This window comes from Candidatus Zixiibacteriota bacterium, from assembly GCA_034439475.1.
In the GTDB taxonomy this organism is placed as follows: Bacteria; Zixibacteria; MSB-5A5; order GN15; family FEB-12; genus JAWXAN01.
This window is the reverse complement of record JAWXAN010000018.1, coordinates 1-57671: the sequence shown is the minus strand read 5'-3', so window position 1 is coordinate 57671 and position 57671 is coordinate 1. Positions and strand designations below refer to the sequence as shown.

Sequence of the window (57671 nt, the reverse complement as noted above, 5' to 3'; positions counted from 1 at the left end):
TTGTGCAATCCCCAAGGAGAACTCCTGTCGGCGAGCGCACCGGTGCCGCGCGCAATATAAAGCAGAATAAAGTTGAGCTTGATTTTCTTTCGCTTTTGCTTAACAATCCCGGGTCTATGGATACAATTTTTGAGACGATTTCGCCCGAGGACTTTGATTCGCGTCAACTGGGACGGCTCTATTCTGCTCTGACCACCCAGTACGCCAAAGCCGGACAGCTTGAGTTTGGCACGTTGCTTACATTATTTCAGGACGAAGAATCAATCTCACTTTTGACGGCTATCGGTTCAACGGACTGGAAACCGGAGCAGGTTGATGTAGAAATGCGCGAGAGGACAAAGGACTTTATCTCTCGAAAACAAAAACGGATTCGCGGAAAATTGCAGAAAGAGCTTGCCCAGGCAGAAGCTGTGGGGGATCAGTCTAAAGCCTCTGCGATTTTGGTCGAACTTAAAAGTTATGGTTTGTGATGCTTGAACGTTTACGAATAGAAAATATCGCCCTTGTCGAACGCCTGGAGTTGCATTTCAATCCCGGGCTGTCTGTGCTTACCGGAGAGACCGGAGCCGGAAAGTCTGTTGTGGTGACAGCCTTGTCATTAGCATTGGGTGATCGCGCCGAAAAAGAGGCGATCCGGCATGGGGCGACTGATGCCCATGTCGAGGCTATCTTCTCAGTGGAAGCGATGTCGGCCCAATTCAAGAAAGATTTCGCGGACTTTATCAAAGATGAGAAAATTGTCATACAAAGAGATATTTCTCGCGACGGCAATTCTCGGGCGCGGGTGAACGGTGTCCTGACCTCGCTTGCGCGGCTCAAAGAAGTGACGTCGCCTATCGCTGAAATCCTCGGCCAGCATGCCAACCAGATGCTGATGAACGAAAGCAATCATCTGGCCTTTCTGGACCGGTTCGCGCAGGTCGAAACATTTCGCGAGGAAACAGCGGCGGCATTTCATGACTGGGACAGGTCAGAGACAGAATTGCGCGATGTATTAAAACGCCGCCAGCAGCTGAGTGACGAGCGCGAGCTGCTGCTCTTTCAGAGAAATGAAATTGAGAAGGCTGGTGTTACAGCCGGTGAGGAAGAGCAGTTGACAACAGAGCGCAAAATTTTGGAATCAGCCAGAGCACTTATGATATCAGCTGAGACGATACAGAATGCTCTCGATGGCGAAGAAAGTTCAGCCATTCGACAATTGCGCCATGCGCGTAAAGAGGCCGAAAAGATGGCGGCTATCGATCCCTATCTTGAGAAATCCGCCTCACAGCTTGCCGAAGCAGATTTTCTGCTGGAAGACCTTCGCCGGACTTTTGAACAGTACGGTTCGAGCATTCACGATGACCCGATACGGCTGGATCAGATACATGAGCGCCTCGATGAATTGTATCATCTCAAGAAAAAATACGGAGGCTCCGAAGAATCCATTCTCGCCTACCTTAGGGATTTAACTGAACGGCTGGAGAATCGTCCCGATACTGACAAATTGATAGATTATCTCGAGAAAGAAAGCAATCGCCTTAAAAAGGTATATGCCGAAAAAGCGGTCGCGCTCTCCGAAGTTCGCCAGAAGGGGGCGGCCTATCTCGAGAAGTTGGTCGTGAAGGAATTGGCCGGACTTGCAATAGAACAGGGGAAATTTGCCTGTGAATTTGTGTATGAAGCTGATGTAGACGGTGTTGCCTTGGATACCCGAATAGTAAAACCCTACCCGCATGGACTGGAGAATTGCCGTTTCCTTTTTTCGGCGAATGCCGGCGAACCGCTCAAAGCGCTGGTGAAGACGGCTTCGGGAGGAGAAATATCGCGGGTGTTGCTTGCAATTAAAGCCGCCGAGAAGCGAAACAATAAATTGTCCCATTCGTTACTGGTCTTTGACGAAGTCGACACCGGAATCGGCGGGCAAACGGCGCTCGAGGTCGGCAAAAAACTGGCGAAAATTTCTGAAGAGACCCAAGTGATAGTTGTCACCCACTTGCATCAGATAGCCCGTTTGGCAAACCATCACTATTTGGCTGAGAAAGAGACCGGTCGTTTGGGACGGTCGCTCATTGTCGTCAACAAGCTGGATCCCAAAGGAATCAAGATAGAGCTTGATCGCATGATCGCACTTCCACAGGAAACTCTACTCTAAGACGACGTTCTTCTCAATGAATCCCTAAGCTCGTTACGTTACTTCACAAGAACCATCTTTTTTGTCTGAATGAATGATTCAGACGAGTTGTCAATCGGGATAGCCTCGAACCGGTAAAGGTATATGCCTGATGCCCCCGATGCCCTCCAAATGACTTCATATACTCCGGCATCCTGAAGCCTGTCGACCAGAACATCCTCGACTCTTCCGAGAATATTATAAATAGTTATCTCTACCCGACTTGTTCGTGGTAATGCGTAGGATATTTGTGTTTCCGGATTAAACGGATTCGGGTTGTTTTGCATAAGTGAGTAGGATGTCGGCAAGGTTGTCGACTCGGTAATCAGACCCCCGCCAGTGATATCTCGTGACACATCGCCAATCCCCTCCACCGATATCTTCAGAGGCGCGGAAGCGTCGCCTGTGATGACTAGCGTGTCACTGAGAAATCCCGCCGAATCGGGCGCGAAACGGACTATAAGTGTTAATGTACGCTCGTTTGTCACGTACAGCGGATATAAGAGCGAATCGATCATGAAAACTCCTGAGGCCAGTTTAATAGACTGAACGGTCAGTTTGTTCAGTGAATTGTTATCGAGTCCTACTGTAGCAAATGCCGTGTCACCCAACATCACACGACCGTAACTGACAGCGTAGTTATCAGCGCTGATGGTTGGCAGGGGAGAAAGGCCAGACAAGGCAACCACTGAACTTCCTCCAGTTGAGAACACCGAGAGCGAATCCTGACAAGCCCCAAAACTATTCGGAATGAACTGAATTGTTATCAGAAGACTATCATGCGGCTCTATTTTCATCGATTGAGGGTTTGTCACATGGAAGGCAGCACCAGACATTCGTAGCTGAGTTATATGAATAGCCTGCGCTGAAACGTTGTGAACCCATATGTCGGCTTTGCCGGAATCTCCGATTGCCGTTTGGCCGAAGCTCATCTCATTTACAGCAGGACGAAGGGCATATTCAACCTGCGAAGACGTAAATATTGCAAATGTGTCAGTCTGCGGATTGCACACCGACTCTGCCAGCGAGTTAACAGTCCAATGATACGACTGGCCGGGAAGAAGATGCGACATTATGTCCAGTTGTATCGTGGTGTCTCCAGTTGAGGCCATAACCGTGTCAAGCTTCGGTCCAAAGAGATGAATGAAATAATTCAGGCTGTCGTTCGCGGATGGCAATGTTCTTTTCCATGCAAACGACAAGGGTGTCGTAGGCAGGGTGAGCGTAGCGATAGCGTCGTCTGCAGGGGAAAGCGGAACGGGAGGATAGGCACCCGCGATACGCAGAGTGAACTGGTTGTCAGTCGAAGCCCCTCTATTATCGAAGACACGTATAGTAACGATGCTGTCGCAGTTATCAAGTAAAGTCGGCGTTCCGCTTATGGTACGTGCCAAACTGTCAAAGTGTATCCAGGAAGGAGCTGATATAAGCTGCCATGAAATGGAATCCTGATAGAGATCGACATCGGGATCGATGACCTGAAATGTAAATTGGTAGATACTGTCTGCCTCAAGAAGTATATCGGGCTTAAATTCGACAAATGGCGCATTATTGACGGGTGTGGTAAGGCTCTGAAAATTGCCACGCATGGTGCCTTCAGGGTTGACTGTGACCATCCGGTAAACGTATGTCGACTGTGGGTTAAGAAACGCAAGAGTATCGGTTCGTATACTTGCGATCTGATTTGGGTCGTTGGTATGCAATTTGACCGGAGTGGATTGCAATGAAAATGTATCAAGCCCGTACTCAAAGTAGCTTGTTCCCTGCTGGCCGAAAAACTGGGCGGTGCCGCTCACTATTACCTTGGTTTGATTGACGACAGTCGGATTCGCCGTTAAAGCAACAGGAGGAAGATTGTAAGGGACCATAAAGGTTCTATTCTTTCCAAATACGATACCTTGCGAATTCCATGCTACCAGTCGATAGTGGTAGGACTCTCCTGAAGTAAGGTCAATAGCGTCAGTATTTACATTGTTTGTGGCTATGCCTGAGTTGACCACGCCTCCATCTCCAAATAGATCAATTTCGCCGAGTCCTCTCGGCCCTTCCCTTTGGCCGGAAAGAATTATGAGCTTAAAATATCGAGCCTGAACCGGAACAGGTAAGCGCGAGGTGACATAGGCCAGATTGTCGCTTTGATACTCATCAAAGGGAATATTCAGCGTGTCGACTATTGTGAAATTTACATTGTCCTCTGAGACAGAACACTCGACCTCATTCGAGGGCCAAAGCGGGTTTTGATGAATCTGAATCCGTTTAATGGTAACAGTTGAATCAAATGAATACAGAAATGTCTGGTGGTGATCTGTCGTATCTTCTCCGTGCCACATTTTCCCCTCACCGAATCGATATCCGTCGGTCAGCGAGAACGGGTCTTCGAGCGATCGTAATGGCCATCCGATTAGGCGGCCTCCGTTACCGGAAAAGAGGAGCGAATGATTGCGATAGCGAATGGTTATATCATCGAGATCGATCACCCCGTTCGGGGGACTATTTTTGTCAACCGATGTTAGAGCAAAGATAAAATCGACATTAAGCTTCGCAAGCGAGCTATCCAGGGATACGTACTGATAGCGCCATGGATTTCCATCTGTAAGATTATTCCCGGCGTATGTCCATTTTGAGGCATCGTTTTCCAAGACGAAGCTAATGTTTTGCCAAGAGCGGCTTTTAGATGACGTGTCAAATAAATCGATTTCAGTAAATGCCCAGTTTGTCCTCACCCAAGGAACATCGGCAAATGCTGTTCCGCGCTCGCTCTGCGTCCAGAAGTTCAGCGTTGAACCATTTTCATGAAAGTTTTGGCTTCGAAGCGCAAATTCAATTTCTGCATCTCTGAAATCTGGTTCACCGCCTCCCAATCCCAAATAGTCGAGTCCGCGATAGTCTGCTGAGGTATATGCCATAGTTACCAGATTGATGTAGCCTATGCCTGAAATATGATTTGGATCATGAAATTCGCTGTAGGTTGTCGCGGTTATGTATCCGTCGGTAATCCCTCCAGTGGCAATGTGATCAACTTTTGAAGAGGGAATCATCTTGAAGCCGCCTCCGCTTTTGCTGAAATCTTCACTATAATATGCTTCAAGTTGCGGGCCGGTCGAGAATGTATCTGTTGTCTGTCCGTATGACATATCTGTGCCATATTCAAAGTAGTAGGTGGTAGGTAAATCATTTGCGACAATAGATCCATTAAATGTAATTCCCGGTGTCCGCGGAAAGTTCACAGGCCCGAGCTGGCTGACTGTTCCGGTAGTAACCACCGGAGGTTTAGGCTCGATCAATCGAGTTGATTGAATTGCGCCTTCGATTAGTCCGCCGTTAGATTCGAGCATTAGTCGATAAAAGACATCTGTACCCGGACTAAAATTAACTATATGGTATGATAAAGTGAAAAGTGAATCTTGTGAGAAACAAGGAAAGGTATCTGAACGATAGGTGAGGCTGCTGTCGTTTCCATATCTGAAATGGCAGTAGCTATCCGCGTTCGCGGTAGTCACAGAGCCATGAATCCAGAGGCTGTCGTGTGAAGTGGCTGGTGATTTCCACGTTCGAACCTCTTGACCGAGCAAATCTACAGCTAATACAATAATGCATAATGAACTGGAGAGAACCAAGCGGCACAATGCGCTTAAAGAATATACATAGAGACATCGCGTATGAATGTAAGAACGTGCCGAAATCATAGTCGTTGTGCCTGAACCCTTTGTTACTTAACTACTGTCAGATGACCGATACTTTTTCCCTCAAAACGTAAAGTTGACTCGCGCCCTGTAATGGAAAGAGTTTCGACAGGAGATAAGTAGTCTTAACGGATAATCAGGTCATTAATGTCGATTGAGCAATTTCACTACACGCGACGAATTGACAGTCTATGACTGCGAATTATTTGATCACAAGTCATTCAGGTCGGAAAAATAGTCTGCTCAAAATACGAGCGACAAGATTAATTATTGAACGACTTTATGACCCGCCTTATTACTGGGCAAGTATTTTGGCTATGACAGATTGATCATTTGGCAACAGTTCTGATTCAACCAGACGGGGGATGAGTATTCTCCAGGAATCATCGGCTTTGAAGATCCGCTCGAAAATCGGCAGCGACCGTTCGAGTTCGTTTGAGGTGACCAAAGTAACGGCATGCCAGAACTGTATCTCCAGATTATCCGGCGCAAGGGTCATGGCCGCACCGTATTCGACCGCGGCCGAATCCATTTTGCCGATTGCAATTAGTTCGTCGCCGCGATTCATATGATCATAGGCGTGGGTAACATCGAGAAGTCGTCGGAGCTCCACCAGCGGCTGGTCGGCATCGTCAACTCTGATGTCCACAATTTTATCCCGCCAGCTTTGCCCGGTTGGCTTTCCGGTGACGACCACCATCGCCGCCGACTGCATACCCCGAATATCTCCCCCTTCTTTTTGGGCGGCTTCAAGCGCGGCCATCATCCGTTCGGACAAATCACCGGTAGTATTCTCGAAGGCTATCGCCATGGCATCCCAGACGGTATGATTGCGCATAAGGTTAGCCTGACATGAATAGAACTTGCCTGATCGGTGACCGGCCTCGGCAATGCATTTGTTCCCGGTATGGGTGGATACTAATCCATTTTTGTCTATCATGGCGACTTGTCTTATGGCATTGAGGGAATCGCTGGCAAGAAGCCCGGCAAGAGCCTGCCTTGATGTTTTACCAAGCCGCATCATTTCGATGCCGAGCGGACCATAGGCGAAATCTACAAGGGATTGCGTCGCGACCGCTCCGACCCCCGGTTGGACCCAGATAACATCGGCGACTCTGAACCAGTGAGATTGGACCGCGGCGCCGAATTGTCCAGTTGCGCTGTCATAGGCTATAATCGAATAGGTGTTGACCGGAGTATATGTGTGATTCGTAGCTTCTGACGACTGGGATTTAGCTGAAAGTAGAGCTACCGCACAGAAAAGAAAAATTGATCGTGAGATTCTCATCTATTTGCCTCCTATGTGTACTAAACTGAACGCCGTCTGTGTTGCGGTAAACTACCGGATTGACAGGCCAGAGACAAGCGCATTTCACTCAGCCTAAGCTTTGTAATTTACCCCACTTGCCAACGGATTGCCTGTGTGTTACATTCTTCCACTTAGGCAAGCGCCAGTATAGTCAAAAAATGTTCGATGAAGATATGAAGGAGGAATGACCGATGTCAGGTCACTCAAAATGGGCGACGATTAAACGCAAGAAGGGTAAACTTGATGCCGAGCGCGGAAAAGTTTTCACCAGACTTATTAAAGAAGTGACTGTGGCCGCTCGCGAAGGGGGAGGGGACCCTGACGGCAATCCGAGACTCCGCACGGCGATCCTTGGCGCGAAAGGGGCCAATATGCCCGCCGACAACATTAAACGGGCAATCCTAAAGGGAACTGGCCAGCTCCCGGGGGTGAGTTATGAATTCATCAACTATGAAGGATATGGTCCGGCGGGCGTTGCCATCTACCTTGAAGCCATGACCGACAACAAGAATCGGACAGTGGCCGAAGTTCGTCACACGTTGACAAAATTCGGCGGCGCGCTTGGAACCAGCGGATGTGTGGCATGGATGTTTGAAAAGCGAGGTGTGATTACCATAGACCGGGATGCCGCCGAGGAAAATATGGTCATGGAAGTTGCGATGGAAAACGGAGCATCAGATTTCAGAGCGGATTCCACTATGTATGAAATTGTCAGCGAACCATCCGACCTTGAAGCTATCCGTTCGGCATTCGAAAGCAGGAAAATTCCAATGTCTTCAGCCGAAGTTACTATGCTTGCCCAGAACACCGTCAAGTTAACCAGCGAATCCGATGCAAATTCGATGCTCAAGCTTATGGACATGCTTGAAGACAGCGACGACGTTCAAAAAGTATATAGCAACTTCGATATCGACGAAGCAATCATGCAGAAACTGGCCTAATACTCCTCAAGATCAGTTTCGTTTGGGGCTCATGAAGTGAGTTTTAGCGCGATTATTTGACGATTGTAAAGAATTCTCGTTTTCCGGAGTCCACGAGCACTTTGAATTTTTCGTATCGCTCCTGCGATTCTGGTTCGGCTGTGGTGTTTAGCATACTCTCCTCATAGTCAGTCAGGCTTTTATAACTGCTTTCCATGACCAAGGTATAATATTTGCCGCTCAAATCGGTCAAAATCCGATCAGGTTATAACCAGTCTTTTGAAGAGCCGACATGGCTTCTTTCATAATCGCCACAGCCTCTTTAGCTTTGCCGTATTTCTGATGAAAAATGTCTCTTACAAGAATCATGATTCCCTCCAATGGTAATATGTTTGCCAACGCCAGACAGCAGATTATACAAACCCGATTTGTTTGGGTCAAGAGCGAGAGATAACCGATTGTTTGGGGGTGGGCAGCCATATCACATTACTTGGGTCAACATGACTTTTTTATTGATATTTGAGACTATTCGGGCTATTTATCGAATATGCGAATTCTCGGAATCGACCCAGGCCTACATGTAACAGGATACGGAGTTTTAGACAATACCGATGACTCAATAGTTCTTGTCGAAGCCGGGGTTATTCGTTCAAATTCAGGAGCGAGCCTAGCCGAAAAATTGAGAGAGATTTCTACTGAACTAACCGCGATTATAACTCAGTTTCGGCCCGAGTCAGTTGCAATTGAAGAATTATATTCGCATTACGACCATCCCAAGACGGCAATCATTATGGGACATGCTCGGGGAATCATATTTTTGAAAGCAGCCGAAGCCGAGATACCGGTTTTCCCATATGCGGCAACACGGATAAAAAAGTCGCTCACCGGAAACGGGCGTGCCAGCAAAGCCCAAGTGCAGAAAATGGTGCAATCGACTTTGCGGCTTAAGATTCTGCCTGAACCAGCGGATGCCGCCGACGCGCTGGCGATTGCCCTCTGCCATGCCCGGTCATTGCGTCAATCAGCGGTGGAATACCAATGATAAGCCGAATGCGAGGAACATTGGCCGCTATAACGGAACAGCAGGCATTGGTCGAAGTACATGGGCTGTTCTATGACGTTTCGCTGCCGACCGCGCTGGCGGAAAGACTCAAGCAGTCCGGTCTGATCGGCGAGGAAGTCATTTTCGAGACGATTTATTTTATCGAGGCTGGCGACAAGAAATCAAACCATTACCCGAAACTTGTCGGATTCACCGACCCGGTCGACAGAGAATTTTTTTCATTGCTGACTTCCGTGTCCGGTATGGGCATAAAGAAAGCCCTGCGTTCGCTTGTTCTGCCAATAAAAGAGATCGCACACGCAATAGAGACAAAGAACACGGCCACTCTAAACCGTCTGCCTGGTGTGGGTGGGCGACTGGCAGAGAAAATTGTCGCCGAGCTTCACGGCAAAACGGCCAAATTTGCGCTCTCCAAGAAAGAAGATTCGCTCGGGTCGTATGAAGCGGTGGAAACACCACTTATTGATGAGGCGATTGCGGTGTTGATCCAGTTGCAATACTCACGGATGGAGGCCGACCGGATGATAAAGAGTGTGCTGGCCGCAAATCCGGATATGAAGACGGTCGCGGAATTGATAACAGTCATCTTTAAAAATGAGCAGAAGAGTAAGGTTGAAGTTTCATGAGTGGGCGCGAGCGTTTAGTTACGAATACGCAGATCACACCCGAGGAAGATCTCGTACAGTTCTCTCTCCGGCCAAAAGTCCTGAAAGAATATATAGGCCAGTCGGAACTGAAAGGAAAACTCCAAGTGCTTCTCCAAGCCGCAAAGGGGCGCAAAGAGCCGATTGAACATGTATTGCTATATGGGCCCCCGGGACTAGGCAAGACAACTCTTGCGCATATCATCGCCAATGAGATGGAATCAAAAATTATCACAACTTCGGGGCCGTCGTTGCAGCGTGCCGGTGACCTGATGGGTATCCTGACCAATTTAAGCGAAGGGGACATTCTTTTCATAGATGAGATTCACCGTCTCTCGCCTGTCATCGAAGAATTCATCTATCCCGCAATGGAAGACTTCAAGGTGGATTTTGTCGTTGATAAGGGCGCATTCGCTAAAGTCATCAATGTTCCGCTCAAACGATTCACACTGGTCGGCGCGACAACCCGCGCCGGAATGCTTTCGGCGCCGCTCAGAGACAGGTTTGGACTGTATTATCATTTGGATTTCTATCCGTCGGAAGACCTTGAGGAGATTATCATTCGCTCCGCTAAACTCCTGGAAATCACTTTGGATCGTGCGGCCGCAAAGACAATAGCCATGCGGTCGCGGGGTACGCCAAGAATCGCCAACCGACTTTTGCGCCGTGTTCGTGATTACTCGGCGGTCAAGGGAACTGGGGATATCAGCGCAACAGTTGCTGGAACCGCGCTTGATGCCGAGGGAGTGGATTCTGCCGGGCTTGACAATCTCGACCGGAAGATGCTCAAAGTAATTATCGAATTCTATAAAGGCGGCCCAGTTGGAGTTGAGGCGCTTGGGGCGACTCTCAACGAAGAAGCCGACACATTGGTCGATATGGTCGAGCCGTATCTTCTGAAAATTGGCTTTATCCAGCGCACCAGACGTGGCAGAATGGCTTCTGCCGAGGCGGCACGGCATCTTGGGCTACACTTGGCGACTACTGCCGGGCAGGAAAATTTGTTTTAGGAAACGCCACGGGAGCATTTGTATGAGAAAAATTATAGCCTCAGAATTTTATAGCTTAGACGGAATGATGTCTGATCCTGAAGATAAAATGGAATGGGTTCTTGGCAACTTTAACGAGGCGATGGGGAAGTATGAAGATTATTTGTATGACGACGCCGACACACTTTTGCTCGGACCGGTAACTTATAAGATATTCGAAAGTTACTGGCCACACGCCGCAGACAACCCCGCGACTCCCAAGGGGGATGTCGAGATGGAGCACAAGATAAAGAACATCACCAAAATTGTATTCTCCACATCGCTGAAGACACTCTCATGGGGAAAATCCAGGCTTTTTACTTACTTTGACGCTAAAGAAATAGTAAAGCTCAAAGAGGCTCCGGGGAAAAATATATTGGTCATTGGCAGCGCAAGCATAGTTCAACAGCTAACGAACTTGGGATTAATTGACGAATATCATTTTGTATTATTTCCGGTCATTTTAGGACAGGGTAAAGCGCTATTTGCAAATACAGGAACCTCTCATAATCTGGAATTGATGACAATGAGAGAATTTGGTAATGGAGGCCTTCTTCTGACATACCATAGGAAGTGAGCCTTACACCGATGTGGTTATTTGCGGTGATGAATATCGTATTCAATCTGCCCAATTGCGGGAAGTAGCGCCCGATGGATCTTTCACTTTTTGGTTTTGATCTTCCTCCTGAACTTATCGCGCAGTCCCCGTCGCGACGCCGGGATTTGTCCCGCTTATTGGTGCTCGACCGACAATCCGGCGCGATTGCACACACTCAATTCAAAGAAATAACCCGTTATATCAAATCCGGTGACGCGCTTGTGCTTAACAATACCAAAGTTTTCAAAGCCCGATTGTGGGGACAACGCTCCAGCGGTGGTAAAATTGAAGTGTTTCTCGTCCGTCCGGCCCATCAGTCAGGCTTCGTGCCTGAGCGCCCAGAGCCCATGAGCGTATTCTGGGAAGCAATGGTGAGTCCTTCACGGCGTATTAAATCGGGGGAGAGGATTCATTTTGATAAGAGTCACTTTGTTACGATTGAACAACAAATTGCCGATGGCCGATGGATTGTGTTTTTTGATTCGCTGTCAGAACAAAATCGAATTATCGCCGATTTCGGTCATATCCCGCTCCCACATTATATTGATCGTCAGGATGAAGAGCAGGATATAAAACGGTATCAGACGGTCTATGCCGACAAATCGAAAATTGGTGCAGTGGCTGCTCCAACTGCTGGTTTTCATTTTACAAAGGCTTTACTCCGGCAGATTCAACAGATGGGTGTATCGGTTGTCGAAGTTACTCTCCATGTCGGGCCGGGCACTTTCAAACCTATCAAGTGCGATGATATAAGAGAGCACAAAGTCGATCCTGAGTACGCCGAAATATCTTCTGAAGTCGCCTCAGTCATAAATCGTACGAGAAATCAGGGCGGCAAGATTATTGCGGTCGGGACAACTTCAGTTCGCACGCTCGAATCATCGCCAACCATCAATGGTGAAATTGAGCCATTTTCCAAAATGGTTAACCTTTTTATCCAGCCCGGTCATACGTTCACTTACGTTGATTCTATGGTCACAAACTTTCACCTGCCAAAATCATCTCTGCTTGTGCTTGTGGCATCATTCGCCGGACGAGAGAAAATCCTTGAGGCGTATGAGCAAGCAATCGCTCAAGACTATCGTTTTTACAGCTACGGCGATGCCATGCTCATTTTATAATTCTTGTTGCTGGTCATATTTCAGTTCTCTATGTTCCTAAGATGAATGCCGCCGCCGTTATAGTTGCCGCTGGCCGCTCGACGCGGTTTGGCGAAACATTGCCAAAACAATTTCAGTCTGTGTTGGGGCGTCCCTTGCTTGCCTGGACAGTCAGCCGTTTCGAAGCGGCAAAGACTATCAACTCGATTATTTTGGTTGTCAGCGAAGATCAGCTGATGCATGTCGGCGAAGGGATTGTTGAGAAATTCGGACTAAGTAAAGTCATCAAAATTATTGTAGGCGGCGAGACCCGCCGAGAATCAGTCCTCAATGGACTCGAGGGTCTTTCTCATTCAACGGATCTTGTCGCGATACATGATGGCGCGCGTCCGTTGGTACTCCCAACGGATATTGACCGTGTTGTCGAAGTAGCCTCGCGGGAACATGCCGCGATGCTTGCGACTCCTTTAGTCGACACCCTTAAACGAGTTTCAAAAGGAAGCATTGTTTCGACCGTCGAGCGCGACGATCTTTATCTTGCCCAGACTCCGCAGGTTTTCGATTATGAGCTCATTCTGGAAGCTCACCGGTCGATTACATCAGATACGATTGCAACCGACGATGCCTCCCTTATCGAGGGGAGGGGATTCAAAGTACGCATAGTCGAGCCGACCGGGCTCAATCTAAAAGTGACGCGACCTGATGATTTGCTTGTTGTTGAGGATTATTTGAAAAGAGAACAAAATGACTAATCTTCGCGTAGGACATGGATTTGATGTTCATGCTTTCGAAACAGGACGGCCACTCTTTCTTGGAGGGGTGTCAATTCCCCACGATAGAGGGCTGGTGGGGCACAGCGATGCCGATGTTCTGCTCCATGCTATTTGCGATGCGTTGCTTGGCGCGGCAGGACTGTCTGATATAGGTCATCTGTTTTCTCCGACCGACGCGCAATTTAAGAATATCCGTTCGACGATTTTGCTTGAGCGGACTTTTGAATCGATAAGAGCCGTTGGTGCGAGGGAGATTGTAAATATCGACTCGATTGTTTTGGCTGAACAGCCTAAAATATCGTCATATATTCAAGCGATGAAAAATATAATTGCGCCAATTCTGCATATTGACGTTTCGCGGATTGGCATCAAAGCCACAACTTGCGAAGGGCTTGGGACGATAGGCCGTCAAGAGGGGATAGCGGCTTCGGCAACATGTCTGCTTGTCAAGAATGCATGAGATTTTATCCACAGTCAGCGGCTGGCTCGATCAGCTTTTTGCTTACGGAACCTTCTGGGTCTATATCATTATCTTTTTGGCCTGTTTCATCGAAAATATTGTTCCGCCCTTTCCCGGGGACACATTCATTGTTGCCGCAGGGGGATTATCGGCATTGGGGCGACTTGAATATGCCGGTTCGTTCATTTCTGTCGTCTGCGGAGGTATGGCCTCGGTGATGCTTGTTCACTACTGGGGAAGGCGTTATGGGCGTGATTATTTTCTAAAAAAGAATTTCAAATACTTTTCAGTGGCAGATATCGAGCGGGTGGAATCACTTTTGCAAAAATGGGGCGGGATGTTGCTGCTCGGGTCTCGTTTTGTTGTGGGATTTCGATCGGCGCTGGCGCTTGGAACTGGTATTGGCCGTTATTCTTCCGTCCGAACTTTTGTCTACTCTTCAATTTCGTATCTTATTTTCACAAGCCTGCTCATGTATATGGCGGCGGTGTTTGTAGATAATGCCGATAAAATAGGTGAACTGTTCGGGACATACGATAAAATAATCTACCCACTGATTATTATCGGAGTTCTTTGGTTTGTGGCTTGGCGATTTGTATCTAGGCGGGCAAAGAAATCGCAACGCAAAGGAATGTGATGAAAATATTGCTCCTTGCAGGGGGAAACTCAAGTGAACGCGCAGTGTCGCTCAACTCAAGCGCGGCTATTTTCGATGCCCTCAAGCGGCTTGGTCACAAGGTCATCGCACTCGACACCGCTAATGGCCGCTCGCTGACAGATTCCGGGGGGAAGTATATAGGAAATGCTCAGCAGAAAGGGTCGACCGAACTGATACCTTCGCAGTCCTCGGCGCTGGAATTTACGAGCGTGTTATCGGCGCCAGATACGCGGGATGTCGATCTTGTGTTTCTCGGCTTGCATGGAGGAGACGGAGAAAATGGTTCCATTCAAGCCCTGCTCGATTTGAGCGGGAAAAAGTATATCGGTTCGGGAATGACCGCTTCGGCTGTCGCCATGAACAAGGGCATAACAAAACGTATTTTGATATCAGAGGGAATAAAAACGCCGGACTGGTTGTGTATAAAGCGAACAAAGACTGGTTTTACCGCAAAAGTTTGTGAGGAGATTCTTAACATTTTCACGGTGCCAATAATTGTAAAACCAAACGATGGCGGCTCGACGGTGGGACTGACAAAAGTTACAGATCCGTCACAATTAGGCGCGTCTTTGAATTTGGCAGCAGCAGAATCAGAGTATGTGCTCATTGAAGCCTATATCTCCGGTCGCGAATTGACTGTCGCAGTGCTCGATGGCACAGCGTTTCCCATTGTGGAAATAAAGCCGAAAAAGGGACTCTATGATTATGAGTCCAAATACACAAAAGGGAAGACAGAATATATTGTGCCCGCAGAAATAAACAAAGAGGTCACTCAGTCTATACAGGATTCAGCCGTCAAAGCTTATACGGCAGTTGGCTGTTCTGGTCTTGCCAGAATAGATTTTATCTTAGCTGAATCCGGGGACTTTTATTGTCTTGAGATAAACACTCTGCCGGGTATGACTGCGCTATCGCTTGCGCCGATGGCGGCAAAAGCTGTGGGAATCGGTTTCGATGAACTTATCTTTCGCATAATCGAGTCGGCGCTCAAAAAATAACCATCGCGTGAATAACTTATGAATAATTCAAAATTGACTCCCAAAGCAGTAATCTTTGATCTCGGCTCAACTCTGATTGAGTACGAGGCGACACCCTGGGACAAACTAAATCTGCTTGGAGCCGAAAGCGCGCATCTCTTTCTCACCCAGAATGGGCATTCCGTCCCGGAAAAAACCTTGTTCTGCGAAGCATATGAAAAATCGAAGGAAACATTCCGTAAAGTGTCAGCAGAGACACACACTGAGTGGACGATAGTCCAGGCCGCCGAGCATCTTTTTAACGAACTCAAACTGTCGTATGATAAGAAATTACTTGATTCTTTTTTCGATGCCTTTTATGCGCCGGTTGAGGATCTGTTATACGTCTACGATGACACCCTTTCTACTTTGGAAATACTTAAAACTCACTCTATGCCGATTGGTCTTATTTCCAACACAATATTTCCAGAGCGTGCCCACCGGCATGAATTGAAGCGGTTTGGAATCGCGCCTTATCTTTCTTTTGAGGTATTTAGTTCGACTTTCGGGAAGAAAAAGCCGCACCCTGATATTTTCCACTATGCGGCCTCGCTCGCGGGAGCACGACCGGAAAACTGCGTTTATGTTGGCGACCGTTATCTCGAAGATATCGTTGGACCGAATCAGATCGGCATGCCGGCTATTCTCAAACTGACCGACAATCGGGATTATCCTGCCGACAAACTTCCTTTGACAAGACAGGTGAAAAAGCTATCTGAGATCTTCGACCACATCTCGATTTAGATAGACTATTTGACGTCGAAAAGATATATTCTCCGGCTATGAAACAAAAACTCACCCCTCGACTGACCAAAAGAGACAATTCGGCCGGACTTGATGCAACCGAGCGCATGCTCAAAGAGATAACTGAAGCTAATGGAGTGCCCGGGCACGAAGACGAAGTTCGCGCTATAATGCGGCGGGAGTTCAAAGGGCTTGCCGATAAGATAGAGCGGGATAAAATGGGCTCTATTATGGCTGTCAAACGCGGGACTTCGGCTTCTCCAAGAGTGATGGTTGTTGGGCACATGGACGAAGTCGGCTTTATGGTCAAGCAAATAACCAAAGACGGATACATAAAGTTTCTACCCCTCGGCGGCTGGTGGGGTCATGTCGCGCTCGGGCAAAGAATGCGAATTATTACTGACAATGGCCCCGTTTTGGGCGTGGTAGGCTCGCGTCCACCCCACATCCTCGAGCAAAAAGACCGCGAAAGAGTGCTTGAAATTAAAGATATGTTTATCGATGTCGGCGCTCAGGCCAATTTTGATGTTCGAAAAAAGCTTGGCATAAAGGTTGGCGATCCCATTGTTGTCGACAGCCAGTTTACGATCATGGGCAATCGCTCGATGTATATGTCAAAAGCTTTCGACAATCGGGTGGCATGCGCTATTGTTCTCGATATCCTCAAAACCTTCAACAAAAAAAGACATCCCAATACCCTCCTTGCCTGTGCATCTGTGCAGGAGGAGATAGGACTTCGCGGGGCGCAGACGCTCTCGTACATCGCCGAGCCCGATATTTGCCTTGTTGTCGATACCGGCCTGGGACTGGATGTTCCGCCTGACGGTTTTGGCGTCGAAGAGCGGCTCGGCAACGGTCCGGCGATTCTTATATATGATGCCGGAATGCTCCCAAACACAAAACTGCGCAATCTGGTAATTGCAACGGCTGAGAAGAAGAAAATCCCTTTTCATCTGGCCTATATGGAGCGCGGCGCAACCGATGGCGGGCGCATCCACCTCAGCCGCGGAGGCGTTCCATCGGTGGTCATTGGCCCACCGGTGCGGTATATTCACAGCCACAATTCAATTCTAAACCGCGCTGATTATGACAGCACGGTAGCATTACTGATTGAGTTGATTCAAAAGCTCGACGCTAAAACGGTTCAATCTTTGACTGAAGGGTAATTGCGATATGCCGTTGGTTTTCAAGAATTCCCTCAGTCGTCAAAAGGAAGAGTTCGTCCCGCTTCAGAGCGGGAAAGTGAGCCTCTATACCTGCGGCCCGACTGTCTATAATTTCGCCCATATCGGTAATTATAGAACGTTCATGTTCGAAGACCTTCTCCGCCGTTATCTTAAATACAAAGGCTACGAGGTCACACAGGTGATGAATATCACTGATATTGATGATAAAATTATCCGTGACAGCCAAGCCCAAAAAATCCCGCTTGCAGAGTTTACAGCTCCCTTCACCAAGGCATTTTTTGAAGACCTTGAGACGCTCGGTATCGAAAGGGCAGAGGCATATCCAGCCGCAACCGACCATATTCCAGAAATGGTCGAGATCATTAAGAAATTGGTTGCCGTTGGACTGGCCTATGAAATAGGCGGAAATTACTATTTTAAGATTACAGCATTCCCCAGATACGGGAAACTAGCCAATCTCGATATGCAGGGGCTGAAACCGGGCGCGAGAATAGCATCCGATGAATACGAAAAGGAATCCGTTTCTGATTTTGCGCTATGGAAAGCATGGGATCCAAAAGATGGCGATATCTTCTGGGAAACGGAAATAGGCAAAGGGAGACCGGGCTGGCATTTGGAATGCTCGGCCATGTCTATGAAATACCTTGGTGAGCAGTTTGATATTCACACTGGCGGCATTGACAATTTATTTCCCCACCATGAAAATGAAATTGCCCAGTCAGAGGGTGCGACGGGGAAAAAGTTTGTCAACTATTGGCTTCATGCCGAGCACTTGATAGTCGAAGGTCGCAAGATGTCAAAATCGGCCGGCAATTTCTATACCTTGCGTGAGATTCTCGAAAAAGGGTATCCCGGCACGGCTGTCCGTTATCTTCTTCTGTCCACTCACTACCGCCAGCAGTTGAATTTTACTTTTGACGGGCTCGAAGGTGCGCGAAACGCTCTGGCGCGTGTCAATGATTTTATAACGAACCTTGACTCGTATGCAGGTGGAACATCAAACGGCGAGGCCGTGGCCTTTATTCAGAAGGCAATTGAAGGTTTTGAAGACAGTCTCAACGATGACCTCAATATCTCGGGCGCGCTCGGATCGGTCTTTGACTTTATCCGAGATATTAACCGTCTGAAAGCTGAGGATAAATTGTCTGCCGAAGAGCGTTCTTCAGCGCTCCAGACTATCCGCCGCTTTGATACGGTTTTGAATTTCGAAATGAAGAAGTCCTCGCTTGACGGTGAAATTGAGGCACTTATTCAGGAACGGACGCAAGCGAGGAAAAGCCGGGATTTCGCGAGGTCTGATAAAATCCGCGATCAATTACTGGAAATGGGAATTATTCTTGAGGATACCCCTCAAGGCGTCAAATGGAAGCGGAAAGTATGAGCATAAAAGCTTGAAAGAGAGTCATGCTTGCGTTTTTGTGTATCAAGGTATATAATTATTCAAAAGCCGGCGTAACTCAGTTGGTAGAGTACCTGATTTGTAATCAGGCTGTCGGGGGTTCGATTCCTCTCGCCGGCTTAATTTAACAGCTTCACAGACGCAATGCGTATGCAGGATTATTGCATTTCGATGGATGATTTAATCATGTTAGCGGATACAGTTACAAAATGAGCGCATCGCCAGCCGAAAATAAGAGGACAATAGCAATTACAGGCGGAGCGGGGTTTATCGGGTCAAATCTGCTTCGTCTACTTGTCCCGAAATATCCGGATCAGCTTTTTGTCAATGTAGACTGTCTCACGTATGCCGGAAATCTGGACAGTCTGACAGACGTCGAACACTATCCAAATTATCGTTTTGAGAAAGTCGACCTTTGTGACAGCACGTTGCTGGCCAGTGTTTTATCGAAATATACTGTCGGTGGAATAATTCATCTGGCGGCTGAGACCCATGTTGACCGCTCTATTCTTGCGCCCGCATCGGCCATATCCACTAACATTATTGGGACATTCAATCTGCTGGAATACTGTCGCACACAACAGGAGCAGGGACACCAGGTGAGGTTTCACCATGTCTCGACCGATGAAGTCTTTGGTTCGCTCGAGGCGCCCGGAACATTCACCGAAGAGTCACCCTATCGACCCAGTTCGCCCTATGCGGCCTCCAAAGCTTCAGCCGACCACCTTGTACGCTCGTATGCGAAAACTTTTGACCTTGATACGGTCATAAGTAATTGCTCGAATAACTACGGGCCGTATCAATTTCCAGAGAAACTAATACCGCTCATCATTCGCAACGCCCAGCAGGGACTTCCCTTGCCGATTTACGGCGATGGCGGCCACAAACGCGACTGGCTCCATGTCAATGACCATTGTCTGGCTCTTGAAATGATCTTCCTGCATGGCCGTTCAGGAGAAAGCTATCTTGTCGGCGGAAACAGCGACATTACCAATCTTGAATTGGTCAAATCTTTGTGCAGGATACTTTCGCAACGAAGCGAGCGGGAATATGAAAGTCTCATTCAGTTTGTCGCCGAGCGTCCGGGTCATGACCGCCGTTATGCCATAGACCACACCAAAATCAGTTCCGAGCTCGGCTGGCATCCATCGGTAACGCTAACCGAAGGTCTTCAGCGTACAGTCGACTGGTATTGCGACCACACCGAATGGGTGGATCGTTGCATCAACGGAGAATACCAGTTGTTTTACCAGCAACACTACGGTAATCGGTAGATTTCTCGGTGTCATCTTCTATCCGCAAAGGGATCATTCTGGCTGGCGGGAGTGGAAGCCGGCTCTATCCAGCAACTCATGTGACCTGCAAACAACTGTTGCCCGTCTATGACAAGCCGATGATTTATTATCCGCTCTCAACACTCATGTTGGCGGGCATCGTTGACATACTGATCATAAGCACCCCCCAGGATTTACCTTCGTTTAAGACTCTCTTAGGTAATGGCGATCAACTTGGTTTGCGAGTAGAATACGCGGAACAGCAACAACCGCGAGGGATCGCCGAAGCTCTGCTCATCGGCGAGGCGTTTATCGATGGCGCTCCTGTGGCGCTGATACTGGGCGATAATATTTTCTATGGCGTGCATGATTTTTTGCGAGACGCATCAGCACATACCGAAGGCGCGACTATTTTTGGCTATGCCGTGACCGATCCCGAACGTTACGGAGTCATTGAGTTTGATAACAACGGCAAGCCAATTTCTCTGGAGGAAAAACCTGTCAAACCAAAGTCCAACTATGCTGTTACCGTACTTTACCTCTATGATGCGGATGTCGTAAGCATTGCCAAAGGACTTACGCCGTCCAAACGAGACGAGTTGGAAATTACCGATGTTAATCTCGAATACCTAAAACGTGGCAAACTTAAGGCAATAAAACTGGGACGCGGCATTGCCTGGCTCGATACCGGCACCTATGACTCGCTTCTTGATGCTGGCAATTTTATTGCGACGATCGAAAAACGACAGGGACAGAAGATTGCCTGTATCGAGGAGATCGCGCTTCGTATGGGATTGATTGACACTTCAAAAGCGCAGATGTTGACAGAAGCGATGAGTTGCAATCCATACCGTGAATATCTTCAAAATGTTATTGCAGAGTTCAATGGCCTGTAATAAGCGTGTGCTCATTACAGGTTCCAGGGGGCGGCTCGGACAAGAGCTTATGGAAAAGTTCCCTTCCAAATGGAATGTATGCGGTATTGGCCGGGAAGAGGCCGACATTACCGATTATAAAGCTGTTTCCATAGTAATCTCGGACTTTTCACCAGATATTGTGATACATACCGCTGGGTACACCGATGTCGATAAGGCGGAATCGGAGCCCGAAGAAGCAATGCGCGTAAACGGATTGGGGACAGAAAATATCGCCCGAGCTTGCCAGGAGTCTGATTCGAAACTGATTTATATTTCCTCTGACTTTGTTTTCGATGGGACGAAATCTGTTCCTTATATCGAAGATGACACACCAAATCCACAAACAGCCTATGGAAAAAATAAACTGGCTGGTGAGAAAGCAGTCGAATCACTTGTGAGCAACTGCCTCATAGTGCGAATCGGATGGGTGTATGGCCGACACGGGAAGAGCTTTGTCTCGACTATGATTGAAAAAGGACAACAACAGATTGAATCGCGGCAGACCTCAAGGATAGTCCCTCCCATACGAGTCGTCGATGACCAGTTCGGCTCGCCAACTTCAGAATGGGCAATTGCGAATCGACTGTTCGAACTTGCCGAGCGCGACGTGTGGGGTATTGTTCATATCGCATCCCGCGGCGAGGTCAACAGGTTTGACTTTACTAAGGAAATCTTCGGCTTGCTCGGTATGGATATTGAGCTACAGGCTTGCTCAAGCGAGGATTACCCACTTCCGGCTACACGACCGGCGCGTTCATCACTGGAAAGCCGCAGACTTGACGAACTCGGAATAGGCCCAATGCCGACCTGGAAACAGGATATTGAAATGTTTTTCAAATCTTGCGCAAGATACGCTAAATGAATCAGCCCAATATCGAAGGCGTAGTAATAAGGCCGCTCATATTGAATACCGACGGCCGTGGGTGGCTCATTGAACTGTTCAGAACCGACGAACTTCAGCCGCCGATTTCTCCATTAATGTCATATGTTTCCATGACAAAACCGGGATTATTACGCGGACCGCATGAACACCGTGAGCAGACTGATTATTTTTGTTTTATCGGCCCATCGACTTTCCTTGTGCGGCTGTGGGATAACCGTAAAGACTCAAGGACATTTGGAGCAAAAATCGAGATTGAACTTGGAGAGCATAACAAGGCATCGGTAATAGTCCCGCCCGGAGTGGTTCATGGCTATAAAAACATTGGCACTGTCGACGGATTAATGTACAATGCTCCCAACCGTTTGTATGGCGGTGAAGGAAAAGACGGCCCTATCGATGAAATCCGATATGAAAATATTGACGGGCACAAGTTTTCGATGGAATGAGTTCTGTTATGTCAGATAAAAAGGATCACAAAGAAATAGAGCGCATTTTTGATGAGCATATTTCGCTCGTGCAAAACCTCAAATCAACCAGGCCAGCCGAAATTTGGCAGATCGGACAACTGCTTATCAAATGTTTTAAGCGCGGTAACAAAATACTTCTTTGCGGTAATGGCGGTTCTGCTGCCGATGCCCAGCATTTGGCCGCGGAGTTTACCGGACGATTCGTTCGGGAGAGACGCCCGCTGCCTGCGATTGCCCTCACAACCGACGCCTCGGCCATGACAGCTATCGCTAATGATTTTGGTTTTGAAACAGTTTTCTCACGTCAGGTTCAAGCTTTGTCCGTCAAAGGGGATGTCGTGATTGGCCTCTCAACCTCCGGCAAATCCCAAAATGTCAAACAGGCTCTTCTGATGGCAAAATCCTGCGGATGCGCCACTATTGGGCTTTTGGGCAGCGATGGCGGCGAAATCGCCAAAATCGCAGACAAATCTATAATTGTTCACTCTACGAATACTGCTCGGGTGCAGGAGATGCATATTACTATCGGCCATATCTTGTGCGATTTGATTGACACTCATTTTGCTTCGTCAAAGTAACTCCAATTTCCTTAGATTATTTCCGCAGATTTGATTGTCTGATCACTTATGATTATTATAACCGTTTTCCCGTATCAGGAATTATTTTCAGTTCACCTCAGAAAGACTTTCTAATTCCAGTCTTTGAGAGTTCGCTCTAACCGACATCTCTCCGAGTCCGGCCATGTAACTCGTTGTTAGCCAGTAGTCAACCCGTGTGCGATTTATCCGGCACAGTTCTTGTACATCTCTTTTTCGGATTAGAGAAGGAGATTCGGATGCAAGGACGCATCATGTTTGCGATTGGAATCGCACAAAGTACAGAAAAGGGCTTCCTGGGGTTGGCGCGGTGTCGGGGGCTACTCTATTTCATATATTCACCATCCATAAAGCCTTATGCGGCTTCCAAATGTCTGAAAATGTCTACTTATTCATCGAGCAATACTTCGAGCTCGACCTTTTAGGCCTTAATCGACGGGCTTTTAGCCCAATTATCCGGCAAATTTTTTTGTTGGATGATATCTCATCCGAAACTACATTCTTAATAATAGAAGGATATGGAAATGCTCTCTGGTAAATCAATCCTGGTAACAGGCGGAACTGGCTCGTTCGGTAAACAATTCATTCGGACTATTTTAACCAAATATCCGAGTGTGCGGCGGGTTGTTGTCTTCTCCCGAGATGAACTAAAACAATTTGAGATGAATCAGGCTTTCCCCGATTCTCGTTACCCGCAGTTGAGATTTTTTATTGGCGATGTCCGGGATAAAGAACGACTTTTCAGAGCAATGGAGGGTGTGGATATTGTAGTCCATGCCGCCGCCCTCAAACAGGTCCCAGCCTGCGAATATAATCCCTTTGAAGCTATTAAGACCAATGTCATTGGGGCGCAAAACGTTATCGAAGCCGCAATCGACCGCAATGTTCACAAAGTTGTGGCGTTGAGCACAGATAAGGCTGCCGCGCCTATAAACCTCTATGGCGCTACCAAGCTTTGTTCTGACAAACTCTTCGTTTCGGCCAATAACTTCAAGGGTAGCCGAGATATCAAGTTTTCTGTGGTCAGATACGGAAATGTCATGGGCAGCCGTGGGAGTGTTATCCCATTTTTTCTGAGCAAGCGAAATGAAAAAGTTATTCCGATTACCGATTCGCGCATGACGCGATTTAATATTACTCTCGATGAAGGTGTCGATCTGGTTATACATGCTCTGACCCATATGTGGGGAGGGGAAATCTTTGTCCCAAAGATTCCCAGTTATCGAATTTTGGATGTCGCCCAGGCAGTCGCGCCGGCATGTGCTCATGAATTCGTAGGCATACGCCCCGGGGAAAAGCTCCATGAGGAGATGATTACCGCAACTGACGCTCTTTCAACGCTTGAATTTGACAAATATTTTGTGATTAAGCCGTCCATGCCTCTTTGGGATTCGGCGCGGTATATGGAAACATTCGGCGGCAAGGAATGCAAAGATGGTTTCCGTTACGCAAGCGACACTAACACCCAATGGCTCTCAGTCGATGCAATTCGCGCTTTGGTCAACGACCACCTGGGTGTGGGTCTGGAAATCGATGAGACCACAGGCTGGAGAGAGCAGAGAAAACTGACTATCAAAGAAATGACCCGTGATCTGACAAAAGTGTCGACGGATAAAAACTGAATTTAAAATTGAAAGAATCTTTGGCCTGAACAAATGGGATCGGATCGGGAATCAAGCAAGTCCATAATCGAAAGTCGCCCTGAGGCGACAAATAGAATGGCCTCGCTTGTCTCTGATACCGAGACCGCAATTTGTATGGGTGTTCGGTCGTACCTTCGCGAAGTACGCCAGTCCGATGTCAACGATCGTTACTATCGGTGGATGAACGATCCCGAAGTAAGCCGATACCTTGAGACTCGCTTCGTTGCTCAATCGCTTGAGAATATCTCAAAATTTGTCGCGCATATGGACGGCAAAAGTGATGAGCCGTTTTTTGCCATTTGCCGCAGAGACACAAACGAGCATATCGGCAATATAAAGCTTGGCCCGATCAACTGGCGCCATCGCTATGCCGATATCAGTCTGCTGATTGGCGAGAAGAATTGCTGGGGTAAAGGATACGCCACTGAGGCTATCGGAATGATCACACAATTCGGATTTGAGACGCTTAATCTCAATAAACTCAAAGCCGGCTGTTATGTCGAAAACGAAGGCAGCGCGCGTTCATTCGAAAAATGCGGCTATAGCCGCGAAGGTCTCCAAAAGGGCCAGTATCTTATTGACGGCAAGTCGACCGACGGAATAATCTTGGGACTCTGCGCAGAGGACTACTGGAAGAAAAAAGCGTGATAAGAATAGTCGCGCTCAGGGATGCACTTTGGCAGCCTCTATTGTGAGATTGCGCGAGTATTAGCGGGGGAGAGGCTAAATTGCGAATCATGTCAAATTATCTCGGAGGTAAATAGATGGAACTGAGACGATGCACCAAGTGTGTCCTTCCTGAAACGCATGAGACAATCATGTTCGACGAAGAAGGCGTGTGTAATATCTGTCGCCAGCACGAATACAAAAATGAAAAGATAGACTGGACCGCTAAGAAAAAAGAACTTGGCGAACTCATTGAGGAATATCGTGGCAAAGGTGATTACGATTGCCTTGTGCCTTTCAGCGGCGGCAAGGACAGCGTCTGGACCCTTTACTATCTTATAAAAGAATACAAAATAAAGCCGCTCGTTGTGCGATTTGATCATGGTTTTTTGCGCCCGAACCTACATGACAACACCATCAAAGTAATCCGTCGCCTTGGGGTGGATTTTCACACCTTCACGCCCAACTGGAAAGTTGTCCAGAAATTGATGCTTCAAGCACTACTCGAGAAGGGAGATTTCTGCTGGCATTGCCACACCGGTATCTTCGCCTATCCCATGCGTGTCGCGATAAATTACAACGTTCCCCTTGTTTTTTGGGGTGAACCATCCTCAGAGTACACCTCGTATTATAGTTATGACCAGCCCGAAGAAGTCGATGAGAAGCGTTTCAATCGTTATGTCAATTTAGGGATCACTGCGCAGGATATGTATGTCCGTCTTCAAGGACAAATTGATGAGCGCGAATTACGCCCGTATATGTATCCGGCGCTAAAGGACCTCAGGAAAATTAATTATCGATCTGTCTGCCTTGGCTCGTATGTTCCTTGGGATGTGATGCGGCAGTCCAAAATTATTCAGGATGATCTCGGTTGGCGCGGCGACGAAGTCGAAAACGTGCCGGGCGGTTATTCCTATGAAAAGATCGAGTGCTACGTTCAGGGCGTTCGCGATTATATAAAATATATCAAACGCGGCTACACAAGACCATCACATTTGGCATCCCTCGATATTCGCAATAGCCGTCTTGAACGAGATGAGGCCATGAGGATGGTGCGCGAGTTCGAAGGAAGGCGCCCTCCAAGTCTCGATCTTTTCTTGTCCTATGTCGGCCTGACTGAGTTAGAGTTTATGGAAGTTGTGCTTAGTCACGCTGTTTCTCCGTACGAACATGATCATTCAAAAGTTACCGATGGCAAGTTTGTTCACGATTTCGAAGACTGGCCGCGCGAAGGGGCAATGCCCCGAGAGCAGGCACTTGTGCAGCTTACCAGGTGGCGAAAAGGAAAATCCAAAACACTTGAGCCGACGCCTGTCGCCGCTGAGGAATAGATGGTCGGAATTGTCGATTATGGTATGGGCAACATCATGTCTGTCGCCAATGCGCTTGAGCGTATTGGCGCCGGTGTCAAGATGTGCCGTACACCAGAGGATTTTTCAGAGGTAGACAGAATAATTCTGCCCGGTGTAGGAGCATTTGCTGACTGTATGAATACCCTTAATTCAAGCGGGCTAGTCGAGGCTCTTGAAGACTCTGTGCTCAGTTACAAAAAGCCGCTGTTTGGTATTTGCGTTGGTATGCAGATGCTTGCAAAAAAAGGATACGAAGGCGGCATGCACAACGGCCTTGGCTGGATAAACTCTGAAGTAGTGATGCTTGAGACAAGCGAGGCCAATCTTAGGATTCCGCATATTGGCTGGAATAACGTCTCCACTCGAGAAAACAGCCCGATCTTCAAAGGCCTTCCCCCTGAACCGGAGGTCTATTTTGTGCACTCATATTGGATGAAATGCAATGATCCAGATGTTGTAGAAGCCACCTGCGATTATGGCGGACTAATCACGGCATCTATCCGTAAAGATAATATCGTTGCGACACAGTTTCATCCCGAGAAAAGTCAGGACTACGGATTGCACATTTTAGAGAACTTTATGAAGTGGAAACCATGACTAAGAAACAGCCATTGCTGTAAATCATATATTATGCTAAAACGACGGCTCATACCAAAACTGCAGATGAAATCAGTTACCCTTGGCACGAAAAGGCAGATGGTTTTGGTGACAACGGTGAAGTTTAACGAAGTCATTGAAATTGGCGATCCCATGTCACAAGCAAAAATATATGAAGCTCAATCGGCCGACGAACTTATCTGCATTGACCTCGATGCCTCAACTGAAAATAGACTGGCCGCGGTTGATATCATCCGCTCAACAGCCGCGCAAATCTGCATGCCGCTCACTGCTGGAGGCGGGGTCACCACTATCGAGGACTTTCGAACTTTGCTTTCCAACGGCGCAGACAAAGTCTCCATCAATACGGCCGCGGTCGAAAATCCCCAACTGATAACGGAGTCCTCGCGGATATTCGGAGCCCAGTGCGTCGTTGTCAGTATCGACTATAAGCTCGAAGCCGATGGCACGCGAGTGGTGATGATCGGCGGAGGCAAAAAGCAAACAAAATGGGAAGCCGTGGCATGGGCGAAAGAAGCTCACCGGCTTGGAGCCGGGGAGATATTGTTGACCTCGATTGACAGAGATGGAACCCGCGAAGGATTGGATTGCGAACTGACTCGACAAGTGGTTGATGCTGTTTCAATTCCGGTCATTGCATCGGGGGGATGCGGTTTAGCGCGCCACTTTGTAGAAGGATTCATAGAGGGCAAAGCCGATGCTGTTTCAGCCGGGACATATTTCTGTTTTCTGGATCAAAATCCAATGCAGACCCGCTCGCATATCATGAATGCCTCAATCCCAATCCGTATTCATCGAGGAGCCTTCGCATGAAGACAAAATCAGAAACTACAATTGCGCCAGTTCAGAAGAACAAGGCCGCAGTCAGGTTTACCGAGTCCTCAGGTAAGAAATTTCTCCCGTACGGAAGACAGCATATTTCCGAGAAAGACATTCAAGCCGTTGTCGATGTCCTCCGCTCCGATTGGCTGACCCAGGGTCCGGCAATTGAGAGTTTTGAACAATCACTTGCGGCATATCTGAAGTCTCCAAATGTCATTGCCTGCTCGAATGGGACAGCCGCGCTCCATCTTGCAATGCTTGCCCTTAATATTGGGCCGGGCGACGTGGTCGTCACAACGCCCAATACATTTGTGGCCGATGCTAATTGTGCGCGATATGTCGGCGCCGACGTTTGTCTTGTAGATATTGAACCATCGACCGGCAATATCGATATTAACGCGCTCGAATCAGTCTTGAAACATGACAATGACCGCTCGATCAAAGCCATTGTTCCCGTACATTTTGCCGGACAGCCGGTAGATATTGTTCGAATTCATCAGTTGGCAAAAGCCCATGAAGCATGGATTGTCGATGATGCTTGCCACGCTCTCGGAGCAGAATATTCGTATCAAGGGAAATCACTCAAAATAGGCTCGGGCAAATACAGCGACATAACTGTCTTTTCATTCCATCCGGTAAAGCATGTTGCAACCGGCGAAGGCGGCGCCTTGAGCACTGCTTCAGACAAAATCGCCGCGAAACTCCGCGCCCTTCGCACTCATGGCATTCAACGCGAATCTTTCGAACAGCAGGAGATGGCCATAAATGCAGATGGATTGACAAATCCCTGGTATTATGAGATGTTAGATCTTGGATTTAACTACCGCCTTACAGATATTCAGGCGACACTCGGACAAAGCCAGCTTGAGAGAATTCAATGGTCGGTAACTAGAAGAAACGAGATTGCCGAGCTGTATCGGGACTTGATTGCAAAGACGTTCTCGCAAGAAAATGTCTGGTCGCTTAAAGTAAAGCCGGGTCTGCGTCATGCCTATCATCTCTTTGTCGTCCAGATAGATTTTGAAAAGTTCGGCGTATCACGCGCGAAAGTGATGAATGCCCTCCACGAATCCGGCATCGGCACTCAAGTTCACTACATACCGATACACCTCCAGTCATACTATCGAAAATTCTTTCCAAAACCGTTTAGCCTGCCGTATGCCGAGGCGTATTATTCGCGTGCCCTTAGCCTGCCGATGTATCCCGATCTGACTGACGAAGACTGCCAGCGAGTTGTCATTGAACTTTATCAGGCGCTGATGACACGGTGAGGGCAACTTATGACACACGCCAATCAAAAAATAACACTCGGTCTCGGAACCGCACAATTTGGTTCGGATTACGGAATTACAAACACACACGGAAAAGTTAGCATCCAGCAGGTTCGGGCAATTGTTGACTTTGCCAGCAAGAATGAGATAAACACGGTTGACACCGCCGCCCTATACGGCGGCAGTGAAACTGTGCTCGGAAGAAGCCTGTCGAGCGATCATGGCTTTCGCGTCGTCACGAAAACTGTTCAACTTAAGAAACAAGAGATTACGGTCGCCGATATAATTCTCATGTCGGAGACTTTCAAACGCTCTCTCGAAAAGCTTGGCCAATCCTCGGTCTACGGCCTGCTTATTCACAATGCTGATGATCTTCTTGCGCAAAACGGTAGTATGGTTTTTGATTTGCTCGAGTCGCTCAAGGAATCCAAACATGTGAAAAAAATAGGCGTTTCGGTCTACAGCGGCGAACAAATTGACCGGCTAGTGGAGCTTTTCGATATCGACCTCGTCCAGCTTCCGCTCAATATCCTCGATCAAAGGCTGATTCATTCCGGACATTTATCTCGATTGGCTAAGCGTGGAATTGAGATACACGCCCGGTCTGTATTCTTACAAGGATTATTACTTACCCCGCCAACAAAATTGCATCCATATTTCAATCCCATATCAGACAGGGTAACTCGGCTGCAAAGCGCATTCAGTGAGAGCCGGATGACATCGCTTGAAGGTTCCCTTTCTTTTATCAAAAACATCCCTGAAATCGATTGTGTGATTGTTGGCGTGTCGTCTCTTGACGAATTGAAACAGATACACTCTGCTTTTCATTCTTTGACAACGCCACAGATAGATTACACCCAGTACGCCTGCGAAGATGAGCAGATGGTAAACGCCTCGTTGTGGAGGCTATCATGATACTCGGCATACTTCAGGCCCGTTATAGCTCGACACGTCTTCCCGGCAAAGTGCTCAAACCGATAGTCGGTACACCAATGTTATTCCATCAGATTGAGCGTGTTCGGCGCGCGTCACTTCTCGATGGTCTCATCGTTGCTACAAGCGCTGATTCAAGCGATGACCAACTCACCATCGCACTTCATAACAGGGGCATAAAATGTTTCCGCGGAAGTCTTGATGATGTCCTTGATAGGTTTTATCAGGCGGCATCTCAAAGTTCTCCCGCGCATGTCGTACGGCTGACCGGAGATTGCCCCTTGAGCGATCCCGATATTATTCACGATGTAATACGCTTCCACCTCGAAGGCGGCTACGATTACTCAAGCAATACAATCAAACCGACATTCCCCGATGGATTGGATGTTGAGATCGTCCGGTTCACATCCCTCAAGCAAGGCTGGCAAAAGGCCAAACTCAAATCTGAGAGGGAGCATGTGACCCCATACTTCTATAATAACCCGGACAAGTTCAAAATAGGCTCGTTTACGCAATCGCCCGATTTGTCGCAACTGCGATGGACGGTCGATAATTTGCAGGATTTTGAATTGATCCATGAAATCTATTCTTCTCTCTATCCGGTCAACTCTGCATTCACCACCCAAGACATTTTGTCCTTGCTTGACGAAAGACCGGAACTGAAGACAATCAATACGAAAAGTAACAGGAACGAAGGCTACGAAAAGTCACTGACTGAAGACAGCCTGATTTAGAAATAGTATACCGATAAAAAGGGTTCAATACGCATGAAGACTGACACAAAGAATGAAAAGCGCACTCTGCGTCTGCCGAAGACAACAAAAATACCTCTAAGCCTCGCCATGCAGGAAAAGGCCAAACGGCTTATCCCCGGCATGACACAGTTGCTCTCAAAGCGCCCTGACATGTTCGCGCCCGGTGTGTGGCCCGGCTATTACAGCAAAGCCAAAGGGGCCGAAGTGTGGGATCTTGATGGTAATAAGTATATTGATATGAGTATAAGCGGTATCGGAGCGAACGTTTTGGGATATGCCGATCCCGATGTCGATGCTGCAGTATTGAAAGCTATTGCCAACGGGAGCAGTTCTTCGCTGAACTGTCCTGAAGAAGTTGAGCTGGCGGAACTACTCTGCGATATTCACCCCTGGGCGGAGATGGTGCGCTACTCACGAGCCGGGGGAGAGGCGACTACTATCGCAATACGAATCGCACGCACCGCAACTGGACGCGACAAAGTTGCCTTCTGCGGCTATCATGGATGGCATGACTGGTATTTGTCGGCCAATCTCGGCACCGAAAACGCGCTCGGTGAACATTTGATCTCGGGATTGGAACCGAATGGTGTGCCAAAAGCATTAGCCGGAACCGCGCTGCCGTTTCGATATAACAAGATCGAGAAACTGAAAGCAATAGTTGCCGAACATGGAAACGATTTGGCTGCAATTATAATGGAGCCGGTACGAAATGAACCGCCTGATTTGGGCTTTATGGAGGGTGTGCGCATGCTCGCTGACAAAACCGGAGCGGTCTTCATTATGGATGAAATTTCAGCCGGCTTTCGTATGAATTCCGGCGGGGCTCATCTGCTTATGAATGTAACACCTGATATGGCCGTCTTTTCAAAGGCTATGGGTAACGGTTACCCCATTGCCGCAATTATTGGCCGCGCGTCGATTATGCAAGCCGCGCAGAAGACATTTATCTCAAGCACCAACTGGTCAGAGCGTATCGGTCCCACCGCGGCCCTTGCGACAATCCGCAAGCATCAAAAAGTGAATGCTGGTGAACATTTAATGACGATTGGCAAAGCCATTCAGGCCGGATGGACTAAAGCAGGGCAGGCTCACGGAATTACCATTGATGTTGGCGGAATTCCGCCCCTGAGCCATTTCTCATTTGAAGGCTCGCTCGGACTTTCTATTAAAGCGCTCTTTGTACAGAAGATGCTTGAGCGGGAATTTCTGGCATCGACGTCGTTTTACTCCATGTATGCTCATACCGAAAAGCATGTCAAAGATTATCTTGTTGCCGTTGACGAAGTACTCGCCGACATCGCAGAGTTGCAAAAGCTTGGCACTATCGAATCGAGCATGATAGGCGGGCCAGCGACATCAGGATTCAAAAGGCTTAACTAAATTAGGATACTATGCGGGTTGCGATACGAACAGATTCTTCGACGTTAATTGGCACAGGCCATGTTATGCGCTGCCTGACCCTTGCCAAACAACTCAGGCAGAACCAAGCCGAGGTCGTTTTTATATCCCGCGCGCACAATGGAAATATCATTTCCGAGATTGAGCTGAATGGGTTTCAGGTTTTCCGACTTGAGTCAAGTACGCCCACCACACCTATTCCTATTCCTGTTCCTGTACCTGAAAAATTTTACGCCCAATGGTTGGGCGTAAGCACAAAGCATGACGCCGAGCAAACATCCGATGCTATGCAAAGATTTGGAAGTGTGGACTGGCTTATTGTCGATCATTATGCGCTCGATATTGATTGGGAAGTCAACATGAGGAGTCATGCCAAAAACGTCATGGTAATAGACGATCTCGCAAATCGCTCACATGATTGTAACATTCTTTTGGACCAGAATTTGTATCCGAATTCCAGATCGCTCTATTCATATCTTGTTCCGTCAGACTGTGAACTGCTCCTTGGTCCTCAATATGCGCTTCTCAGAGACGAGTTTCGAAAAGCAAAGAAAAGAATTCGACCCCGATCAGGTGATATTAACAAAATACTTATATTTTTCGGTGGAACTGACCCGCACAACCTGACTTCACGAGCCCTGCATGCGCTCAAACAAGTTAACAGACATGATCTTAGAGTCGATGTTGTTGTCGGTGAGACAAACCCGCACCGAAACGAAATCCAAGTAATAACCGAGTTAATTCCGGGTTGCAGGTATCATTGCCAGATCAAAAACATGGCAGAAAAGATGGTAAATGCGGATCTGTCGATATGTGCAGGAGGTACCACGACATGGGAAAGAGCATATCTTGGTCTGCCAGCGCTGACTGTAATTATGGCAGAGAATCAAAGACAGATGACCGAATCAGTGGCGGCTACCGGGGCCTGCATTAATCTTGGCTGGCACGAGTCGGTTACTTCGAGATCAATTGCAGAGGCAATAAATGACGCATTAGTCAGCCGCGAAAAATTAGCCCGGATGAGTATTTGCGCATTGTCCCTCTTTGAAGAGAATGATAAAACTGGTGCTGAGGCTGTGGCCTCATTGATTATGGAGAAAAGCTGTGTCTGAACTAAAAGAGTGTAGTCTGAGACCGCTTCAAAAAGCTGACCTCCCAATGGTTCGCGAGTGGCGAAACTCCCTTCGGGTGCGCTCGCAAATGTACAACTATAAACTTATATCCGAAGCCGAACATCATGAGTGGTTCTCAATCGTTAGTAACGACAATTCGGTCGAAGTCCTGATATTCGAGCTGGACGGAAAGCCGTGCGGAGTATCGACAGTCAAGAATATTGATTTGACACATGGAACCTGTCTCTGGGGTTTTTATCTCGGCGTTGAAGACCTTCCCAGAGGAACCGGAACACTTCTCGGCATAGCTTCGCTTGATCACATATTTCAGACTCGTGGTTTGCGGAAAGTGTGCGGTGAGGTGTTGGATTTTAATACTCCAAGCCAAAAATTGTTTGCTCGTCTCGGGTTTACGAATGACGGTACTCTGCGTAGTCATTTCAAAAAAGACAAACAGTTCTGTGATATTTTTCTCTTTTCCTTGCTTGATTCGGAGTGGCAGTTTTCGCGACAACAATTGCTTTCATCGATTGTATCCAAAGCTTCTGCCGTTTCCGCGGATACAGTCAATTCAGAAGTGGAGATACGATGAATCCGATACAGATAGGCTCGCGTTCAATTTCGTCCGCGCATGCTCCATTTATTATAGCTGAGATGTCCGGCAATCATAACCAGTCACTTGAGCGGGCGCTAAAACTTGTCGATATCGCGGCCGATGCTGGCGCTCACGCGCTCAAAATTCAGACATATACGGCCGAGACGATGACATTGGATTTAAACGAACGCGAATTCCGCATCGACGACCCTGATAGCCTCTGGAAAGGAAATTCGCTCTTTGCCCTCTATAAGCAAGCCTGTACCCCATGGGAATGGCACAAAACGATCTTTGACCGATGTCGTGAGCGGGGGATGATCGGATTTAGCACGCCCTTTGATGTGACCGCTGTCGACTTCCTTGAGACGCTTAATGTTCCCTGCTACAAAGTCGCATCGTTTGAAAACACCGATATTCCTTTAATAAAAAAAATTGCCTCAACCGGAAAACCGATGATTATCTCAACCGGCATGGCGACAATTGCAGAACTCGATGAAACCGTTCGAGCTGCTTGCTCCGCGGGATGCAATTCGCTTGTATTGCTTAAATGCACAAGCAGTTATCCGGCTAACCCAGAGTCTTCAAACCTGAACACGATCCCCCATATGCGTGAACTCTTCGACGTTCAGGTAGGCTTATCGGATCATTCTATGGGAGTAGGTGTTGCGGTGGCATCGGTGGCGCTCGGCGCGACTGTCATTGAAAAGCACTTCACCCTTTCCCGCGCCGAAGGAGGGGTTGACTCGGCCTTTTCACTTGAGCCTGATGAACTCAGATCACTTGTTGTGGAAACAGAACGCGCTTGGCAGTCCCTGGGTCAAATAACGTATGGGGCAACATCAAAGGAAAAAAAGTCGCTCCAGTTCCGCCGTTCGCTTTATGTAGCGATTGATATGAAAGAAGGGGAGATATTGACAGTCGAAAACCTTCGCGATGTCAGGCCGGGCTTCGGTCTACCCCCGCGCTATCTTGACATTCTCCTTGGCAAGCGGGTAAGGAACGCTGTCAAAAAAGGGACGCCGATGAGTTGGGATTTGATAGGGTAGAGTAAATGGGAGCAATCAAAACACTTGCCCGGCATATACTGCCACGAACCGCAAAGATGCGCATCTATCGGCGTCAGGCGCTCGATTATATCGAGTCATTACGCGCTGATTATGAACCTGCTAAGAAGACAATTCTTGTCATCAATCATTTTTTCGATCAGGATATCAAAGCGCTCAGAGCCGCAAATACCAAATATAATATAGTCGTCGTTGAAGCTCCGATACTTTTCAAGGGAGCAAAGCTGTTTTTCGCCCAAGGCGTTCAGGATATGACGGCTTCGTATGATCTGGAAGATCCGATGCGTGTTCAGGAATATCACGCTGAATGCGAACTCATGTTCTCTGCCTTGAAAGATAGATTCAACCCCGCGCTCATGGTCGCGGTCAATGATAACTTCTATTGGATAAGAGAATTTATCCGAGTTGGATGGACGCATGATGTAAAAACTGTTGTTATTGACAAAGAAGGGACAATCTCCCCGCACTCTTTTGAGCATGAAGTCATACGGGCGAAAAAATGCGCGCCATTTATGTCCGATCATATTTTTGTGTGGAGCGAGCGTCAGAAGGAGTTTTGGAAACGTATTGGTGTGACCGATGACAAATTAACAGTCCTTGGGCAGCCGCGCTCGGATTTGTTCTACCAGAAGATGGATTTTACTGTCGACAATCTTTTCACCAAACCCCAGCCGCTCATTACTTTGTTTTCCTATGATGACGCAGCCTACATTCCAATCGAGCTTGTCGCTTCGGAGAATCTCACATGGCGGAAGATGAAACATGAGTGCCATCACTATCTCTACGAAATGGCCAAAAGCAATCCGACTTATAACTTTGTATATAAAACGCATCCTCAGCAACTCGACTTCACGGAACTGAAAGCGAAATACGAATTGCCCAATCTCAAGGTTGTTGGAGGCTCGGCAATTGCCAATGAGTTGATTGTCCGGTCTGAACTTATTATCGCTTTCCAGACGACGGCGATGCTCGAAGCAATGTTCTTAGGCAAACGCCTCATATATACGTCATGGGATCCGCATGTTCCTCGTTTGACAGAACATATTCTGCCGTTTCACACCGCCGAAGGCATAGTTATATCAGAAAGTTTCGCGCATTTTCAGGCGGCCTGCAATCGCTTTGTTAGTGGTGATATTAGTGATTTTGTGTTTACAAAAGATCAAGTTGCCCAGCGGAACAGACTTGTTCAGGAATATCTCTATCAGCCCGATGGTCACGTATGCGATAGATTCTTCTCAGAAATCGAACGGTTCATGGTATGAGTCGGCTGTTCTCAAACACGCTCATCTCAAGCCTGGACAGCGTTGTGCTCATTGCACTGAGCCTTGTTGCAACACCTATTCTCGTCAATAATTTTGGGGTGTCAGGATATGGTGTTTTTGTTTTCCTCAGCATATTCAGTATTCATGGCGCACTTTCGTTTATGGATTTGGGGATGGAGGCCTCGCTTATGACCGCCGTGGCGAGATTTGACGCTGACGGCAACACACGGGACATCCAGAGCGCGCTAAACGTCTCCCTTGTCTATTATCTGGCGCTGGGTCTTCTCGTTGGTTGTATACTATTCCTTTTAAAAGGGATGATTCTTGAGCAGTTTCTCGAATCTGATGCGATCATTGCGCCTGAACACATAGCGAACGCTGTCGGCCTTATAGCCCTGAATCTGGTTTTTCAATTTGTCGGTGTGCCCTTTAGTGCTGTGCTTCAGGGTATGAGTCGCTTCATTATTTCAAAATCGGTGAGCATGACACTTAATATTCTGCAATATGCATTGCTCATCGCAGTCGCGCTTTGGAATGGAAGGATAGATATCGCTTTTGCTGCTATCACCGGACTGAGTCTGCTTCGGCTACTGGTCTATTTGGTTTTGTTTCGGATATACCTTCCGGGACATTTTGTTGTTTCGGCCTCGCTGGATATGGGATTGTTCCGCAAGCTTGCCAGTTATAGCTCGGTACTGTTCTTTGGACGATTTATGAGTCTCATAAATGGCCAAATAGATAAAGTCCTGATATGGCTTATGCTTCCGGTTGCGGGGCTTGCTATTTACGACATAGTAAACCGTCCCGGAAATCTTGTGCGCATGATTACCGGCATGACCTACTCGGCCGCTGTGCCCGAGGTAGCTCGACTTCATCAGATAAGTTCGATGCCATCCATTAAGGATATTTACCTCCGTTTGGTTCGGTATGCCTACCTTCTGATTCTGCCGGCCCTTGCCGGACTGTACATTTTGATGGAAGACCTCCTATATTTGTGGGTGGGAACTGAGTTTTCACAGTACAGCCATCTTGCGCTAATTGTGCTCGGAATCTTCACAATCAACCCGATTGTATCTATTGCCTCCACGCTTGCCATCGGTATGAACATGGCAAATAAATCTCTCCGGATTTCCTGCGTCGGTGTTGTGGTAAATATTATTCTCAGTCTGTCGCTGGTCGGCAAATATGGAATAGCGGGCTTACTTATCGGGACATTAACGGCAGATTTTGTCATGGTCATTCCATTCATTCTAATAATGAACCGCACACTGAATATTAATTGGCGGGAGTTTGTCGTCTCGCTGGCTCCGCTCTTCGCGCTTGGTATAGTATGTTGCGCAGGACATCTGATCGTTAAAGCATTATTTTCCGATTCTCTTTCGATCCGAATGACATTGAGCGGGATTATCGTCACGTGTCACTATCTGATTAGTTGCAAATATCTTTTAAATCGCAATGAGCGAAGTTTTCTGCTCGTTAAGGCTGGTATAGGCGACAAATCCCTCCAGCCAACGATGGTGTGTCAATGAGTAAAAACATTTGTTTTGTGTCGATGTTTGATCTGACCCGTGTCCAGTATGCGATAGCGCGCCGTTTTGAAGCGGCTGAAAATAACGTGCATTGGATGACCACCAACCCGCTATGGACGAAATGGCTGCAAGCTCAGGGGGTCGATGATTCTCGAATTGTCGAACTCGTGTATGAGAGCAAAGATTATCTGTCGGACAAGGAAAAAAGGGATTTGCTTGAAGAGATTGTCAAAACAGAAGAATTGACCGATATCTCCATCAATCAAAGCATTCTCTCGGATAAATTCGTTATGGCGAGGAAGAGGGCAAATCTCAATGACTACGCCTGCCTCTATTATCGTGACATAAAACTCTTTCTTATGTCACGACAGATTGACTGTGTTTTTGCCGAACCGAGCAACCTCAATGAACTTATCACACATATGCTTTGCTGCGAGCTTAATATTCCCCTCTATGCCGCGCAATCTTTGCGCTATCCTGAAGGGCGGTTTTTTATTGGCAGAGGTGTGTTCTATGACGATATGGTCTCAGTCAACAGCTCTCAGCCAGATGTGAGCCCCGACAGTGGGCGGGAACTCATCGATGACTTCATCCGCACACAAAGCCGCCCGGCGTACTTCCATATCAATAATGGGCAGGGAAGTGTCAATGTGAAGCGGATTGGCGATATGGCAACTAATCGGATGAAGTCGTTGATAGAGGGGCCAAATCGGCATTTGACCCACCATCACTTTACTGATAGGCTCTCGACACTGGTATCTACCCAGGTCAACTCGCTTTATCTCAATTACTTTTGCAGGTATGACAAACTCGATGATATCACGGGGCGGATTGCCTTTTACGGTCTCCATGTCCAGCCCGAGTCGTCGATAGATGTGGTTGGGCCGTATGTCAGCGATCAGCTTAAGCTTATCAAGGACATTCGGCGGTCACTCCCCTTCGATACGACATTAGTGATTAAAGAGCACCCGAATTTACTGGGAATGAAACCAATTTCGTTTTTCAAGGCGATTAAGCAAATCCCCAATGTCGCCCTCGTCGCTCATAGCGTATCGACATTCGAGATTTATAAACGGGCATCGCTGGTCTTGACTGTGTCCGGAACGACGGCATTCGAAGCGGGACTGCTGGGCATACTGGCAGTGACTTTTTCTCCGATGTATTTCTCGGGATTGTCATCTGTCCATTACTGCAAAGATATTACAATGCTGAAACCCCTTCTCTTTCGAATTCTTGCCGATTTCAAGCGGGATATTGATGCTGATAGTATGTTTATGGACAGAATGATCCGAGATTCATTCGCAGGATACTGGACAGATCCGCTCACAGATATTTGGGTGATGGCGCCTGAGAATATTGACAATCTCTATGCGGCTTTCGCCGCGGTAGCAGAGCATGATACTTTTCAACACGCTTAGCTTGATCATATTTATTTTAAGCTGTTTATTTCTCATTAAGAGATTTCGGCCGTATTCGTTGTTTCTGGGATACCTTTTTGCAATACAGACATGGTCGGCGCTTTCCTGCTATTACAATGATTTTGGGATTTATAATATTGAGTTGTTCAGGTACACAGAGACCACATTTGCTACATCACGGCTTATCCTGTTCTATCTTATTTCTAATTTCGGATTTCTGATAGCAGGCCGATTTGTTTTGTCATCACCGATGCCCCGTACGGATTATTCTTTCGGTGTCGAGTGGAAACGATTCCAGTTGATGAAATGGCTCGGTGTCTTAATTGTTGGCGTGCTCCTCTTGTATATCTTTCATGATTTTGCGGTGCACGGTATTCCTCTCCTTCAAGGCATTAACAAGCTGGAGCATTATCAGGAAGGCGGATCTTTTGAGCGGTTCCTTGTGGTCTACGGTTACGCTCTTGTATTTATGCTCGGCTGGGCGCGTAAATCGCACAAGAAAATCCATTTAAGCGATATCCTGCTCGTGGCCTTGATTGTTCATCTGATCCTGACGGCCAATAAATTTTCATCCTTGCTACTCTTGTTAATCTGCTATTTTGCTCCTTCCGCAATGAGGTCAATCTCGTCTGCAAAGCCTTGGCGGATGTTTCGCGCAAAAACAGTCATGTTGCTGTCCAGCGCTGTCGGATTATTTCTTCTTCTATCATTTGGTAGCTACCACCTTGGGGCAGATGATTCCGATATGGCAACCTTTATCCTCGCAGATAGGGTACTTGCCAACCAAGGGCACCTCTGGTGGGCCGTTGACAAGGACTATTTTGATGAGGGACATTATGACAATAATCACTGGAAGGCGGAAGTTAACGGCATAATCTCGCCAGCGAAGGCAGAGGAAGGGAGTGTGGGGATGAAATATCTCATGCTCAATATCCTTGGACCGAAGATTTCGTATTACATTTTTGACAAGGGTTATCTGTACACCATGGCTTATCCTGCTATTTTGGTCGCTTCATTTTCATATCCCGTGGCGATGTTTGTGCAGCTTCTCGCCGGAATATTTTTGTGTGCGCTGATGTACTATGTCTATTGGTCCACACGGTATAACCATCCCTTTCGTGCTCTCATCGCAATGCTCATGCTCATACCGTATATCACAGTGTTGTTTACCGGCAACTTTTCGGGATTTTTCACACTCGGTATGCTTGCCAAGTTCTCGCTTCTCGCGGCGCTCGAATTGGGTGTGCTCGGTGTTGCGTCGGTCGAGAGAACCACTCGTCCTCTCCGAGAAGAAGCAGTTCCTGTTTAGACGGAACGCAATGCTACTTATTAAGTAATGTGTCCATGATCTATATCAATGGCCGCTTTCTCAGCCAGCCAACCACCGGTGTTCAGCGCTATGCGACCGAGATGTCACGCCAGTTGCGACAGCTATCGCAGGAGATCACGGTTTTAACTCCTAAAAATGTGTTACATGATAAAATAGCCCATGAGTTGTCAGCGCAAAAGATTGGCTTCGGAAGAGGTTATTTTTGGGAGCAGGTGGAATTGCCACTGTACTTACTCAAGGAAAAGTCCCCACTTCTCATAAACTTTGGTAATATTGCTCCGATTGGCTATAGGAATTCAATAGTTGTTATCTATGACGTCTCATATCTACGATATCCTGAACGATATTCAAAAGCCTTTTCATTGGCATATAAATTAGTTCAACCGATTATCGCGCGCAGGGCGCGAAAGGTCGTCACAGTCAGCGAGTTCTCCCGTAAAGAAATTGAGGAGTTGCTGAGGATTGATAGCTCATGTATCCATGTTATTCCTGGGGCCGCCTCTGACATCTTCAAGCCTGCAATGAGCGGTGAAAAGGACGTGAGTAGAGAACAATACTGCCTGGCAGTTTCATCGCTTGATCCGGCAAAGAATTTCGTGCGCTTGGTAAAAGCATTCCAGTATCCTCGCCTGAGCGACATCAAGTTAATTATTGTTGGGGCGAAAGTTGACATATTTACCGATGAACGATTTGACTTGAATTTATCGCTTTCAAAAAGAATAGAATTTGTGGGACGTGTGGATGACACAGAGCTTTGCCGTCTATATCAGAAAGCCGAGCTCTTCGTCTTTCCATCCTATTACGAGGGTTTTGGTTTGCCGCCTCTTGAAGCGATGATGTGCGGCTGTCCGACAGTTGTGGCCAACGCTGCCAGCATCCCGGAAGTATGCGGTGACGCATCTCTCTATATTGATCCGCTGAATGTCGAGGATATAGCAAGTGGGATCGTCCGTCTGCTCGGGGATTTAGATTTACGTGCGAAGCTCAAGGCAAAGGGACTTGAAAGAGCGCGAATGTTCAACTGGAACAAATCCGCAACACAGCTTCTTGAGTTGATTTCCAAGTTAGGATAAGAGAGAGTAAAACCGTCAGGTCACACCTCTATTTTCGCGACGCTTAGCCAGCGACAAGATCTTGCGGAACAATTGACGGCTGTCGGTTTCAAATGAAACTATTGGAAAGTTAATTCCTATAAAGAAGGAACAGTTTTCCTTGTAAGAGGTCTCATTTAGCCGTTGCTGATTGGATGCCCACAAGTAGGCAGTTAAATGTTTGGTTGATACGGGCTTACGAAAGGCAAATAAGTTCCCTGCATGGCAAGCATTTTGAGTACAAGTTCTTCGTATAGAAAGGATGCTATGCATAAAAACCGACTACACCAGCAGATCTCTTCCGACTCACACTCGACATTTGAGCGTGAGTCTATTACCAATAGTTCGTATGAGGCAGTGACCGAACGGACATTCGAGGTTCATTTGTATGGTTTCATCCGCATGCTTATTCGGAGACGAAAGTTAATCACGACCGTCGTTGGTCTTGTCGCAATAACGGCCGTAACGATGATGCTCATGACGGCCAATAGCTATCAGTCTAAGGCAACACTTTTACCTTCGGGACAGACGGACAATGTCACGGCATTAAAAGATCTGGTTGGTTTGGGCTCGATGAGCATGACCGAAGAAAACTCTTCGGCCCTTTACCCGCTTATACTTCGATCAGACCTGGTTAAAGACGCATTGCTATCTAAACGCTTTGAATTTGGGTTTAATGAAAAGAGTCTGGCGATGACCGTCCCTGAGTACTTCGGCGAGACTGACCCAACTCGACTAAGAAATTACCTTGATGATATCACTTCTGTAAACGCAGGAAAGCGAACAGGGGAGATCGTGCTGACCGTCGAGACCGAATATCCGGAACTATCCCAGGCCGTGGCGGAGGAGTATCTGAACCAGCTTGAGGATTACAATCTCAATAAAAGGAGGTCGGGCGCAAAGAATACCCAGACTTATCTGGCCGGACAACTGGCAATCGTCAAAAAAGAATTGGAAAGAGCTGAGGATAATCTGCAGACGTATCGTTTATCCAACAGCGACTGGGCTGGCTCGTCAAATCCTGAAATACTTACCGGACTTGCGCGGCATCAAAGAGAAGTAGAACTGAAATCAACAGCCCTGATTTACCTGCAACAGCAGTATGAGATTGCAAAATTTACCTCGCAAAAAGATATGCCAATTATCCGGATACTCGATAAGCCCTCGCTCCCGACCATAAAAACAGGCCCCAATCGAACACTGACCGTATTTGTTGCGACTTTGTTTGCCTTAATTGGATCAGTTGCGCTGGCGTTTGCGCTCGAATATCTTGGCCAGCAGAAAAATGGCGACTATCGGGGTGAATACGAAGCTATCCGGAGAGACTTGCAGAAAGCCTTCCCGAAGGGAGAAAAGCTTGTCAGCACGGTTAGCATGACACTTCGAGGGTCAGTCGCGGAAAAGCAGGAAGTTACTTTGTAGTAATTCCTGTGCTGTTCTTGTTGCGTAAGCAGGTCTTTTTGCGCTAATTGCACTAAAGATTCAAACAGGAGCGATGTGGGTAAAACATGTGTCATATTCGGCGGGTCAGGGTTTGTCGGAACCCATCTGGCTCGGCGGTTTTTATCGTCCGAACAGTTTAGTCATATTCATATCGCCGACATTCAACCAAGCGCGCTCGAAGGTCAGCCCGGAATCAGCTATTCAGCCACTGATGTTCGAAACCCGATCCCGGCAAATATCATTTTAGCAAGTCCTGATTGGATTTTTAACCTTGCCGCAATTCACCGCGAGCCGGGGCATACTCATCAAGAATATTTTGATACAAATCTACCTGGCGCGGAAAATGTCTGTTCCTATGCCGAGCAGGTCAACTGCAAGAATATCTATTTCACCAGCAGTATCTCTGTCTATGGACCGACGAACGGCCCAACTGATGAATCTTCACCTATTCGTCCAACTAAACCCTACGGCGGCTCAAAATATCCGGCCGAATTGATTCATGCGGGATGGCAGAGCAGGGGCGAGGGGAGACGGTTACTGATTTCACGTCCTGGTGTGTTATATGGTCCGGGCGACCCGGGTAATATCCTTCGCATGATAAGAGCTGTAAAGCGAGGCTATTTTGCATATCCTGGCGAGTCTTCGGTTTTTAAATCCTATGGCTATATTTACGGATTATTGGAAAGTATAGAGTTTCTGATGAATTCGCCGTATTCCACAGTGACCTATAATTATGTCGAGTACCCCACTCAGTCATTGGGAGAATTGGTCGAGAGCGTCAAAAGACACTTGAGAAGCAATGCGCTTGTTATCCCACTGCCGCTCTGGTTGTTGCTTCCAATTGCAAAGATTATTCATGGATTTTCAGGTACTTCCGGCGCCATACATCCGGTGCGGGTGAAAAAAGCTGCGACACCGACCCATATTATTCCAAAAACTCTTCTTGATCTGGGCTTCGAGTTTTCGTTCGATTTTGCGCAATCTCTACAACACTGGGAAACGATTGCTCCGGCTGATTTTGGTATTATTGATACAGAATCAAAAACACAGCCTCAAAAACACCGCTCGATTGCGCCTGCAGGCAAAGCATCGCAAGCGGAGTCCGAAACTATTTCACAGGTCGACTCGCTCCATGAAGCATGAAAAGCACGGTAAGATTTCGTTAAGCGATCTTCGTATCGCCGTGGTCCATGAATGGCTGGTAGACTACTCGGGTTCCGAAAGAGTGGTTGAGCAGATTCTGAATCTGTTTCCTCAGGCCGATCTTTTTGCACAGGTCGATTTTCTTTCGCCGAATCAGCGGGGGTTCATTCAAAACAAAACCGTTCGAACCTCATTCATTCAGAAACTACCATTTGCGAAGAAAAAATATCGCTCCTATCTCCTGCTCATGCCTCTTGCTGTCGAGCAATTCGATTTGTCCGCATACGATCTGATTATTTCCAGCAGCCATGCGGTGTCAAAAGGAGTGTTGACTGGCCCGGATCAGGTTCATATTTGTTATTGTTATTCCCCAATGCGATATGCGTGGGATTTAAGCCATCAGTATCTGAGAGAATCAGGTCTGAGCGTCGGACTCAAAGGCTGGCTGGCGAAAATATTGCTCCACCGGCTCAGACTTTGGGATTATCGGACCGCGAATGGAGTTGACGCTTTTGTTGCTAGTTCCGGCTATATCGCGCGCCGTATCGAAAAAATCTATGGACGCCCATCGACAATTATCTTTCCGCCTGTTAGCGTGGATGACTTTGCGCTCTCGCACGAGAAGGAGGACTTCTATTTCACAGCCTCGCGGATGGTGCCGTACAAGCGGATCGAGCTGATTGTCGAGGCCTTTGCCAGAATGCCCGAAAAAAAACTTGTGGTAATAGGCAGCGGACCGCTTTTTGGACAGATAAAGAGTAAAGCTACTCCGAATGTGACTCTTCTTGGATACCAGCCGTTCACAGTATTGAGAGATCACCTCCAGCGCGCCCGTGCCTTTGTCTTTGCTGCGGAAGAAGATTTTGGAATATTACCGGTCGAAGCTCAAGCCTGCGGAACGCCGGTCATTGCTTTTGGACGTGGCGGAGCGAGGGAGACGGTCATTGAGGGTCAGACTGGTATATTTTTCGAGTCACAGACGCCTGAGGCGATCATCGATGCTGTTGACCGGTTTGAGGCATCTGAGAACAACTTTGATGCCTATACGATTAGACAGAACGCTCTTCGCTTTTCGGCTGAGACGTTTCGCATCACATTCAAGTCATTTGTTGAAACCGCACACGCTAAATTTTGTGAGAAGCGTGAAAGTCATCATGCAAAGCGTATTCTTTCAGAGGCTGTGATATCTTCAGATTCGATTCTCGATGGTTATGTCAGCAGACGGCATGAAACTGTTCGCACGCCCAAGTCTGATTTGTAGACGCTTGCGCCCTCGATTTGCCCTGTATCAGCTAAGACATTGCGCCGCTTTATGAAATGCGTGATCAAAACTCTGTTCTAAGTGATTTTCTAAGTCATATTTCCGTTGTGTTTTGTTAAAATCCGTATATATTTGCCAGCTTTGGCAGTTGACCGGCATGCTCGAAGCGAGAGCTGATGGATTCTAATTGGTGGGGTTCCAGAGCGGTCAAATGGAACAGACTGTAAATCTGTCGGCTTAGCCTTCGAAGGTTCGAATCCTTCCCCCACCATTTTTTATGGACTTGGAATGATGTTTACAAAGCGGGCGAGAAGAGTGAAATGTGCGAGACCTACAAATGCAATCATGGCGTCTTAACTGCTTATGTGTGAGTGAGTTTGAAAACACAAATCCCATGAATTCAAGAAACATGAAAAATAAATAATATCTAAACGAATAATTCCAAATAATCAACTGGAGGATTAATGGTCAGTGAGAGGAGTACGTCATGAGTGAGGGGTTTTTTCGTAGCGAAGGGTTTTTGCTGAGTCTGATAATTGGTATCAGCATTCTCGGGCTTGTTTTCGCTTGGTGGCTGGCAAGTTGGGTGCTGAAAAGACCAACCGGCACGGCCGCAATGCAGGCCATTTCAAACGCTATCAAAGACGGGGCCGAGGCATTTTTACGCCGTCAAAACAGAACAATTGTGATGCTTGCCGCTCTTGTCGCGCTTGCGCTTTTTATCGGCTACGGTATTATCCGTGAACATCGTGAATTTGATCCAGTCGATACAGCGATGTCGCTTGCGCTCTGGGTGACTGTCTCTTTTGTTTTTGGAGCTATCTGTTCAGTGATAGCGGGTTACGTTGGTATGTGGGTGTCGATTCGCACAAATATCCGCACAGCAACTGCCGCACTGACAAGTCTTAACGATGCTATGCGTACTGCCCTTCGCGGTGGAGCAGTCTCCGGACTACTCGTCGTTGCAATGTCGCTTCTCGGTGTCACCCTACTTTACCTGTCTGTCTCATTTTTCACAGATGTCGAGCCTGCCAGAATCCCGCTTCTTATAGTCGGCTATGGATTTGGAGCGTCGTTTGTGGCGCTTTTTGCCCAAGTCGGCGGTGGTATTTATACCAAAGCGGCCGATGTCGGCGCTGACCTTGTTGGCAAAGTAGAGGCTGGCATTCCCGAAGATGATCCCCGTAACCCTGCTGTTATTGCCGATCTTGTCGGGGATAATGTCGGCGACTGTGCCGGTCGTGGCGCTGACCTCTTTGAGTCAACGGCCGCTGAAAATATCGGCGCGATGATTCTTGGCGCGACACTCGCGGTGGCCGCTGAGCGTGCTGGAGTCGATTTCACTGCCGGAATTATCGGTGTTATGATGTTCCCGCTTGTTGCTCGAGCGTTTGGAATTATTGCTTCGATCGTAGGCATTCTTTCAGTGAAGCTGAAAAATGAACAGGAAGATCCGATGCAGGCCCTCAACCGCGGCTATTTTGTTTCGGCGGCTTTGGCCATGATCGGTTTTGGCGCAACTGCATATTACCTTTTGGATGTACCAAAGGTACCCGATGCCTGGTGGCATTTCTTTCTCTGCGGAATCATAGGAGTCGTGACTTCGATTCTGTACGTTTTTATAACGCAATATTACACTGAATATCAATATCGGCCGGTGAAAGAAATCGCCGATGCCTCAACCACCGGCCCGGCAACCAATATCATCTCAGGCGTGGCTGTTGGTTTGGAGAGCACCGCGCTTCCTGTACTGGTGACGAGCGCTGCGCTTCTTGGGTCGTACTTCATAGGACAGGCCGCATTTGCTGGAACATCAGTCAGCGGCGGACTTTTTGGTACGGCCGTCGCTACGATGGGTATGCTTGCGACAGCGGCATATATCCTTGCTATGGATACCTTCGGTCCTATCACAGACAATGCCGGTGGTATTGTTGAAATGTCGCATCAGCCGGAGCAAGTTCGCGAGCGTACCGACAGACTCGATTCTGTTGGAAACACCACCAAGGCCCTCACAAAAGGTTACGCGGTTGGTTCGGCGGGACTTGCGGCGTTTTTATTGTTCCAAGCCTATATGGATGAAATTCTCCACTACTCCGGCCTGTATGGCACAACTGACGCGGCTGGGAAAATGGTTGAGTTTAGCGTCGATCTGTCCAAACCAGTTGTGTTTGTAGGGGCGTTGCTTGGGTGCATGCTTGTATTTCTTTTCTCGTCGCTCTGTATTCGCGCAGTTGGCAAGGCGGCCAAATCGATTATCGAAGAGGTACGCCGTCAGTATGCCAAATTGCCGAGAAAGAACGACATGATCCAGTTCCCGGATGACTTCAAACCTGACTATGGCGCATGTGTGGATATTGTCACCAAGGCGGCGTTGAGGGAAATGGTTCTCCCGGGCTTACTGGTGGTAATTGCCCCGATCGCGGTGGGCTTGAGCTTTAAATTCTTCATTGATGCCGAAAATCCGCTGATCGCAGCCGAATCTGTGGCGGCCTTCCTGATGGTTGGCACTATTGGCGGAATTTTGATGGCGCTCTTTCTCAATAATTCCGGCGGCGCATGGGATAACGCCAAAAAATATATTGAGACTGGCGCCCATGGCGGTAAATATATAACCCAGAAGGATGGCAGCAAGGTTAAGAATCCCATTCATGGCGCGGCTGTTGTCGGCGATACTGTCGGTGATCCATTTAAGGATACTGCCGGGCCGTCGCTTCACGTGTTGATTAAATTGCTTTCGACCATCACATTGGTGCTTGCTCCGCTCTTTATTTAGTTCTTGATTGAGCTTTTGATTTGTTGATGTACCGCTCGGCATTGTTGCCGGGCGGTATTTTTTTGCAGGAGAGAAACTTGATTGCCTGATTCTTGTTCATACGCTACATTGACAAGTATGAAGCCCGACGTGGTGGGGCCGAAAGGCTTTACGACCACTACGCATGAGATGGATTTTCGACCGGGCGGGGTGTTAATGTGGTGTCGGGCGTCTCTGCCCGACACTTTCATATAATCAATAGGGACTCTCAAGCGTGGTAAGACTATCAGAGACTCCCTCTTTCCAACAAGAAGCAGACGAGAACGGCCATGATTCTGCCTCGTTGGCCAGTCCGGCTTTGACAGGATTATTGTGAATATAGTTGAGCTTGGTCTGAAATTGCACTTCGGATGTTATCGCGAGGCCATTAAATCGTGCTCGCCAGACGCCTGACCTCTTTGCAAAAAGTGTCCTCCAACTCAGAGATTTAACATCATGCATAAATTTGCTGAGCTTGGGCCGCCGTCAATTGAGATGAGTAAATGGAAATGATTTGGCATCAGAACATAACCGTAGATTTGCGCATTGTGTCTCGCGCTGACGTGCCCAATGATAGAATATAGACCGGCCAACTTAAGGTTATCCTTGAAAAAATGTTCGTGATTGCGTGTGGCAGTTGATACAAAGAAGATTTGTTGATCTATCAGTATATCGATATCGCGAAGTCTTCGTCCCATGATTTAATTTAAGACATTGAACTGACAGAATCAGTCAGTGAAAAGGGACTTAGTTCGAGGAAGTGTCGGGCAGAGACGCCCGACACCACATTCATGCATAAATACGGAGCTGCCTAAGGACTGAACCAAACCCTTGGACGACTTGCGGAACTATTGGCAAAAAGCTATATGAAAGAGAGTTGGAAAATATTTCGTACATGAGATTAGGCAAAGACAAGAAGAATAAATTTAGAATGATCGAAGGAGAATTGTTATGGCAAAGTATGTCGATGGATTTGTTTTACCGGTACCCCAGAAAAACTTATTGGCCTACCGCCGCATGTCACAAAAGGCAGGCAAAGTGTGGATGGAACATGGAGCATTAGAATACAGGGAGTGTGTCGGTGATGACATGACGGTCAAGATGGGACTTCCTTTTCCGGCCCTGGCCAAGCTGAAGGCCGGAGAGGCTGTGGTGTTTTCATGGATTGTCTACAAGTCCCGCGCGCACCGCGACAGCGTAATCGCCAAAGTGATGAAGGACCCGCGTCTGGCAAAAATGATGGACGCGAAGATAATGCCCTTTGATTGTAGGCGGATGTCATACGGCGGCTTCAAGGTTCTCGTGGACATTGGTTAGGGGTGATATTGTTACGTAATTTGTGAGGCAGCGGGATCAGGCGAATCCGGCAGAGGCGAAGATAACGACCCCCGCACAAAATGCAGTTGCTTTGGAGCGCCAGTCTCATTATTCTTGCATGGAAGCCGGAGTGGTGAAACTGGTAGACACCAGGGACTTAAAAAGCGAATCGAAGAAAAAGCCAACTAAGTGAGACACAACGTAGTATGATGAGGCACAAGCTGTTACCCCTGCATTTTTCAAGTACTGATTCATGTGCATTTGTATGACTTTGGACACAGAGTAGTCACAATTTGGTCACACAGTTCTATGCCTAATGTCAGACATCCCTCGAAACTAATGATAGACAGGCGAGGCGAGCATGGGGTGACTTGCAACCCACGGTCGGGCGTACACAGAGAGTTAATATCTTAGTTGGCATTTGCTTTTAACTTTGGCATGTTTCACTTATGGCTGTCAGGCAGTGGTTCTGTAGTATCACGAAGTTGTAGACTATTAAATAATGTAATATCGCAATTGGAAGGCGGACCGAATGGTTGCATTTGATCACCCCGACAGCAAGGAATGCCTGCGGAAAGAATGCTTTGGCAACAAACTAAACGGAGGGAGTTATTATTGTATTGGATTGATACTGCTTTTCAGTTTCTTGTGTTTAGTCCAAGTTCAATCTGTACTGGCTGAAGAACATGGTTGTTATGGCTTTCAACCGAATAACAACTGCGGTGCCAATTCTGTCAATTCTCCGGTTCGATGTTATCCGATGGTAACAAGCCTGGAGCCAAGGCTTGAACGCATGTGGGATTCGGCGAACAGTCGCTTTGCGACCTTCTGTATAAACGTTGCTGGCACCGGATTTCAGCAGGGCAATGAGAAATTTCAAATTGCGGTCTCTTATACGGTCGGGCATGGATTTACGACACAGAGTGTTGGCTCGTGTATTTGGAAAGACCTGTCAACCGCAAATTCTTGTGTTGAGTGCTCAAGAGAATGCATATATTTGACAAAAGTTATCCCGGCACCTCCGCATAATATTGTCAAATTCTGGGCCGAAGCACAGCAATGGGGTATTTCAGTGCCCACTTGCGCCTGCGAAACCGATACAATATTCATCACCGTTCCGACCTCAGGAAGTGTGTCAGACACGATGCCAGAACCGTTGCCGCTACCAGTGGAACGGGGACCAATAGCATGCCAGGCTACAATAGGAGATCCTATAAATCTATCGAATGGCAATATGTATTTTGAACGCTTGGATGTACCGGTCTGGTCCGATAAGGGAGCGTCTATTGCCTTCGGCAGGTTTTACAACAGTTACACCGATGATTCCAGTTCGTCCTTGTGGAAAAATTGGCGGCATAGCTTTGAGTATTCGTTAAGTTATGATACCACCTCAGGCAACTACACGTTGCTTGAGCCAACGGGACGAAGCGTCCAGTTTACTAAACATCTTCTTAATTCATCTGAACCACAGGTGGTCAACTACACGTCACCGTATGGCACCCACTATCGCATTCGAGTCGCACAACCCAATGACTCGATTACGATTGTGCTTGAAGATGACACGAAACTGTTCATCCAGGGATTAGGGAAAATTGACTCTTTACAAGACCTTGCTGGCAATAAGATGAGATTCTATTACACCACCGGCTTGCTGGATTCAACCGTAAACTCATCCGGACGGCGATTGTCATTTAGCTACAGTAGTGGACGAATGACCTGTGTGCGATCGTTTGCCAATGATACTTTGGCGAAGTTTGAATATTATCCGACCGTCAATTTGCTTAAAAAGGTAACCTACCCCGATGCTTCCTGGGAAGAGTATACCTATGACACAATTGCGGCCAATAATCGGAAGATCACTTCTATTTCCAGTTCAAATAGCTTTACTCGACGCTATACTTATGATTCCAGCGGACGAGCAAACCAGTACACACGGGGCAACGGGTATGATCGCAGCACGATGTCCTGGTCTGTCACGCAGACAACCTGTCCTGATTCGATAACTACAGAGGCAAGCTCACCCACAGGCACTCGTCGGCACACGTCGTTCTGGTCACCGGCTTACTCGCGACGAGACGTGACTGTCAGAGCCGACTCAAGCTGTGCGCAGTGTGGTGTCAAATACGAGTATAATGCTGGTGGATTAATAGAGGCAGTCGCCGATGCCAACGGGGTGATCGATTCCGCTCTTTACGACCATAGAGGCAATCGTCTCTACGCCGTAGCAGGAGGCAATACCTCGCTAGCTCAGAGGACGTATTTCACGTTCGACAGCAGTTTCAACCGACCGACACGTGTGATGATCCCCAGTATTGCCAAATCCAACGACAGCACCAAGCTGAAATACACATATGACGCTTTAGGCAATGTCACCCAGATGATTGAGCGTGGCTATCGGACATCGACAGCCTCTGACAGCTTCAGTTATACGTCGACATTTACCTACAATGCCAGTGGCCAGATGACGAAATCCGATGGTCCCCGGACGGATGTAGTTGATACGGTCAAGTTTGTGTACCATGGCAACGGCGACCTTCGATATGAAATTCAGCCGAATACTGATACAACTGAATTCGGTGAACGGGATATTCTTGGCCGCAGGACATGGGTAAAAACTTCTAGTGGTGACACAACAAAATATACTTTCGATTCGCGAGGACGGCTAACCAAGGTAAAGACAATTGCCGCGACTTCAGATTCTGTCGTTTTCAGCTATGATGTCGACGGCAAGCTGTTATCCACAACCTCTCCGACCGGCAATGCGTCCACGTTCCGCTATTCGGCTGCCGGGTATCTGGATTCGGTAAAGAACGCGCTCGGTGAGTATATGGCCTATACGTATGATTCAGTTGGTAACCCACTCACCGAGAAGATTTACAAGAATAGCAGCACCCTTCGTAAACAAGAGTCGTTTACCTATAATAATAAGAGTGAACTGACCAAGCGGACTGGTCTTTATGGCGATAGCGCAAAATTCACCTATTCTGCCGTTGGGATGCTCGAAAGCCTCAAGGATGGCTTGGATAAGAATACCCGTTTCAAATATGACTCTCTCCGCAGGGTCATTGAACAAGTCCAGCCGCTCGGAAGTGACAGCATTGTCACCAAGTACTTCTATGATACGAGGAATAATATTACCAAGGTCACCGACCCGGGGACAAATAACTATGTCTACCGCTATGACGATAAGAACCGGCTGATTTTCGACAGCTCCATAATCACCGGGGTGACCCGCTACGGCTACGATCCGGCTGATAATCTCATCTGGAAGAAAAATGCGCTCAACGATTCGATTGTCTACAAATATGACGCGCTCAATAGGTTGACTAAAATTTGTTATCCGGACTCATCGACCAATGGTAATATTATATACGTTTATGACGGCACGCAGTTTTCATACGGAAAAGGCCGTCTTTATTCAGACAGCACCAAGTCCTGCCGCACACGATACCGTTATGATGCAAAAGGAAGGCTCTACCAGGAATTGCGGGTATTTCCCAATGATACAAGCACTATATATACAACCACATACGGTTATGACAAAAATGACAATCTCACCAAGCTGACATATCCATCCGGTCGCGTCGTTGAGTACACCTACGATGCCGCCGACCAGGTTACAAAAATACGTGACTCCATCAGCGGCAGCTGGAAAACACTCGTTGATACCATCAAGTATACCCCGTTCGGCAGGCCCGAATCCTGGCGGCTCGGAAACGGAGTGAAAGTGAACGTCGGGGTTGACTCAAGTTACCGGGTTGATTCCATCGCTACAGCTTCGCCCGATACTTCCCTCTTCCGCTTTGGTTATTCCTATACGTTGGCTAATAACATCAGCCAAGTCACTGACCGGCGGGTATCAAACAATACCAAGTCTTATACCTACGATGATATCTACCGGCTGACCCGCGTTATCAGTCTGGATGCGCCGGATGACACTATTACCTACAGCTACCATAAGAATGGCAACAGGGACAAGGTTATAGAGTATGGCAGTCCCAGAGATACCTTAATTTACCAGTATTCCGGCAACAAGGTGACCAATATAACTGACATTGCTTTGGCATTTACCTATGATGCCACTGGCAATGTTACCCGTGAAATTGAAGGTATTGCCAATGAGACGCCGCCGCCCTTTGAGGGACTCATGGCCATGGGACCCGAAGGCCCGCAGATTGACACCATCCTCTATGCTTACAATGATGCCGGACGGCTCATTACCATCACCGGAGACGGCACAACCATCACAATGGGTTATGACGCCTGGCATCGGCGGATTAAGAAGAGCTACGGCGGAGCGCATATTTACTTTATCCCGGCTCTGGACGGCCAGCAGGCGGACTATGTCTACCTCAATGGGACAGCAATAGCCCGACTGGGTAACAGCTCTCAGGGCAATCGTGAGTATTACATTACCGACCAGCTTGGGACACCGCATGTTCTGGCCGATTCAGCCAAGACGGTCAGATGGAAGTCCCGAAGCTATCCCTTTGGTGTTATCTACAATGAAGTCACCTCAACGACTAATTACGTCCGTTTTCCCGGGCAGTGGAAGGACAGCGAGAGCAGACTGACCTACAACTGGCACCGCTACTACAACCCGAGGATAGGCAGATATTATCAGGCTGACCCGATAAATCTTTTGGGAGGAATTAATTTATATGCCTATGTTGATAACAATCCGGTAATGGGCTTCGATCTGTTAGGGTTGAAGAACTTTTCGTGCGAGGAAACAGAGAAAATAATTGCTGAAGCTGGCATTCAAAGTCTGTGGGATGCTTTTTTCAATCACATCGGTAACGAAAGGTACGATTTTAAGGCGAATCAAAAGTTCGATACTTTTAACGTGGGGGGTGTAGTGATGAAAGCAGACGAATTTGGGAATTATCTTGCAGGATATGTCGGAGTCAAAGCCGGGGGTGTAGGAGGTGAACTCGGTGTTCGATTGGGTGGAATTTTCTATGACTTTTGGGATGATTTTACGCAAAGAAGGGGCCGAGATTTTCTCGATGTTCGGAAGAGTACGTTTGACTTTGATTCTGATAGCTGGGATCGAATCAACGCAGGACGAAACCGTGCCTTGAATGAGGCCAATGGCCACGAGGTCTGTGGTTGTCCATAATAAAGGAGCTCATATGATAGATTGGATTATTGTCCTCTGTCTTGCCATAGCAGCCTGGTTTGTCGGGAAGAAAGAAAAGGTTCGTCTCGGTATTGTGCTCGGCGTCATCTTGTTTTCGGCGAATCTTATTTGGGTATTTGGTTTTGGCCCTGAACTTCGCCATATCACTGCGAGGAGCGGGTTAGAGGGTCAGCGATTTCAGGATTTTGTTGATGGTGCAAGAGCAGTGCGTAGCCATGTTTTTTCCACTAGCCATTACCCAATTCTTGTTCCAATGATTGCTATCTTGCTCTATCTGAGATCAGTGTGGCGCATCAAGAAACTCAAGGAAGAGCTAAATCAGAAATCGTAGATACGAACACAATGAGATTCCCTGGCATGTACCGAGATAGCGCGATTCTCCACATTCAGCATAACTGGCACAGATATTACAATCCGAGGATAGGCAGATATTATCAGGCTGACCCGTTGGGGGTTCACGGAGATGAAACGAACCTGTACGCCTATGCCCTCAATAATCCGCTGAGATATACGGATCCTTCAGGACTTATAACAGAAGTGATTATTTGGCAACCAATAGCATGGGGACGCTCCTCATTTGGCCATGTATCAATCAATATAAACTCGACATCATATAGTTACTCTCTTGGGGGGATGTACATTAATCCCACATCGGATTATATCAAGCAAAATACCAAATTCAGAGAAGGCATCGGCATGATTCTAAAATTGACGTTAGCGCAGGAGATATACCTCAACGACTACCTTAGAACATACGACAGGGATTACAATTGGTTTACAAATAATAGCTGTGGCGATCCTTTGGAGAATGCTTTGGAAAATCTTGGATTCAACATGGGAACGATCGTCTTTCCTGTAGGGTTGGGAAATACTTTTATGGACATGGGACTGGTTGACTCATACAATTGCCCGAACAGTCAAATAATTGGTGGACTAGGGCACCTTGGACTGGAGGATGGTGGAAGGGATTGACTGATTGGTGGTATGGACTATGAACATCTCAAAATGGATAATATTCTTCCCACTACAACTTATCTTCTTACATCTGTGGGGGTGTGGCGATTTAAAGAAGGCCGTAGTAGTTACAGGTCCAGGCAAAACGGTCGTAATTTCGGAAAATGAATGCTTCTACTATCAAGGTGTTCATGTGATTGCAGAATTGGAGATCGGAGATACCGTCAAGGCTTTAAACTACGAGTATCCAAAAGACTGTATGATCTATAAGATTGAGATGTCTGACGGACGGCAAGGATGGATAACACTTGGAGATAATTGTACAGTTATTGATGTATCGTAAACTTTTCCGGTCAGTGAAAGGATAGCGAGGCGAGACTGACTTACAACTGGCACAGATATTACAATCCGAGGATAGGCAGGTATTATCAGGCTGATCCGCTGGGGTTGAATGGTCGACAGGCGAACCTGTATGGCTATGCCTCGGCCAATCCTCTTCGCTACTATGACCCTGAGGGATCGTCGATTTACTCACGCATCCAAGAAGTAACCTCTCTGCTAAATGCCGTGCAATCGGTTTCTGATTATGTCTGGTCTCTGCTTCCGACATCCGTTCAAAGCGGCCAGGTCTTTGGCACCGGCTTTGGCAATGAGGCCGTAGATTACTGGTCGGCACGACATGCACAAAGTAATGGTTGGCTTGACGCTACTGCTGGAACTTTCGCCAGTCTGTGGACACCCGAGATGTGGTCTACAACTTCCGGCTTATTGACTGGAGCCCGTGGCCTGCAGAGTCTGTGCGGTGTGCCGCGAAGTTACTGGCAGTATTATCCGAAAGGGAACTCGAGCTATACTTCTCCTTGGTTGGCACCAAGTAGAACAAACCAAGCGCCCTATTCACTTGGACAACAGGCACGAGAAGCACTCAATCTACCGCTTAGGAATCCGGGAACGGCTGTACGGCGAGTAAATGTTCATTGGTTGGAACCAATCCGTGGACCGAGGACACCGCTCCCGCGTGTGGACTTAGGATGGCCTCTATCAGGAAAGGGAAATGAGGTCATCAGGGGCTGGAGGTGGAAATGATAGGCAACGACCATAGGGGAGTACCCTTTCACTTTGGCGGGTGGGATGGTTACGGCGAGGAAGTTTCTTTGGATGTGATTCTGAAATACTTCACAGCAGAAAAATCCTATTCGACCACATTAAGTGTATCGGAGCAAATAGTAAAACATAATATTGCCCATGGAGACATTTTTCATCGTTGCACTAAAGTAGAGTGGGAGGATCTTCTCAGTTTCATTAGGCAGAGCTTTGGAATCGATGTTCTCACTATGTATCGCACGGGTAAGGGGCCCGGCCAACGAATTAAGAGGATGCTAATGAAATTAGTACGGGCTCTACATGAGTAAACTAGCCGGCGAGGTACGATGCCGGACGGCTCATTACCATCACCGGAGACGGCACAACCATCACAATGGGTTATGACGCCTGGCATCGGCGAATTAAGAAAAGCTATGGTGGAGCTACGTTCTACTATATTCCGGCTCTTGACGGCCAGCAGTTGTCCGAGTATTACAGTTCGGGCGGCTGGCAGGCGGACTATGTTTACCTCAACGGCGTCCCCATTGCACGGCTTGGCAATAGTTCACAGGGGGGCAGAGAATATTATCTGACTGACCAACTTGGTACGCCTCAGGCATTGACTGATTCGGCTAAAACGGTGTGGTGGAAGACCAAGTATTATCCCTTCGGGGGACTGTACGGTGAGACTATATCTATCAGTAACTTTGCTCACTTCCCCGGGCAATGGAGAGAGAGTGACGGGGAACTGACGTACAACTGACGTACAACTGACGTACAACTGACGTACAACTGACGTACAACTG

49 protein-coding genes, 2 tRNA genes and 1 pseudogene (1 of these 52 running past the window's edge) are annotated in these 57671 nt (G+C 47.6%); 50 read left to right on the top strand and 2 right to left on the bottom strand.

Annotated elements, in window-relative coordinates:
• Both dnaG and recN read left to right on the top strand, forming a co-directional pair.
• Positions 1-470, top strand: the 3' portion of a protein-coding gene (dnaG, locus tag SGI97_02170) for a DNA primase (protein MDZ4722701.1). 1249 nt of this gene lie to the left of the window's left edge; 470 of the gene's 1719 nt are visible here — the last part of the coding sequence; the start codon falls outside the window, past its left edge; its stop codon occupies positions 468-470.
• Positions 470-2134 carry a DNA repair protein RecN gene (recN, locus tag SGI97_02165; protein ID MDZ4722700.1) on the top strand — a complete coding sequence of 555 codons (1665 nt, stop codon included), beginning with the start codon at positions 470-472 and terminating at the stop codon, positions 2132-2134. Before dnaG ends, recN begins: the two co-directional genes overlap by 1 nt.
• 38 nt (positions 2135-2172) lie before the next feature.
• On the opposite strand, the gene SGI97_02160 is transcribed toward recN, so the two are convergent.
• A complete protein-coding gene (locus tag SGI97_02160; GenBank protein ID MDZ4722699.1) occupies positions 2173-5652 on the bottom strand; it encodes a hypothetical protein in 3480 nt (1159 codons plus the stop codon).
• A gap of 478 nt (positions 5653-6130) precedes the next feature.
• Positions 6131-7123, bottom strand: a complete 993-nt coding sequence (locus tag SGI97_02155) for a DUF1028 domain-containing protein (GenBank protein ID MDZ4722698.1) — start codon at positions 7121-7123, stop codon at positions 6131-6133.
• A gap of 212 nt (positions 7124-7335) precedes the next feature.
• Between SGI97_02155 and SGI97_02150 the strand changes: the two genes are divergently transcribed.
• The 48 genes and pseudogenes from SGI97_02150 to SGI97_01915 all read left to right on the top strand — a co-directional run bounded on the left by SGI97_02150 (position 7336) and on the right by SGI97_01915 (position 57628).
• Entirely contained in the window at positions 7336-8085 is a 750-nt protein-coding gene (locus SGI97_02150; GenBank protein MDZ4722697.1) for a YebC/PmpR family DNA-binding transcriptional regulator, read from the top strand.
• Positions 8086-8611: 526 nt separating this feature from the next.
• Complete coding sequence (gene ruvC / locus SGI97_02145; GenBank protein MDZ4722696.1) at positions 8612-9106, top strand: crossover junction endodeoxyribonuclease RuvC; 495 nt, start codon at positions 8612-8614, stop codon at positions 9104-9106.
• The gene (ruvA, locus tag SGI97_02140) at positions 9103-9753 is read left to right on the top strand and encodes a Holliday junction branch migration protein RuvA (protein ID MDZ4722695.1); all 651 of its coding nucleotides are present in this window, start codon (positions 9103-9105) and stop codon (positions 9751-9753) included. The genes ruvC and ruvA overlap by 4 nt, the downstream gene beginning before the upstream one ends.
• Entirely contained in the window at positions 9750-10781 is a 1032-nt protein-coding gene (gene ruvB, locus SGI97_02135; GenBank protein MDZ4722694.1) for a Holliday junction branch migration DNA helicase RuvB, read from the top strand. The genes ruvA and ruvB overlap by 4 nt, the downstream gene beginning before the upstream one ends.
• Positions 10782-10803: 22 nt before the next feature.
• Entirely contained in the window at positions 10804-11376 is a 573-nt protein-coding gene (locus SGI97_02130; GenBank protein ID MDZ4722693.1) for a dihydrofolate reductase family protein, read from the top strand.
• A 74-nt stretch (positions 11377-11450) separates the two neighbouring features.
• Positions 11451-12518 carry a tRNA preQ1(34) S-adenosylmethionine ribosyltransferase-isomerase QueA gene (gene queA / locus SGI97_02125; GenBank protein ID MDZ4722692.1) on the top strand — a complete coding sequence of 356 codons (1068 nt, stop codon included), beginning with the start codon at positions 11451-11453 and terminating at the stop codon, positions 12516-12518.
• 41 nt (positions 12519-12559) lie between these two features.
• A complete protein-coding gene (gene ispD, locus SGI97_02120; GenBank protein MDZ4722691.1) occupies positions 12560-13249 on the top strand; it encodes a 2-C-methyl-D-erythritol 4-phosphate cytidylyltransferase in 690 nt (229 codons plus the stop codon).
• The gene (gene ispF / locus SGI97_02115; protein MDZ4722690.1) at positions 13242-13730 is read left to right on the top strand and encodes a 2-C-methyl-D-erythritol 2,4-cyclodiphosphate synthase; all 489 of its coding nucleotides are present in this window, start codon (positions 13242-13244) and stop codon (positions 13728-13730) included. Before ispD ends, ispF begins: the two co-directional genes overlap by 8 nt.
• Positions 13723-14367: a DedA family protein gene (locus tag SGI97_02110; protein MDZ4722689.1), complete on the top strand. Its 645-nt coding sequence runs from the start codon at positions 13723-13725 to the stop codon at positions 14365-14367. The genes ispF and SGI97_02110 overlap by 8 nt, the downstream gene beginning before the upstream one ends.
• Entirely contained in the window at positions 14367-15386 is a 1020-nt protein-coding gene (locus tag SGI97_02105; protein MDZ4722688.1) for a D-alanine--D-alanine ligase, read from the top strand. The genes SGI97_02110 and SGI97_02105 overlap by 1 nt, the downstream gene beginning before the upstream one ends.
• Positions 15387-15404: 18 nt before the next feature.
• Entirely contained in the window at positions 15405-16148 is a 744-nt protein-coding gene (locus SGI97_02100; GenBank protein MDZ4722687.1) for an HAD family hydrolase, read from the top strand.
• Between the two features lie 38 nt (positions 16149-16186).
• Positions 16187-17314, top strand: coding sequence for a M42 family metallopeptidase (locus tag SGI97_02095; GenBank protein MDZ4722686.1), 1128 nt, complete (start codon positions 16187-16189; stop codon positions 17312-17314).
• Between the two features lie 7 nt (positions 17315-17321).
• A complete protein-coding gene (gene cysS, locus SGI97_02090) occupies positions 17322-18716 on the top strand; it encodes a cysteine--tRNA ligase (protein MDZ4722685.1) in 1395 nt (464 codons plus the stop codon).
• Positions 18717-18781: 65 nt separating this feature from the next.
• Positions 18782-18854, top strand: a tRNA-Thr gene (locus SGI97_02085).
• A gap of 89 nt (positions 18855-18943) precedes the next feature.
• Positions 18944-20008, top strand: a complete 1065-nt coding sequence (gene rfbB, locus SGI97_02080) for a dTDP-glucose 4,6-dehydratase (protein ID MDZ4722684.1) — start codon at positions 18944-18946, stop codon at positions 20006-20008.
• Between the two features lie 8 nt (positions 20009-20016).
• Entirely contained in the window at positions 20017-20904 is an 888-nt protein-coding gene (rfbA, locus tag SGI97_02075; protein MDZ4722683.1) for a glucose-1-phosphate thymidylyltransferase RfbA, read from the top strand.
• Positions 20894-21787: a dTDP-4-dehydrorhamnose reductase gene (rfbD, locus tag SGI97_02070; protein ID MDZ4722682.1), complete on the top strand. Its 894-nt coding sequence runs from the start codon at positions 20894-20896 to the stop codon at positions 21785-21787. The genes rfbA and rfbD overlap by 11 nt, the downstream gene beginning before the upstream one ends.
• Positions 21784-22254 (top strand): dTDP-4-dehydrorhamnose 3,5-epimerase family protein, encoded by a 471-nt coding sequence (locus tag SGI97_02065; GenBank protein ID MDZ4722681.1) that lies wholly within the window; start codon positions 21784-21786, stop codon positions 22252-22254. The genes rfbD and SGI97_02065 overlap by 4 nt, the downstream gene beginning before the upstream one ends.
• Positions 22255-22262: 8 nt before the next feature.
• Positions 22263-22853 carry a D-sedoheptulose 7-phosphate isomerase gene (gene gmhA / locus SGI97_02060; GenBank protein ID MDZ4722680.1) on the top strand — a complete coding sequence of 197 codons (591 nt, stop codon included), beginning with the start codon at positions 22263-22265 and terminating at the stop codon, positions 22851-22853.
• Positions 22854-23395: 542 nt separating this feature from the next.
• Positions 23396-24493 carry a UDP-N-acetylglucosamine 4,6-dehydratase (inverting) gene (gene pseB, locus SGI97_02055; GenBank protein ID MDZ4722679.1) on the top strand — a complete coding sequence of 366 codons (1098 nt, stop codon included), beginning with the start codon at positions 23396-23398 and terminating at the stop codon, positions 24491-24493.
• A 96-nt stretch (positions 24494-24589) separates the two neighbouring features.
• Positions 24590-25162, top strand: a complete 573-nt coding sequence (locus tag SGI97_02050; protein ID MDZ4722678.1) for a GNAT family protein — start codon at positions 24590-24592, stop codon at positions 25160-25162.
• Positions 25163-25278: 116 nt separating this feature from the next.
• Positions 25279-26511 carry an N-acetyl sugar amidotransferase gene (locus tag SGI97_02045; GenBank protein ID MDZ4722677.1) on the top strand — a complete coding sequence of 411 codons (1233 nt, stop codon included), beginning with the start codon at positions 25279-25281 and terminating at the stop codon, positions 26509-26511.
• Positions 26512-27129 carry an imidazole glycerol phosphate synthase subunit HisH gene (gene hisH, locus SGI97_02040; GenBank protein MDZ4722676.1) on the top strand — a complete coding sequence of 206 codons (618 nt, stop codon included), beginning with the start codon at positions 26512-26514 and terminating at the stop codon, positions 27127-27129.
• Between the two features lie 33 nt (positions 27130-27162).
• Complete coding sequence (locus SGI97_02035; GenBank protein MDZ4722675.1) at positions 27163-27963, top strand: imidazole glycerol phosphate synthase cyclase subunit; 801 nt, start codon at positions 27163-27165, stop codon at positions 27961-27963.
• The gene (gene pseC, locus SGI97_02030; GenBank protein ID MDZ4722674.1) at positions 27960-29243 is read left to right on the top strand and encodes a UDP-4-amino-4,6-dideoxy-N-acetyl-beta-L-altrosamine transaminase; all 1284 of its coding nucleotides are present in this window, start codon (positions 27960-27962) and stop codon (positions 29241-29243) included. The genes SGI97_02035 and pseC overlap by 4 nt, the downstream gene beginning before the upstream one ends.
• Before the next feature lie 9 nt (positions 29244-29252).
• Positions 29253-30158, top strand: a complete 906-nt coding sequence (locus SGI97_02025; protein MDZ4722673.1) for an aldo/keto reductase — start codon at positions 29253-29255, stop codon at positions 30156-30158.
• On the top strand, positions 30155-30910 hold the full coding sequence (locus SGI97_02020; protein ID MDZ4722672.1) for a glycosyltransferase family protein: 756 nt from the start codon (positions 30155-30157) through the stop codon (positions 30908-30910). The genes SGI97_02025 and SGI97_02020 overlap by 4 nt, the downstream gene beginning before the upstream one ends.
• Positions 30911-30943: 33 nt before the next feature.
• Positions 30944-32311: an aminotransferase class III-fold pyridoxal phosphate-dependent enzyme gene (locus tag SGI97_02015; GenBank protein MDZ4722671.1), complete on the top strand. Its 1368-nt coding sequence runs from the start codon at positions 30944-30946 to the stop codon at positions 32309-32311.
• A gap of 11 nt (positions 32312-32322) precedes the next feature.
• Complete coding sequence (gene pseG, locus SGI97_02010) at positions 32323-33441, top strand: UDP-2,4-diacetamido-2,4,6-trideoxy-beta-L-altropyranose hydrolase (GenBank protein MDZ4722670.1); 1119 nt, start codon at positions 32323-32325, stop codon at positions 33439-33441.
• Complete coding sequence (pseH, locus tag SGI97_02005; protein MDZ4722669.1) at positions 33434-34033, top strand: UDP-4-amino-4,6-dideoxy-N-acetyl-beta-L-altrosamine N-acetyltransferase; 600 nt, start codon at positions 33434-33436, stop codon at positions 34031-34033. The genes pseG and pseH overlap by 8 nt, the downstream gene beginning before the upstream one ends.
• Positions 34030-35082, top strand: coding sequence for a pseudaminic acid synthase (gene pseI, locus SGI97_02000; protein ID MDZ4722668.1), 1053 nt, complete (start codon positions 34030-34032; stop codon positions 35080-35082). Before pseH ends, pseI begins: the two co-directional genes overlap by 4 nt.
• Positions 35083-35087: 5 nt before the next feature.
• Entirely contained in the window at positions 35088-36362 is a 1275-nt protein-coding gene (locus tag SGI97_01995; protein MDZ4722667.1) for a hypothetical protein, read from the top strand.
• A complete protein-coding gene (locus SGI97_01990) occupies positions 36359-37891 on the top strand; it encodes an oligosaccharide flippase family protein (protein ID MDZ4722666.1) in 1533 nt (510 codons plus the stop codon). Before SGI97_01995 ends, SGI97_01990 begins: the two co-directional genes overlap by 4 nt.
• Entirely contained in the window at positions 37888-39309 is a 1422-nt protein-coding gene (locus SGI97_01985) for a hypothetical protein (protein MDZ4722665.1), read from the top strand. Before SGI97_01990 ends, SGI97_01985 begins: the two co-directional genes overlap by 4 nt.
• Complete coding sequence (locus SGI97_01980; protein ID MDZ4722664.1) at positions 39287-40618, top strand: DUF6418 domain-containing protein; 1332 nt, start codon at positions 39287-39289, stop codon at positions 40616-40618. The genes SGI97_01985 and SGI97_01980 overlap by 23 nt, the downstream gene beginning before the upstream one ends.
• Before the next feature lie 35 nt (positions 40619-40653).
• Positions 40654-41712, top strand: a complete 1059-nt coding sequence (locus tag SGI97_01975; GenBank protein ID MDZ4722663.1) for a glycosyltransferase family 1 protein — start codon at positions 40654-40656, stop codon at positions 41710-41712.
• A 285-nt stretch (positions 41713-41997) separates the two neighbouring features.
• The gene (locus tag SGI97_01970) at positions 41998-43152 is read left to right on the top strand and encodes a Wzz/FepE/Etk N-terminal domain-containing protein (GenBank protein ID MDZ4722662.1); all 1155 of its coding nucleotides are present in this window, start codon (positions 41998-42000) and stop codon (positions 43150-43152) included.
• 75 nt (positions 43153-43227) lie between these two features.
• Positions 43228-44316, top strand: coding sequence for an NAD(P)-dependent oxidoreductase (locus SGI97_01965; protein ID MDZ4722661.1), 1089 nt, complete (start codon positions 43228-43230; stop codon positions 44314-44316).
• The gene (locus tag SGI97_01960; protein MDZ4722660.1) at positions 44306-45577 is read left to right on the top strand and encodes a glycosyltransferase family 4 protein; all 1272 of its coding nucleotides are present in this window, start codon (positions 44306-44308) and stop codon (positions 45575-45577) included. The genes SGI97_01965 and SGI97_01960 overlap by 11 nt, the downstream gene beginning before the upstream one ends.
• Positions 45578-45766: 189 nt before the next feature.
• Positions 45767-45848 (top strand) — tRNA-Tyr (locus tag SGI97_01955).
• A gap of 216 nt (positions 45849-46064) precedes the next feature.
• Positions 46065-48350 carry a sodium-translocating pyrophosphatase gene (locus tag SGI97_01950; protein MDZ4722659.1) on the top strand — a complete coding sequence of 762 codons (2286 nt, stop codon included), beginning with the start codon at positions 46065-46067 and terminating at the stop codon, positions 48348-48350.
• A 969-nt stretch (positions 48351-49319) separates the two neighbouring features.
• Entirely contained in the window at positions 49320-49685 is a 366-nt protein-coding gene (locus tag SGI97_01945) for a DUF1428 domain-containing protein (GenBank protein MDZ4722658.1), read from the top strand.
• Between the two features lie 1144 nt (positions 49686-50829).
• Positions 50830-54807: an RHS repeat-associated core domain-containing protein gene (locus SGI97_01940; protein MDZ4722657.1), complete on the top strand. Its 3978-nt coding sequence runs from the start codon at positions 50830-50832 to the stop codon at positions 54805-54807.
• Positions 54808-54820: 13 nt separating this feature from the next.
• Positions 54821-55159: a hypothetical protein gene (locus tag SGI97_01935; protein ID MDZ4722656.1), complete on the top strand. Its 339-nt coding sequence runs from the start codon at positions 54821-54823 to the stop codon at positions 55157-55159.
• 26 nt (positions 55160-55185) lie between these two features.
• Entirely contained in the window at positions 55186-55800 is a 615-nt protein-coding gene (locus SGI97_01930) for an RHS repeat-associated core domain-containing protein (protein MDZ4722655.1), read from the top strand.
• A 19-nt stretch (positions 55801-55819) separates the two neighbouring features.
• Positions 55820-56125 (top strand): hypothetical protein, encoded by a 306-nt coding sequence (locus SGI97_01925; GenBank protein MDZ4722654.1) that lies wholly within the window; start codon positions 55820-55822, stop codon positions 56123-56125.
• Positions 56126-56157: 32 nt separating this feature from the next.
• Positions 56158-56868, top strand: a pseudogene (locus SGI97_01920) (RHS repeat-associated core domain-containing protein).
• Positions 56869-57259: 391 nt separating this feature from the next.
• Positions 57260-57628: an RHS domain-containing protein gene (locus SGI97_01915; protein ID MDZ4722653.1), complete on the top strand. Its 369-nt coding sequence runs from the start codon at positions 57260-57262 to the stop codon at positions 57626-57628.
• Positions 57629-57671 lie beyond the last annotated feature (43 nt).

What these genes read in the sequence shown, in the direction of transcription:
- ispF (MDZ4722690.1), top strand. Translation starts at nt 13,242, where the DNA reads ATGACTAATCTTCGCGTAGGACATGGATTTGATGTTCATGCTTTCGAA.
- ruvA (MDZ4722695.1), top strand. Translation starts at nt 9,103, where the DNA reads ATGATAAGCCGAATGCGAGGAACATTGGCCGCTATAACGGAACAGCAG.
- ispD (MDZ4722691.1), top strand. Translation starts at nt 12,560, where the DNA reads ATGAATGCCGCCGCCGTTATAGTTGCCGCTGGCCGCTCGACGCGGTTT.
- SGI97_01945 (MDZ4722658.1), top strand. Translation starts at nt 49,320, where the DNA reads ATGGCAAAGTATGTCGATGGATTTGTTTTACCGGTACCCCAGAAAAAC.
- SGI97_01915 (MDZ4722653.1), top strand. Translation starts at nt 57,260, where the DNA reads ATGGGTTATGACGCCTGGCATCGGCGAATTAAGAAAAGCTATGGTGGA.
- SGI97_02100 (MDZ4722687.1), top strand. Translation starts at nt 15,405, where the DNA reads ATGAATAATTCAAAATTGACTCCCAAAGCAGTAATCTTTGATCTCGGC.
- SGI97_02035 (MDZ4722675.1), top strand. Translation starts at nt 27,163, where the DNA reads ATGCTAAAACGACGGCTCATACCAAAACTGCAGATGAAATCAGTTACC.
- rfbB (MDZ4722684.1), top strand. Translation starts at nt 18,944, where the DNA reads ATGAGCGCATCGCCAGCCGAAAATAAGAGGACAATAGCAATTACAGGC.
- SGI97_02015 (MDZ4722671.1), top strand. Translation starts at nt 30,944, where the DNA reads ATGAAGACTGACACAAAGAATGAAAAGCGCACTCTGCGTCTGCCGAAG.
- SGI97_02050 (MDZ4722678.1), top strand. Translation starts at nt 24,590, where the DNA reads ATGGCCTCGCTTGTCTCTGATACCGAGACCGCAATTTGTATGGGTGTT.
- queA (MDZ4722692.1), top strand. Translation starts at nt 11,451, where the DNA reads ATGGATCTTTCACTTTTTGGTTTTGATCTTCCTCCTGAACTTATCGCG.
- SGI97_02155 (MDZ4722698.1), bottom strand. Translation starts at nt 7,123, where the DNA reads ATGAGAATCTCACGATCAATTTTTCTTTTCTGTGCGGTAGCTCTACTT.
- SGI97_01960 (MDZ4722660.1), top strand. Translation starts at nt 44,306, where the DNA reads ATGAAGCATGAAAAGCACGGTAAGATTTCGTTAAGCGATCTTCGTATC.
- SGI97_01940 (MDZ4722657.1), top strand. Translation starts at nt 50,830, where the DNA reads ATGCCAGAACCGTTGCCGCTACCAGTGGAACGGGGACCAATAGCATGC.
- SGI97_01990 (MDZ4722666.1), top strand. Translation starts at nt 36,359, where the DNA reads ATGAGTCGGCTGTTCTCAAACACGCTCATCTCAAGCCTGGACAGCGTT.
- SGI97_02105 (MDZ4722688.1), top strand. Translation starts at nt 14,367, where the DNA reads ATGAAAATATTGCTCCTTGCAGGGGGAAACTCAAGTGAACGCGCAGTG.
- SGI97_02065 (MDZ4722681.1), top strand. Translation starts at nt 21,784, where the DNA reads ATGAATCAGCCCAATATCGAAGGCGTAGTAATAAGGCCGCTCATATTG.
- SGI97_02150 (MDZ4722697.1), top strand. Translation starts at nt 7,336, where the DNA reads ATGTCAGGTCACTCAAAATGGGCGACGATTAAACGCAAGAAGGGTAAA.
- SGI97_02020 (MDZ4722672.1), top strand. Translation starts at nt 30,155, where the DNA reads ATGATACTCGGCATACTTCAGGCCCGTTATAGCTCGACACGTCTTCCC.
- SGI97_02095 (MDZ4722686.1), top strand. Translation starts at nt 16,187, where the DNA reads ATGAAACAAAAACTCACCCCTCGACTGACCAAAAGAGACAATTCGGCC.
- cysS (MDZ4722685.1), top strand. Translation starts at nt 17,322, where the DNA reads ATGCCGTTGGTTTTCAAGAATTCCCTCAGTCGTCAAAAGGAAGAGTTC.
- recN (MDZ4722700.1), top strand. Translation starts at nt 470, where the DNA reads ATGCTTGAACGTTTACGAATAGAAAATATCGCCCTTGTCGAACGCCTG.
- pseG (MDZ4722670.1), top strand. Translation starts at nt 32,323, where the DNA reads ATGCGGGTTGCGATACGAACAGATTCTTCGACGTTAATTGGCACAGGC.
- ruvC (MDZ4722696.1), top strand. Translation starts at nt 8,612, where the DNA reads ATGCGAATTCTCGGAATCGACCCAGGCCTACATGTAACAGGATACGGA.
- SGI97_02025 (MDZ4722673.1), top strand. Translation starts at nt 29,253, where the DNA reads ATGACACACGCCAATCAAAAAATAACACTCGGTCTCGGAACCGCACAA.
- SGI97_01925 (MDZ4722654.1), top strand. Translation starts at nt 55,820, where the DNA reads ATGAACATCTCAAAATGGATAATATTCTTCCCACTACAACTTATCTTC.
- rfbD (MDZ4722682.1), top strand. Translation starts at nt 20,894, where the DNA reads ATGGCCTGTAATAAGCGTGTGCTCATTACAGGTTCCAGGGGGCGGCTC.
- SGI97_01935 (MDZ4722656.1), top strand. Translation starts at nt 54,821, where the DNA reads ATGATAGATTGGATTATTGTCCTCTGTCTTGCCATAGCAGCCTGGTTT.
- SGI97_01930 (MDZ4722655.1), top strand. Translation starts at nt 55,186, where the DNA reads ATGTACCGAGATAGCGCGATTCTCCACATTCAGCATAACTGGCACAGA.
- SGI97_01975 (MDZ4722663.1), top strand. Translation starts at nt 40,654, where the DNA reads ATGATCTATATCAATGGCCGCTTTCTCAGCCAGCCAACCACCGGTGTT.
- pseB (MDZ4722679.1), top strand. Translation starts at nt 23,396, where the DNA reads ATGCTCTCTGGTAAATCAATCCTGGTAACAGGCGGAACTGGCTCGTTC.
- SGI97_02110 (MDZ4722689.1), top strand. Translation starts at nt 13,723, where the DNA reads ATGCATGAGATTTTATCCACAGTCAGCGGCTGGCTCGATCAGCTTTTT.
- hisH (MDZ4722676.1), top strand. Translation starts at nt 26,512, where the DNA reads ATGGTCGGAATTGTCGATTATGGTATGGGCAACATCATGTCTGTCGCC.
- ruvB (MDZ4722694.1), top strand. Translation starts at nt 9,750, where the DNA reads ATGAGTGGGCGCGAGCGTTTAGTTACGAATACGCAGATCACACCCGAG.
- SGI97_01980 (MDZ4722664.1), top strand. Translation starts at nt 39,287, where the DNA reads ATGATACTTTTCAACACGCTTAGCTTGATCATATTTATTTTAAGCTGT.
- SGI97_02130 (MDZ4722693.1), top strand. Translation starts at nt 10,804, where the DNA reads ATGAGAAAAATTATAGCCTCAGAATTTTATAGCTTAGACGGAATGATG.
- gmhA (MDZ4722680.1), top strand. Translation starts at nt 22,263, where the DNA reads ATGTCAGATAAAAAGGATCACAAAGAAATAGAGCGCATTTTTGATGAG.
- SGI97_01950 (MDZ4722659.1), top strand. Translation starts at nt 46,065, where the DNA reads ATGAGTGAGGGGTTTTTTCGTAGCGAAGGGTTTTTGCTGAGTCTGATA.
- SGI97_01970 (MDZ4722662.1), top strand. Translation starts at nt 41,998, where the DNA reads ATGCATAAAAACCGACTACACCAGCAGATCTCTTCCGACTCACACTCG.
- pseI (MDZ4722668.1), top strand. Translation starts at nt 34,030, where the DNA reads ATGAATCCGATACAGATAGGCTCGCGTTCAATTTCGTCCGCGCATGCT.
- SGI97_01985 (MDZ4722665.1), top strand. Translation starts at nt 37,888, where the DNA reads ATGAGTAAAAACATTTGTTTTGTGTCGATGTTTGATCTGACCCGTGTC.
- SGI97_02045 (MDZ4722677.1), top strand. Translation starts at nt 25,279, where the DNA reads ATGGAACTGAGACGATGCACCAAGTGTGTCCTTCCTGAAACGCATGAG.
- pseC (MDZ4722674.1), top strand. Translation starts at nt 27,960, where the DNA reads ATGAAGACAAAATCAGAAACTACAATTGCGCCAGTTCAGAAGAACAAG.
- SGI97_01995 (MDZ4722667.1), top strand. Translation starts at nt 35,088, where the DNA reads ATGGGAGCAATCAAAACACTTGCCCGGCATATACTGCCACGAACCGCA.